We start from the raw sequence: 56,156 nt of genomic DNA, 5'->3' as shown, positions 1-56,156 counted from the left end.
CGCGCTTGAGCAGCACCTTGCTGGTGGTTTCGCTGCGCTTGAAGCCCAGCGGCAGCGACCAGGCGAACTCGGCCACGCGCCAGTCCAGCAGCGGCGCGCGTGCCTCCAGGCTGACCGCCATCGAGGTGCGGTCGACCTTGCAGAGCAGGTCATCCGGCAGGTAGGTCACGTAATCGGCCAGCATCATCGCGTCGGCCGGCGTGCCGGCACCGTGCAGCGGATCGGCCAGGTCGTAGAAGCTGCCGGCGGCCTGTGCGCCGGGCACTGCCGCGGCGGGGTCGCGCCAGCGCGAGATGCGGTTGCGGTACACGTCGCCAATGCCACGCGCGCCGGACTCGGCCAACAGCGCGGCCAGTCCGCCGGTCCGCGAGGCCTCGCCCTGGTGCTGCGCGCGCGCGCCCATCCAGCGTCGCAGCGGGCCCGGCACGCGGCCCAGCATCTGCCAGTTGCGCAGCGCGCGCACGTAGCGGGTATAGCCGAAGAACAGCTCATCACCGCCGTCGCCAGACAACGCCACGGTCACGCCCTGCCGCGCCAGCCGGGCGACCAGCGCGGTCGGCACCTGCGAGGCATCGGCAAAGGGTTCGTCGAACATTGCCGGCAGCTGCGGCACGACTGCCAGTGCATCCGCGCCGCTGACGTAGAGCTCGGTGTGGTCGCAGCCCAGATGCGTGGCCAGTTCCCTGGCCAGCGGTGCCTCGTCGTGGCCCGAATCGGTGAAGCCGATGCTGAAGCTGTGCACCGGCTGCCCGCTCTGCGCCTGCATCAGCGCCGCCACCAGCGACGAATCGGTACCGCCGGACAGGAACACGCCCACCGGCACGTCGGCCACCATGCGCAGCGCCACCGCGTCGCGCAGCAGCCCGTCCAGCTGCTCCTCTGCTTCCTCGATGCGGCCCTGGAAGGGCGCAGCCAGTGCCGCCTGCATGCGTGCACGCGCATCCCAGTACGGGCGCTGCGCCTGCTCCGGGCGATGCGCCGATGCACCCGCCGCTACGGCTTCGGCGTCCAGGCGCAGCACGCGGCCGGGCATCAGCTTGTAGCAGCGCTGGTGGATGCTGTGCGGGGCCGGAATGTAATCCAACCGCAGCAACAGAGTCAGCGCGTCGCGGTCGATGTCGTTGTCGAACGCCGGGTGCTGCCACAGCGCTTTCAGTTCGGAACCGAACACCAGGGTGTCACCGGCCCAGCCGTAATACAGTGGCTTCTTGCCAACGCGGTCGCGTGCCAGCCACAGGCACTGCGCCTGGCGATCCCACAGCGCGATGGCGAACATGCCGTTGCAACGCTGCAGGGTTTCTTCCATGCCCCACTGCAGGATCGCCGCGAGCAGCACTTCGGTGTCGGAATGGCCACGGAAGGCATGCCCCAGCGGCTCCAGTTCTGCACGCAGGGCGGCGAAGTTGTAGACCTCGCCGTTGTAGGCCATCACGTAGCGACCATCGGACGAGGCCATCGGCTGGTGGCCCAGCGGCGACAGATCCAGAATGCTCAGCCGACGGTGCGCCAGCGCGATGCCTGCCCCGGCATCGACCCAGCTTCCGCCATCATCCGGCCCGCGGTGGTGCAGCGCCTCGCCCATGGCCAGGACCTGCGCCTGCAGCACCTCGGCCGACGCCACCGGCGCCGGCAACAACATTCCCGCCAATCCACACATGCATCAAGGTTCCTGCGCCAGTTCAAGGGCGGCGCCAATCACCGCATTGTCGCTTGGAAGCCCGAACATTGCTGCCCCTGCCAGCGGGGTATAGGTATCGGCGCCGCAGACCCGGCGCAGCGGCAGGTGGCCGAAACCGGCCTCGACCAGTGCGGTGACCACACCCTCGCCCACCCCTCCACTGTGGCGGCCCTCGTCCAGCACCAGCACGCGCCGTGCGCTGGCGGCCTGGCTGGCGATGAAGCCGGCATCCAGCGGCACCAGCCAGCGCAGGTCGACCACCCGTACCTGCCAGCCCAGTTGCTGTTCGATGGCCCGCGCTGCGCGCAGCGCCATCGGCACGCCATTGCCGTAGGTGTAGACCACCAGGTCGCCAGCCTCCGGCCCGTAAACACGGCCTTCGCCCGGCACCAGTGCCCGGCCCTGGGCCGGGTAGTCGAACAGCCACTGGCCATCGCCCGGCTCATGCAGGTCCTTGCTCATGTACAGCGCGATCGGCTCCAGGAACACCGCCACGCGCCCATCCACCCGGGCCAGCGCCGCCAGCGTGCGCAGCATCATCACCGCATCGTCGCCGCGCGATGGGCAGCCGACCACCAGCCCGGGGATGTCGCGCAGGGCGGTGACCGAGTTGTCGTTGTGGAAATGGCCGCCGAAACCCTTCTGGTAGCCCAGCCCGGCCACCCGCACCAGCATCGGGTTGCGGTACTGGTCGTTGGAGAAGAACTGCAGCGAACAGGCTTCGCCACGCAGCTGGTCGATGGCGTTGTGCAGGTAGGCCAGGTACTGGATCTCCGGGATCGGCAGCATGCCCATGTTGGCCAGGCCCTGCGCCATGCCCAGGATCATGGTCTCGTCCAGCAGGGTGTTGAACACCCGGCGCGGCCCGAAGCGGCGCAGCAGATCCTTGGTGACGGTGTAGACACCGCCCTTCTGCGCCACGTCCTCGCCGAACAGCAGGCTCTGCGGATACTTGGCCAGCAGCTCCTGCAGACCATGGTTGATCTGGATTGCGAGATGCCGCGGCGCCTGTCGTTCCGGCAATGCCTCGGCACCGCCATAGAGTGCCTCGCGTGCTTCGGCAGCGACCTCGCGCTGCGCTTCGGCCTGCACCGCTGCAGGGGTGTACGGTGCCAGCGGCGCCATCACCTCCCGCAGCGACTGCAGCTTCGCACTGCCTTCGGCATCGGCGGCAGCGGCCATGCAGCGCGCGCGCATCGTTTCGTAGGCCACTTCGATGGCGGCCGCATCCAGCCAGCCTGATTCCAGCGCGATCTGCGCCGAGCACAGCAGCGGATCCTGCGCCTCGGCCGCGCACAGTTCCGGCAGCGCGCGCCATTCCACTTCAAAGTCGGTGCCGGCATGGCCCATCAGGCGCGTGGTGCGCAGATGCAGGAAGGTCGGCCGCCGCGTGCGCCGGCAGTGTTCCACCGCCGCCTGCACCTGGGCGTGCCCGGTGGCCAGGTCGAGGCCATCGGCAAAGAAATAGTCCAGCCCCGGCTGGTGGCTGAAGCGCTCGGCGATCCAGCCATCGGGGGTCTTCACCGAGATGCCCAGACCGTTGTCCTCGCAGACGAACAGGATCGGCGCCGGTAGTTTCTGGTAGGCCGACCACATCGCGGTATTGAAGGCGGCCTGCGCGGTGGCGTGGTTGGCCGACGCATCGCCGAACGAGCACAGCACGATGCTGTCGGTGGGAATGGGCAGCGCCTGCCCCAGCCGCTTGCCACTCTCGATGGCCAGTGCGGTGCCCAGCGCCTTGGGCAGGTGCGACGCAATCGTCGAGGTCTGCGGCAGCACCCACAATGGCTTGCTGCCCCACACCTTGTGGCGGCCACCGCTGGCCGGATCATCCGCGCTGGCGGCGAAGGACAGTGCCGCATCGCGCAGCGGGTCGATGCCCGGCACCTGCCGCGAACGCTCGGCCATGAAGGCGCCGGAACGATAGTGCAGGAAGGCAGGATCGGTGTGCCGGCAGGCCCGCGCCAGCAGCGCGTTGCCTTCATGGCCGGACGAACCGATGGTGTAGAAGACCTTGTTCTGCACGCGCAGCACGCGCGCCATCAGGTCCAGCTGGCGGCTGGCCAGCTGCGAGTCGAACAGTTCATCGAAGGCGGCAGCGGTGAGCGTACTGCCGGGCAGGATCGGAGCATCTGCCGCGGGTCGCGGGCGCGGCGTCCCGCGCCACCCGCGCACCGCCTCAAGGAAATTGACGTCGCACACCTCGGCGCGGTTGAGCCCCCGCATGCGCGCGGGAATCGGATCCGGAACCACAGCGAACATCGAACACCCTCCGTGTCGTTGTTGCGTTCCGCCCGGCAATACCGGGCGCTACCCTGTGGGCATCAGGCCGCCTCGAAGCGCGAGCGCACCTCGGCGGTCACCGCCGGCATCGGCAGGAAGCGCGGCTGCGCGCGCACCCGCTGCAGCCAAGCGCGAACTTCCGGGAACGGCTCCAGGTTGATGCCGCCCTCGCCCGCCACATCGGTATAGGCAAACAGGGCGATATCGGCAATGCCGTATCCGCTGCCGGTGAACCACTGCGCTTCGCGCAGGTGCTGCTCCATCACCGCCAACGCGGTGGCGGCACGCTCGTGCAGGCGTGGCAGTTCGGCACGGCGTGGCGAGTCGGGCGCCGTCCAGCCCCGGATGAAGCGCGCTACCGCCACGCACGGCTCGTGCGTGTACTGCTCGAAGAACATCCAGCTCAACGCCTGCGCACGCTCCCATCCATCGCTGGGCAGGTAGGGCGTGCCTTCGGCCAGCCAGAACAGGATCGCGTTGGACTCGGTCAGCACGCGGCCGTCGTCGCGGACGATCAGCGGCACCTTGGCATTCGGGTTGAGCGCCAGGAATTCGGGCGTGTGGGTCTGGCCATGGGCACTGTCCACTTCCACCCAGCGGTAACGGCTGCCGAGCTGCTCAAGCAGCAGCCGGACCTTGTGGCAATTGCCCGAGACCGACATGCCATGCACAGTCAGCGGGACGCGCTCTTCCACCATTGCCTGCTCCATCGGATCCGGCCGGCGGCCGGCTGCGTGCAGTCTGGCAAGTGCGCCAGGGAATGCCAAGCGCGGATGCAGCATGGCACCCCGGTAGTGCCGGCCGCTGGCCGGCAATCGCACGAATCCTGCTGCAACGAGGTTGCCGGCCAGCGGCCGGCACTACCGGGCCACGTTCAGCGTGCACGCTGCCGCCACTGTTCGCGCGACTGGCCCCAGATCTGCATCGGTTTGTCGTTGTACGGCGGCGGCAGTTCGCCCATCCGCAGCAACGTGCTGCCCAGCTTGCGCGCGACCGCCCGCGAGTTGTCGTTGTTCTCGGCGATGGTATGGATCACCTCGTGCCAACCCAGCGTGTCGAAGGCCCAGTCGATCGCCGCGACCGCCGCTTCCGGCGCATAGCCCCGGCCCCAGCTGGCGCGGCGGATGCCCCAGCCGACCTCGGTACCCGGCCAGTCCTGCGGTTGCCAGGGGCCCATCCGCCCGATCCAGTCCCCGCTGGATTTTTCGATCACGCTGAACATCGAGAAGCCGAACAGCTGCCAGGCGCCAGCCAGGCTGCAGAAGCCGCGCCAGGCTACCGAAGGCGGCTGCACGCCACCGAGGGTGCGCATCGTTTCCTCGTCGGCGCAGAACGCCAGATAGGGTTCGTAGTCCTCGCGCAGCAGCGGGCGCAGGATCAGGCGCTCGGTTTCCAGGCGCAGGTCGAAGATGCTCATGCCGACTCCATGTCGAAGGGGCCACCATGATGGTGGATTCCGCCTCCACACGGATGAATGCCCGCGCTCACAACGAAACGGGCCGGCATGGGCCGGCCCGTCGGGTACAGCAAGTATTCTGGATTACTGGCGCGTGGCCGCAGTGGCGCCGGCAGCAGCGGTCTGCGTGACCAGCTGGCCATCGACCACCGGCAGGCGATCGCTGGCCGGCTTGTTGTCCATGCGCACGGTCTTCTCGGCGCCGTCGTAGCGGTAGGTCACGTTGTAGCCCTTCACCACGTCATTGGTGCCCATGGCGATGCGGTTGCCCGGCTTGCTGGCCATGCGCATGGTGCCGGTGGTACCGTCCTCGTTGCGGTAGGTCACGTTGTAGCCGGTAACACGGCTCGACTCGGAGGTGGCGGTCTCGGTGTGGCACTGGCGCTCGGTGCGGTTGACCACGCGGCCACCCACGTGGCGCTTGTCGATCTGGTTGCCGATGAAGCCACCGGCCACGGCACCGGCTGCGGTCGCGGCCTTCTTGCCGTTGCCACCGCCGACCTGGTTGCCGAGCAGGCCGCCGACCACCGCGCCGACCACGGTGCCGCCGACGTTGCCGTCACGCTCCGGCAGGCGCTCCTGCACGGTCACGTCCTGGCAGACCTCGTGCGGGGTCTGGGTGGTGGAGGTCTCGCGCACGGGATCGGTGCCGATCACGGTGGCGTAGGCCTTCTGCTTCTCGGTGATCGGGTCGACCTTCAGCACGTCGGCGTATTCCAGCCCGCGCGGTGCAGACGGGTCGAGCTTGTCACCACGCGCGCCATCGTCAACGGCATTGCCGTCAACCAGCCGCGATTCACCGTTGGGGGTTCCGGCGCTGATGGAATCAGGCGACTTGTCGCCACTCTTCATGAAGGCGGCGGTGGCGATGCCACCGACCAGCAGCGCGCCCGCTGCGACCAGGACAGTTGTAGTTGTGCTTTTCATGACCTGCTCCTTGCGGACCATCCGCAACGTTCTCGGCCCAGATTGCAGCATGCACTGCCTGAACGGAATCTCCACATTTCCTGCTCATTCCTGTAACCCATTCAGCATCGGGAAATGCTGGGCCCGTGGTAGCGTTTGCATATTCCCCACGAGGATCCACGCCATGGCCAACCCGATGCTGCTGCCGGTACTGCAATGGGCCCGCCGGCTGCGCTACCCCACCCTGTTCAAGCTGACCGCCGGCCTGTTCGTGCTGACCCTGTTCATTCCCGACCCGATTCCGTTCGTCGACGAGCTGGTACTGGGCTTCGGCACCCTGCTGCTGGCCAACTGGAAGAGCCGCAATACAGTCCCGGCCCCGCCGCCGCTGGAACAGCGTTGATTCCGCTGGTCGACAGCCACTGCCATCTGGATGCCAGTGAATTCGATGCTGACCGCACGGCGGTGATCGAGCGCGCGGGCGCCGCGGGTGTGCGCGAGCAGGTGGTACCGGCCGTCACGGCCGCCAGCTGGCCGAAGCTGCGCGAGGTCTGCCGGCAGGCACCGGGGCTGTACCCGGCCTACGGCCTGCATCCGATGTTCCTGGCCGAGCACCGGCCCGACCATCTGCCGCTGCTGCGCGAATGGATCGTTCGCGAACGCCCGTGCGCGATCGGCGAATGCGGGCTGGACTTCTTCGTCGAGGGACTGGATGCAGAGGCGCAACAGGCGTACTTCATCGGCCAGCTGCAACTGGCCCGCGAGTTCGAGCTGCCGGTGATCGTGCATGCGCGACGCGCGGTGGATGCGGTCATTGCCGCGATCCGTCGCGTCGGCGGCCTGCGCGGCGTGGTGCACAGCTTTTCCGGCAGCCCGGAACAGGCCGCGCAACTACATCGGCAAGGCTTCCTGCTCGGTCTCGGTGGTCCGCTGACCTACGATCGCGCGCAACGGCTGCAGCGCCTGGTGCGCGGGATGCCGCTGGAACAGCTGCTGCTGGAGACCGACGCGCCCGACCAGCCTGACGCCGGCATCCGCGGCCAGCGCAACGAACCAGCGCGACTGGCAGTCATCGCCCGCCACGTGGCCGCACTGCGCGGGATGGAGCTGGACGCGGTGGCCCAGGCCACGACGGAGAATGCGCGGCGCCTGTTCGCGCTGCCGGCAATGTAACGGGCAGGTGCCGGCCGCTGGCCGGCACGATCCATCACACCTCGCTGGACTCGACCACTTCGGCCTTCACCTTCTTCGGCTCCAGCAGCATTTCAAGCGCCTTGCCGACCGCCGCAAAGGCGAAGGCACCGGTGATGTGGGTTGCCGCACCGAGGCCTGCGCCACAGTCCAGTTTCAATGCAGCATCCGCACCGAGGTTCGGGCGGATGCCGCAGACGCTGCCATCGGCCTGCGGATACTTCACGTTTTCCAGCGAGTACACCGCCGGTACGCCAAAATAGCGCTTGGCATTCTTCGGGAAATTGAACTCGCTGCGCAGCTTCTTGCGGATCAGCGCCAGCATGGCGTCATGCTCGGTGCGCGAGACATCGCGGATGCGCACCAGGGTCGGATCGGTGCGACCACCGGCAGCCCCCACGGTCAGCAGCGGCAGCTTGCGGCGACGGCACCAGGCGATCGTCTCGACCTTCACCCGGAAGCTGTCGCAGGCATCGATCACCAGGTCGAAGCCACGGTCCAGCAACTCGGCCATGTTCGACACGGTCAGGAATGCCTGCACGGCATCGACCTCGATGTCCGGGTTGATCGCACGGCAACGCTCGGCCATCGCCTCGGCCTTGTTGCGGCCGTAGTTGCCTTCCATCGCCGGCAGCTGCCGGTTGGTGTTGGACACGCAGATGTCATCGGCGTCGATCAGGGTCAGGTGGCCGACCGCCGAACGCGCCAGCGCTTCCACCACCCACGAGCCGACCCCGCCCATGCCCACCACCGCCACGCGGCTGCCCTGCAGGCGCTCGAGCGCACCTACGCCATACAGCCGTTCGATGCCGGCGAAGCGTTGTTTGACCTGTTCGTTCATGCGGCTATTTTAACGTGCAGGCGCCAGCGCCTACAGCGCGCCGGCATCGAACCCACCGTTGCACGCCAGGAGAGCCCGCCATGAACGCCAGCCCGCCCCGCCGCCCGTCCACTGCCCAGCGGTACCTGTTCGTGCTGTGCCTGGGCCTGCTGATCGGCCTGGTCGCCACGGTCATGGTCGGCCGCGCCCTGCAGGCCCGCCGCGACCCGTTCCCGGACAGCCTGATGCAGGTGATGGAGCGGCAAGCGCAGCTGCTGCAGCAGGCCCAGCAGCAGAACCGCTGCAGCCTGGCCGACAGCGTGCCGCGGCTGCAGGCCCTGCGCCTTCTGTCCAACGACCTCGACCTGGCCTTTCCCGGGCTGAAGGACAACGGCCGGTTCCAGCAGCACGCCAGCCAGCTGCGCGGCAACCTCAACGCCGCATTGGCGGCTCCGCCCAGTGACTGCACCGCCCTGGCCAAGGTCGTGGAAACCGTGCAGGCCGACTGCCGCGCCTGCCACCAGGACTTCCGCTGACGCGCATTCATCCTGTAGCCGGGCAAGGCACACCTGGTTGGCACCTTGTTCACGTTCGAAAGGAGAGGATTCGTCCACCCTGCTGCATGACGCAGTACCACCCAACACACCCGCCTTCACGGCCAGGAGACGCTCCATGAAGATCCAGCTCATTGCCGCCAGCGCCATCGCTACCCTCGCCCTGGCTGGCTGTGCCACCTCGCCCGGCTACGGTGGCGGTGGTTACAACAACGGCTACAACAATGGTGGCTACGGCAACAACGGCGGTTACAACCAGGGCCGTTGCGCTGACTGTGGCATCGTGACCCGCATCAACACCGTGCCGTCGGGCCGCACCGCGCCCAGCGCGACCGGCGCCATCCTCGGCGGCATCGTCGGTGCCGTGGCCGGCCATGAGATCTCCGATCACACCGGTGGCAGCCGTGGCAACAAGAACATCGCTGCGGCCGCAGGCGCGGTCGGTGGCGCGCTGGCCGGCAACCAGATCCAGAAGAACGTGACCAGCGATACCTACGACATCAGCGTGCGCATGGACGATGGCCGCACCATCGTGGTCAACCAGCGCGACCTCGGCGGCATCCGTGAAAACACCTACGTGCGCGTGGTCAACGGCAAGGTCATCCTGCGCTGACCTGCGCCGGGCCGGCGGCAAAGAAAAAGGCCCGCTTGCGCGGGCCTTTTTCATGTGACGGCTTGCAGCGCGATCAGGTCGGCTGCACGGCGTCGGCCTGCAGGCCCTTCTGGCCCTGCACGACGGTGAAGGTGACCTTCTGGCCTTCCTTCAGGCTCTTGAAGCCCTGGGTCTGGATGGCACGGAAGTGCACGAACACGTCTTCGCCGTTTTCACGGCTGATGAAGCCGAAGCCCTTTGCATCGTTGAACCACTTGACGGTACCGGTCTCGCGATCAGACATCTCACTAACTCCCTGGTGACTCTCTCTTGTTGTTGGAAACGCCTGGTGGGCGGCTGACAAGCAAGGGGGAAGCGAGGTGCATCGATGCAGCGGATCGGGAAGATCTTGCTTCATCAGGCCACGATCCACGGTGACCTTGCCAAGCTCAGCGACTGCAACTTAACCCGCCCAAAACGAAAAAGCAACTGGCAAAATCTTTCACTGTCAACCCCAAAACGGCGACCATACGGGACAGCATGGGACTCTCATTCATCTTATATCTGCTAGCGGTCATTTTTGTCCTTGTCGGCATCGCCGGAATCATCCTGCCGGCCCTGCCCGGCATCCCGCTGGTGTTCATCGGACTGCTGCTGGCGGCCTGGGCGGACGGCTTCACCCACGTCGGCTGGCCGACCCTGGTCGCGCTGGGCGTACTGACCGTCCTCTCGCTGCTGGTGGACGTGCTGGCCACGGTGGTGGGTGCGCAGCGGGTCGGTGCCAGCCGCAAGGCACTGTGGGGTACGTTCGTCGGCAGCATCGTCGGCCTGTTCTTCATGCCGATCGGCCTCTTTGCAGGCCCCCTGATCGGCGCCCTGGCCGGCGAGTACTGGCACACCCGCGAACTGGGGCGCTCGACCAAGGTAGGCCTGGCCACCTGGCTCGGTATCCTGCTCGGCCTGGCGCTGAAACTGGCCGTGGTGATCGCGATGCTCGGCCTGTTCGCCTTCGCCTGGTTCCTGTAACCCGCACTGCCTTCACGCCGCGCGCACGCGGTGCCCGTGCATAAACCGTGGGGGCTGGCCGTGAACCGGTGCAGCCGCCACACTGTGCGATTCCCGTATTCACCTAAGGGCCTGCTGCAATGACCCTGTCTCCGCTGCTTCCCCGTCTCGCGCCGCTGGCGCTGGCCCTGGCCAGTGCGCCGCTGGCCGCGCAGGAGTTCGCGCCCAGCGCCGAAGCCTCGCCGGCCGCGTGCGCGGCGATTACCACCGATGCTGCCCGCCTGGCCTGTTATGACCGCCAGTTCGGCCGTACCCCGCAGGCCACTGCCGAGGCCGACGCTGCGGCCGAGGCGGCCGCGCAGGCCCGTCGCGAAGAACGCCAGACTGCACGCGTGAGCCAGGGCGAAGAGAAGCTGCGCGAGCGGGTCAGCGATCTGTTCCGTCCAGCAGCCCCTGACAGCGCACTGGCCAATGCTGGCCGCGGTTCGTTGCTGGACAGCCGCTGGGAACTGGCCGAGGACTCCAAGCTGGGCCCGTTCCAGCTGCGCGCCTACAAACCGGTGTACCTGCTGCCGGCGTTCTGGACCAGCGATCGCAACACCACGCCGCATTCGCCGAACCCGGCCAACACGGTCACCACGCCGCAGGTGCTGGACAGTGCCGAGCTGAAGTTCCAGATCAGTTTCAAGACCAAGATCGCCGAGAACCTGTTCGGCGACAACGGCGACATCTGGGCCGGCTACACCCAGAGCTCGCGCTGGCAGGCCTACAACGGCGAGGATTCGCGCCCGTTCCGCGAAACCAATTACGAGCCGGAAGTGATGATGGTGTTCCGCAACGGCTACTCGATCGGTGGCTGGCGCGGGCGCATGACCGGCATCGCGCTGAACCACCAATCCAACGGCCGCGCCGACCCGCTTTCGCGCAGCTGGAACCGGGTGATGCTCAACATCGGCCTGGACCGCGAGAACTGGGCGCTGGTGCTGCGCCCCTGGTACCGCATTCCCGAGACCCGCAGCGACGACAACAACCCGGACATCGAGGATTACATGGGCCGCGGTGATGCGACCCTGACCTGGAACCGCAACGGCCACGAAGTCTCGCTGATGGCGCGCCATTCGCTGCGCACCGGCAGCCGCTCGCACGGTGCCCTGCAGCTGGATTACGGTTTCCCGATCAGCAACCTGCTGCGCGGGCATGTGCAGGTGTTCGACGGTTATGGCGAAAGCCTGATCGACTACAACCACAAGGCCACCTACGTGGGCGTGGGCGTGTCGCTGTTGGAGTGGTTCTGATGCCCGTGACGATCTGGCACAACCCGGCCTGCAGCAACTCGCGCGGCGCATTGAAGCTGATACGTGATGCCGGCTTTGATCCAGTGGTGATCGAGTACCTCGGCAATCCACCCGATGTGGCCACGCTGCGCCAGGTGCTGGCCGAATCAGGATTGAGCGCACGTGATCTGGTGCGCAGCAAGGAAGCGCAGTTCGCCGAACTGGGCCTGGAAGGTGCGGACGAGGCCACGCTGCTGGCCGCGATGGCCGAACACCCGCGACTGATCAACCGCCCCGTGGTGCGCACGGACAAGGGCACACGCCTGTGCCGTCCACCGGAAACAGTGCTGGAGATCCTGTAGTCCGCACCGCCGTCGCGTAGCGGAGCGTGTTGGTAGAGTCGACTGTCAGTCGACTCCCTCCCCACCCTTCATATGCATCCGCGGAAAAGCCCGCACTGCGTGCGATAGTCGACTGACAGTCGACTCTACCCCAGCGCCCTCTTCTACCCGGATGCCCTCCTCCCCGGCTGGCTTACAGCCAGTCGGTGATGCCTTCGCGGCGGTACACCTCGGCGAACGCCGGGCGCGCCTTCATCAACGTGGCGTGCGCCTTCAGTACCGGCCAGGTATCGGTAGGCCTGGGCATGTTGCGCGACCAGCGCATCAGCATCACCAGCATGTAGTCGACCACGCAGGGCGTGGCGCCCAGCAGGTAGGGGCCATGTGCATGCAGGTGCGCGGCCACATGCTGCCAGGCCGCTTCCAGGCGCTGCCGTGCCATCCCGCGGCTGGCCTCGATATTCGCCTCGCCCGCCATTTCGCGTGGATAGAACCAGGCTCGATAGGCCGGCTGCAGCGTATTGGCACACCAGAACATCCAGCGGTAGGCATCGGCGCGCTGCGGCGTGCCCAGTGCGGGCAGCAGGTTGGCGTCCGGATGGCGATCAGCCAGGTACAACGCAATGGCCGCCGCTTCAGTCAGTACCAGGCCATCGATCAGCAGGGTCGGCACCACACCGGCCGGATTCAGCGCCAGGTACTGCGCCGACTTGTGCTCGCGCGCGTCGAAATCCAGCAGCACCAGTTCATGCTCGATGCCCAGCTCGATCAGCAGCCAGTGCACCACCAGCGCGGCGGTACTGGTCGAACCATACAGCGTGGTGCTCATGCAGAAGATCCTGTACAGGTGGATCAGCCGATTATGCGCCCGCGCGCACGATCGTTGCTCAGCCGCAGCTGCTCATGCAGGAATCCCGGCGTTCGCCACAGGACATCATCGGCGCGCGCATCGTACAGTCATGCGTCTTCAGTTCGCAGGCATGGCGCAGGTCCGGGTTGTCCACGTCCTTGCAGCGCTTGTCCGGCGCCGGCACCATCCGCTGCTCGCAATTGCTCTGGCGGCTGCCGAGAGAGTCATTCTGCGCCATGCAGCTGCGATAGCCGGCCTGGCACTGCACGCGGCACTGCGCCGATGCAGGGAAATCCGCGCCTTCGTACGACGCTGGGGTGTTGCAGCCGGCCAGCGCCAGCAGCATGCCTACCACGATGAATCGATGCAGGGCCATGGACACGTCCTGTGCGAGGGTGTGCCGACCGTAGCAGAGCAAGGGCTACAGGCGCGTTAATCCCCCCCCCGGATACAACAACGGCGCCACACGGGCGCCGTTGTCTGGACCGAAGCGTGCGGGGAGTTACTCCACCACCACCGGAATCTTGCCGATGCGGGCCTGCCATTCGCGCGGGCCGGTCTTGTGCACCGATTCACCGGTGGAGTCGACTGCCACGGTCACCGGCATGTCCTGCACGGTGAACTCGTAGATCGCCTCCATGCCCAGGTCAGCGAAACCAACCACCTTGGCGGCCTTGATCGCCTTGGACACCAGGTAGGCCGAGCCACCGACGGCCATCAGGTAGGCCGACTTGTGCTTCTTGATCGCCTCGATCGCGGCCGGGCCGCGCTCGGCCTTGCCGACCATGCCCAGCAGGCCGGTCTGTGCCAGCACCTGCTCGGTGAACTTGTCCATGCGGGTGGCGGTGGTCGGGCCGGCCGGGCCCACCACTTCGTCGCGCACCGGATCGACCGGGCCGACGTAGTAGATGAAGCGGCCCTTCAGATCGACCGGCAGTTGCTCGCCCTTGTTGAGCATGTCGACCATGCGCTTGTGCGCGGCATCGCGGCCGGTCAGCAACTTGCCGTTGAGCAGCAGGGTCTGGCCCGGCTTCCAGCTGGCCACGTCTTCCGGCGTGATCGTGTCCAGGTCCACGCGGGTGCCCTTGGACGCGTCGTAGGTCAGCTTCGGCCAGTCTTCCAGCGACGGCGGGTCCAGCATCACCGGGCCGCTGCCATCGAGGGTGAAGTGCGCATGGCGGGTGGCCGCGCAGTTCGGGATCATCGCCACCGGCAGGTTGGCCGCGTGGGTCGGGTAGTCGTTGATCTTGATGTCGAGCACGGTGGTCAGGCCACCCAGGCCCTGCGCACCGATGCCCAGCGCGTTGACCTTCTCGTACAGCTCCAGGCGCAGCTCTTCGATGCGGTTGGACGCACCACGGGCCTGCAGCTCGGTGATGTCGATCGGCTCCATCAGCGCTTCCTTGGCCAGCAGCATCGCCTTCTCGGCGGTGCCACCGATGCCGATGCCGAGCATGCCCGGCGGGCACCAGCCGGCGCCCATGGTCGGCACGGTCTTCAGCACCCAGTCGACGATCGAGTCGGACGGGTTGAGCATGGCGAACTTGGTCTTCGCTTCCGAACCACCGCCCTTGGCGGCGACGATCACGTCGACCTTGTTGCCCGGCACCACCTTGACGTTGACCACGCCCGGGGTGTTGTCCTTGGTATTGATGCGCTTGCCGGCCGGATCAGCCAGCACCGAAGCGCGCAGCTTGTTGTCGGGGTGCATGTAGGCACGGCGCACGCCTTCATTGGCCATGTCTTCCACGCCCATGGTGGCGTCGTCCCAGCGCACGTCCATGCCGATTTCCAGGAACACGGTGACGATGCCGGTGTCCTGGCAGATCGGACGGTGGCCTTCGGCGCACATCCGCGAATTGATCAGGATCTGGGCCATCGCTTCCTTCGCGGCCGGCGACTCCTCGCGCTCGTAAGCGGCGGCGAGGTTCTTGATGTAGTCGACCGGGTGGTAGTACGAGATGTACTGCAGCGCGTCGGCGATGGACTGGATGAGGTCTTCCTGCTTGATCGATGTCACGTCTTGCTCGCTTGCTCGAGGCTGGCGGGGGTAATCCGCCCATTTTACCCCCTCCCCCCGGCCCCGGGGTGGTAGTGCCGGCCGCTGGCCGGCAAGATTCCCCCGACGCTCTGTCACGCCACGCGCCACTGCGGCGTCCCTGCCCACATGAACGCCGAAACCGCTTTCCAGACCCACCGCCCGCGCCTGATGGCCCTGGCCTACCGCCTGCTTGGCAGCCGCGCCGACGCCGAAGACGTGGTCCAGGATGCCTGGCTGCGCTGGTCCGGCGCCGACCCGGCGGCCATCCGCGACCCCGAAGCCTGGCTGGTCACCACCACCACCCGGCTCGGCCTGGACCGGCTGCGCGCGGCCAAGCGCGAGCGCGTGCACTACGTCGGCCCATGGCTGGCCGAGCCGCTGGCGGTCACCCTGGAGCCCGACCCGGCGCCCGGCCCGGCCCAGCTGCATGCCCTGGCCGACGACGTTTCGGTCGCCTTCCTGACCCTGCTTGAACAGCTCGGCCCCGAGGAACGCGCCGCTTTCCTGCTGAAGGAGGCCTTCGACCACGACTACCGCGAGATCGCCGAGCTGATCGGCCACAGCGAGGCCAACTGCCGGCAGCTGGTGCACCGTGCCCGGCAGCGCCTGCAGGCCGGACGGCCGCGCTTCAACGCCGATGCCAGCCAGCACCGGCAGCTGCTGGCGCGCTTCATGGATGCCTCGCAGCGCGGCGACAGCGAGGCGATCCAGGCCCTGCTGCACACCAACGCGTTGCTGGTGTCCGACGGCGGCGGCGTGGTCACCGCAGCGGTGCGCCCGCTGCTGGGCGCCGAGCGCATCGGTCGCCTGTTCTGGGCCATTGCCCGCCGCGGCGCGGTGCATCCGGCGCAGCTGGGCTACGTCAACGGCGAGCCGGCGATCCTGCGCTTTGTGGGTGATCGCTTGCACTCGGTCACCACCATCGAGGTGGTCGATGGCCGCATCGCCAACGTGTACAGCGTGTTGAATCCGGAAAAGTTGCCGAAGGTTGTCACGCGCGGCGACGCTGCGGCGTCCTGGTAGTGAAAGGCGGCCATCGTGGCCGCCGTGGAGCCCCCGATGTCCAATCACACTTCTCCCCGCGTCCCCTACACCCGCCTGGCCGCCGAGGCCTTCAAGGGCCTGCTGGCCACCAGCCAGGCGGTGCATGACAGCTCGATCGATCCGACCCTGATGGAACTGGTGTTCCTGCGCGTGTCGCAGCTCAACGGCTGCGGCTACTGCATGGACATGCACGGCACGGCGCTGCGCAAGGGCGGCATCGAGCCGCGCAAGCTGGACACACTGCCGGCATGGCACGAGAGCCGCTTCTTCGACGAACGCGAGCGCGCGGCGCTGGGCTGGGCCGAGGCACTGACCCGGCTGACCGACGGCGCGCCGTCGCAGGCGGCGTTCGATGCATTGGCGCCGCACTTCGATGAGAAGGGCATCAGTGACCTGAGCATGGGCATCGCGGTGATCAATGCCTGGAACCGCCTCGGTGCGGGGTTGCTGCCGCCGCTGCCGGCCTGACCCACCCCGCCTTCGACAGTTCATCGGTGCTGCTGGTAGGTGTCGACCTTGGTCGACACGGTAGATCCACGCCATGCGTGGATGCGGGAGAGTCGGATCCCTTCGCTTCGCGAAGGGCCCTGACCCGCTGTGGGTCGCTGGGGTCAGAGCCCTTTGCCGCGCAAAGGGATCTGACCCCGGTGCCGGCCACACGCCTGCACTGACCCCCTCTGCACGTATCAGGCGCGCACAATACGCGCATGCCTGCTACCCCCACCGCTGGCGCTGCCGCCGCGAAGAAACCCAGCCTGCGCCAGCGCTTCAGGGCGATGCGCAACCTGCCGCCGTTCCTGCGCATGGTCTGGAAGACCAGTCCCGCGCTCACCCTGGCCAGCCTCGGGCTGCGCCTGATCCGCGCGCTGCTGCCGGTGGCGATGCTGTACGTCGGCAAGCTGATCATCGACAGCGCCCTGCACCTGAGCCAGCACGACGCGGGCTTCCCGCCGCTGGGCGAAGCGCTGTCCAGCGGCGTGCTGAATCCGCTGCTGGGCCTGCTGGCGCTGGAATTCGGCCTGGCCATCGCCTCGGACCTGCTCGGCCGGCTGGTCAGCTACGCCGATGCCCTGCTCTCCGAGCTGTTCGCCAACGTCACCAGCATCCGGCTGATGGAACACGCGGCGACGCTGGATCTGGAGGACTTCGAGGGCCCGGACCTGCAGGACAAGCTGGACCGTGCGCGGCGCCAGACCATGGGCCGGATGAACCTGATGAGCCAGCTGTTCGGCCAGGTCCAGGACGCGATCACCGTGGCCAGCCTCGCCGTTGGCCTGCTGGTCTACGCACCGTGGCTGATCCTGCTGCTGGTGCTGGCACTGGTGCCGGCCTTCATCGGTGAATCGCACTTCAATGCGGCCGGTTACAGCCTCAACTTCCAGTGGACGCCCGAGCGCCGCCAGCTCGACTACCTGCGCCAGCTCGGTGCCAGCGTGGAAACGGCCAAGGAAGTGAAGATCTACAACCTGCACCGCTTCCTGGTGGAACGCTACCGGCGGCTGTCGGTGGCGCTGTTCCAGGCCAACCGTGCACTGGCCCGGCGCCGCGCGTTCTGGGGCACGCTGCTGGCTGCGCTGGGCACGCTGGGGTATTACACCGCCTACGCCTACATTGCCTGGCGCACGGTGCGCGGCGACTTTTCGATCGGCGACCTGACCTTCCTTGCCGGCAGCTTCCTGCGCCTGCGCCAGCTGCTGGAAGGCCTGCTGATCGGCTTCTCGCAGGTGGCCAGCCAGGCGCTGTACCTGGACGACCTGTTCTCGTTCTTCCAGATCGAGCCGGAAATCCACTCGCGTGAAGGCGCCATACGCGTGCCGCAGCCGATCCGCCAGGGCTTCGTGTTCGAGAACGTCGGCTTCCGCTATCCCGATGCCGAACAGTGGGCGGTGCGCCACCTCGATTTCCAGCTGCAGGCCGGCGAAGTGCTGGCCCTGGTCGGCGAGAACGGCGCGGGCAAGACCACGCTGGTGAAACTGCTGGCACGGCTGTACGAGCCGGACGAAGGCCGCATCCTGCTCGACGGCCGCGACCTGCGCGACTACGACCTGGACGACCTGCGCGCCAACCTCGGGGTGATCTTCCAGGACTTCGTGCGCTACAACCTCAGCGCCGGCGAGAACATCGGCGTCGGCCAGGTCGAGGCGATGGACGACCAGGCAAGAATCGCCGATGCCGCGCGACGAGGCATGGCCGAGGAAGTGATCGACGACCTGCCCGGCGGCTACGACCAGCTGATCGGGCGCCGCTTCAAGCAGGGCGTGGACCTGTCCGGTGGCCAGTGGCAGAAGATCGCCATTGCCCGCGCGTGGATGCGCAATGCGCAGGTGATGATCCTGGATGAGCCAACGGCAGCGCTGGACGCGCGCAGTGAGTTCGAAGTGTTCCAGCGGTTCAGGGAGCTGGCGGATAATCGTACGGCAGTGCTGATTTCCCACCGTTTCTCTTCGGTACGCATGGCCGATCGCATCCTGGTGCTGGCCGATGGCCGCATCGAGGCCAGCGGCACCCATGCGCAGCTGATGGCCCAGGGAGGACGGTACGCCGAGCTGTTCGAGCTGCAGGCGGCGGGTTACCGCTGAGAACGCCTCTCGTTCCGCCCAATGAGAACCCATCTCATTTGAGATAGAATCAACCCCGACGACTTTCGATAGATACGCCCATGTCCTCCGCTTTCGGCGCCGAAACGGTGCTTGAGGTCCGTCACTGGACCGATGCCTACTTCAGTTTCACCACTACCCGCGACAGCGGCTTCCGCTTCGAGAACGGCCAGTTCGTGATGATCGGCCTGGAAACCGAGGCACGGCCGCTGCTGCGCGCCTATTCCATCGCCAGCGCCAACTGGGAAGAGCACCTGGAGTTCTTCAGCATCAAGGTGCAGGACGGCCCGCTGACCTCGCGCCTGCAGCACATCAAGCCGGGCGACAAGGTGCTGGTCGGCAAGAAGCCCACCGGCACCCTGCTGATCAGCGACCTGCACCCGGGCAGGAACCTGTACCTGCTGGGCACGGGCACCGGCATGGCGCCGTGGCTGTCGGTCATCAAGGACCCGGAGACCTACGAGCGCTTCGAGAAGGTGATCCTCTGCCACGGCGTGCGCTACGAGAAGGATCTGGCCTACCGCGATTACTTCGAGAAGGAACTGCGTGAGCACGAGTTCCTGGGCGAGATGATCGGCGACAAGCTGCTGTACTACCCGGCCGTCACCCGCGAGCCGTTCGCCAACCAGGGCCGCCTGACCCAGCTGATGGAAAGCGGCCAGATGCAGCGCACCCTCGGCCTGCCGGAGCTGAGCCCGGAAAACGACCGCGCGATGATCTGCGGCAGCCCGCAGATGCTGGCTGATCTGCGCAGCGTGCTCGATGCCCGCGGCTTCCAGGTCTCGCCGCGCATCGGCCAGCCGGGTCACTACGTGTTCGAGCGCGCGTTCGTCGAGAAATGATCTGCAACGGCAGCCGGCCGCCGGCCGGCTCTCCGTGCGCTCCGGGATTGCCGGCCAGCGGCCGGCACTCCCCCCTTCACAGCAGCGCTTCGATCGCGCTGCGCAGCTGTTCCGGCCTGGTGGTTGGCGCAAAGCGCGCAGCCACCCGCCCTTGGCGATCGACCAGGAACTTGCTGAAATTCCACTTGATGCGGGCGCTACCCAGCAGGCCGCGCTTCTCGCGTGACAGCCATACCCACAACGGATCAGCCCCCTCGCCGTTGACCTCGATCTTCTCCGAAAGCGGGAAGCTGACCGGATAATCCAGCGAACAGAACTGGCGGATCTGCGCGGCGTCCCCCGGCTCCTGCGCGCCGAACTGGTTGCATGGGAAGCCGATCACCACCAGGCCACGCTCGCGATACTCCTGCCACAGCTGTTCCAGCCCGGTGTACTGCGGGGTGAAGCCACAGCGGCTGGCGACATTGACCAGCAACAGCGGGTGACCCCGGTACCCGGCGAGGGCCTGTGGCTGGCCGTCGAGGTCGCGGAAGCTGAAATCGTAGGCAGTGGTCATGGCGGTGAACCGTGGGCGGTGAATGCATGGTACCCGCGCCCGGCCGCGGCAACATGCCTTTTGACACAAGTGCGGGCGCCGCCGGCCGGGTTACCCTCGGGCCCTTGTTTGCCTTACCGGAGTTCCTGCCTTGACCACCCGCCTTGCCCTTGCCGTGGCCATGTCCCTCGGCCTTGCCCTGCCCGCCTTCTCGGCCGGCGCCGCCACCCCGGCCGCCAGCAGCACCGCCCAGCAGGCCAATCCGTTCTTCGCCGAAAGCCCGCTGCCGCTGCACTTCCCGCAGTTCGACAAGATCAAGGACAGCGACTTCGCCCCGGCCTTCGACGCCGGCATGGCGCAGCAGCTGAAGGAAGTGGAGGCCATCGCCAACAACAAGGCCAAGCCGACCTTCGACAACACCATCATCGCCCTGGAAAAGAGCGGTGACATCCTCGACCGCGCGACCACCGTGTTCTTCAGCCTGGTCGGTGCCGACACCAACGACACCCGCAAGAAGCTGCAGGCCGACTACTCGGCGAAGTTCGCCGCGCACAGCGATGCGATCGCGCTGAACGGCAAGCTGTTCGCCCGCATCCAGGCGCTGTACGACACCCGCAGCCAGCTGGGCCTGGACGCCGAAGGCGTGCGCCTGGTCGAGAAGTACTACGACAACTACGTGCGCGCAGGCGCCAAGCTGTCCGACGCCGACAAGGCCAAGCTGAAGGAGATGAACGCCGAGCTGGCCAACCTGGGTACCAAGTTCAGCCAGAACGTGCAGTCGGAGGTGAACGCTTCGGCGATCACCGTCGACGACGTCAAGCAACTGGACGGCCTGTCCAAGGAGCAGATCGCCGCCGCCGCCGAAGCCGCCAAGGCCCGCGGCCAGGACGGCAAGTACGTGATCACCCTGCTCAACACCACCGGCCAGCCGCCGCTGACCAACCTGGCCAACCGCGCCCTGCGCCAGAAGATCTACGAAGCATCGGTGAGCCGCGGCAGCCGCGGCGGTGAGTTCGACAACACCGCGCTGGTCTCGCGCATCATGCAGCTGCGCGCCGACAAGGCCAAGCTGATGGGCTTCCCGAACTTCGCCGCCTACAACCTGACCAACCAGACCGCCAAGACCCCCGAAGCGGTCAACGCGATGCTGGGCAAGCTGGCCCCGGCCGCGGTGGCCAACGCCAAGCGTGAAGCCGCCGACCTGCAGGCGATGATCGACCAGGAACAGAAGGCCGCTGGCAAGCCGACGTTCAAGCTGGAACCGTGGGACTGGGCCTTCTACAGCGAGAAGGTGCGCCAGGCCAAGTACAACTTCGACGAGTCGCAGCTGAAGCCGTACTTCGAAATGAAGAACGTGCTGGAGAACGGCGTGTTCTACGCCGCGGGCCAGGAATTCGGCCTGACCTTCAAGCAGCGCACCGACCTGCCGGTCTACCACGATGACGTCACCGCCTACGACGTGTTCGACGCCGACGGCAGCCAGCTGGCGATCTTCATCTTCGACCCGTATGCACGCGCCTCCAAGCGCGGTGGCGCGTGGATGAACTCCTACGTCTCGCAGTCCAAGCTGACCGGCTTCAAGCCGGTGGTCGCCAATCACCTGAACATTCCGAAGCCGCCGGCCGGCCAGCCGACCCTGCTGACCTGGGACGAGGTGAACACCACGTTCCACGAGTTCGGCCACGCCCTGCACGGCATGTTCTCCAACGTGAAGTACCCGTACTTCTCGGGCACCTCGGTGCCGCGTGACTTCGTCGAGTTCCCCTCGCAGGTCAACGAGATGTGGGCCGACAACCCGGTCATCCTGAAGAACTACGCCAAGCACTACCAGAATGGTTCGGCGATGCCGCAGGCACTGCTGGACAAGGTGCTGGCGGCAGCCAAGTTCAACCAGGGCTTCGCTACCACCGAGTACCTGGGTGCGGCCATGCTGGACCAGCGCTGGCACCAGATCGGCGCCGACCAGGTGCCGGCCGCCAAGGACGTGATGGCCTTCGAGCGCGCCGCGCTGGAGAAGGACGGCATCTACTACGCGCCGGTGCCGCCGCGCTACAAGACCCCGTACTTCAGCCACATCATGGGCGGCTACTCGGCCGGTTACTACGCCTACATCTGGTCGGAAGTGCTCGACGCCAACACCCAGAAGTGGTTCAAGGACAACGGCGGCCTGAGCCGCAAGAACGGCGACCACTTCCGCGCCACCCTGCTGTCCAAGGGCGGCAGCGTCGACGCGATGCAGCTGTTCCGCGATTTCGCCGGCCACGAGCCGCAGATCGAACCGCTGCTGGAAAAGCGTGGCCTGACCGGCGCCGGCAACTGATCGCCCGCGCAGTAGCCTGAAACGAAAAACCGCCCGGGAAACCGGGCGGTTTTTTTGTTGGGACATCCACGCATGGCGTGGATCTACTGGTGGGTGCCGACCGTTGGTCGGCACGATCCATTCGCGCCACGAACCCCGGCATCATCGATCCACACATGACGCACTCCAGTAGATCCGCGCCATGCGTGGATGCGCTTCCAGATCAGCGCCGAAACAGTCGCTCCCACCACCGTCGTTTCGGCGCACCGGGCGCGGCAGCGGCAGTCGATGCGATATCCGGGTGCGCTGCCACGAACTCCGCCAGCTGGGCCGCCGCGGCTTCCGCATAAAGGATCGCGCCATCCGGCGCGCAGTTCAGCAGATTGCTCAAGCTGGTCGATGCATTGAGATCCATCGGGTTCGGCTCGACCACCTCGCTGGCCTCCAGCAATCCGCATCCGCTGGCGATCGCTTCATCGACAACACGCCAGAAAACGACCAGGCGTCCATCGGAGAACAGCTCCTCCAGGCGCGCAGCAAGTGCGCTGTCCACTGCATAATCAGCGCGTAATTGCTTCAGCCGGGCATGCGTGATGAACACGCCACCACCATAGTTTTCACGTAGATGGTTGCCGGCGGCAGCATCCGCCCACTGCAACGGCACCAGTTGCCGCCAGTCCGCGAAATACCGGGCGACCACCGGATCGTCGATGAAAAACGAAAGGGCGCTCCCGCGGAGATAGTGATACCGCCGAAGGTGGCCGGCCACGATCGCCAGGTACAAAGCGTGCCCCTTCTCGAAAGGCACGTCGGCGCTGATCGAGCGAGCCTCGTCGATGCGTTCCTGCAACTGCTCCATGTAGAACGGCTCGATCCGGAACCGCTGTTGCAGCGCCTCGACCAGCGTCACGTCCTCCAGAGCACGGAAATAGATGTCACGGATCTCCGAATCCGCGACTGGATGGTAGGTGATGTCCCAACCCATGCTGCAACGCCTTCAGGAATGCGGTAACCCCGCCGACCCAACAGCGTAGCGTCGACGACGCCCACGCGCGGAGCTGACCGTGCAACACACGGATTTGGCGTCAGTAAGTATCGCATCCGGCCTGATCTACCCCTGCGCACCCTCAGCGTGGCGCCACGTACCCACCCGGTACGCCTTCCGGCGACAGCACCAGCTGCCACAGCTGCGCGTGCCGGCAGCGGAAGGTGGCCATCGATCCGGCCAGGTAGAACCGCCACATGCGGCGGAAATGCTCGTCGTAGCGCGCGTCCAGCTGCGGCCACGCCGCTTCCACGTTGCGTCGCCAAGCCTGCAGGGTGAGGTCGTAGTCGGTGCCGAAGTTGTGCCAGTCCTCCAGCACGAAGCGCCCTTCGAACGCCTTGCTGATCTGCACCGCCGACGGCAGCATTGAATTGGGGAAGATGTAGCGCGCGATCCACGGATCGGTGCGATGCCGCGAGATGTTGGTGCCGATGGTGTGCAGCAGCAGCAACCCGCGCGAAGACAGGCAGCGCCTGGCCACCTCGAAGAAACTGGCGTAGTTCTTGTCGCCGACATGCTCGAACATGCCGATCGAGAAGATCGCATCGAACGGCTCATCCAGTTCGCGATAGTCCTGCAGGCGGATCTCGATCGGCAGGCCGGCGCACAGTTCGCGTGCGAACCCGGCCTGTTCCTGCGAAATGGTCACGCCGACGCCGGTGACGCCGTAGCGCTCTGCTGCGAACTTCAGGGCTTCACCCCAGCCACAGCCGATGTCCAGCACACGCTGCCCGGGGCGCAGCCCCAGCTTGCGGCAGACCAGGTCCAGCTTGGCCTCCTGCGCGGCATCGAGATCACCGGCATTGCGCCAGTAGCCGCAGCTGTACACCAGGCGTTGGCCGAGCATGGCCTGGTAGAGGTCGTTGCCAAGATCGTAGTGGCGGCGGCCCACTTCGTAGCTGCCCTGCCCGACCTGCAGGTTGAACAGGCGCGCCTTCAGCGCATCGGCCACTTCGCGCCAACCGTGCACCCGTTCATCCAGGTGTGCCTGCATCAGGTGGACGAGGAATTCATCGAGGACGTTGGCATCCCACCAACCGTCCATGTAGCTCTCGCCGAGGCCAAGCGAGCCGTGCGCCATGACCCGCGCGAAAAAGCGCGGGTCATGCACCTGGATGTCCTGTGGCTGGGTGCCGCCGATGCGGACCCCGGCTTCCTGCAGCAGGCCGGCGACCCGCTCCTGCAACCCTGTATCCACGCCACCTCCTCGACTGCGGTCAACCGCGTGCGAACAGCTCCACGTAGTCCTTGGCCACGTGCGGCAACAGCACCGCCGCCGGTACGTCGGCGGTCTGGGTGCCGTCCGAGTATGGACCCACCTGGTACGGCGGGAAAACAAAGCGCAGCGCGGTGATCTGCCCCTTGTCGTTGGTCAGCGGCTGGAACTGGCTGAAATTGTCGGCCTGGGGGCCGGTACCGTCGGCGATCATGCGCGATGCGTTACGCAGCGATTCCTGCAGCTGGGCCGGGTCCATGTCCTCGCCACTGAGGCGGGTGGCCACGCGTTCGCGCAGCTGGTCGGCGACGAAATCACTGATCGCCTTCCAGCCCTTGGCATCGGCCACCAGCTTGTCGGCACTGAGCATCTGCTGCTGCGCCGGCAGCCACACGAAACGCGCCACCAGCGGCTCGCCGTGGGCGCCACCGGTATAGCGGCTGCCATCGGCACTGACCACCACCAGCTGCGGCGTTTCCAGCAGCTTCTCGAAGCTCAGCGACAGTTCGTAGGGCATGGTCGGCTTGTCATTGCCGAGCCCGTCCAGTGCCTGCTGCAGGTCGCTGCGTGCGCTGGTTGCGTAGTTCTGCAGCGCGCGCGCCAGGCCCGGGTAGCGATCGATGCCGGCCGGGTAGCTGATGCCCACCACTTCGCGCTCGTTGTTCTCGATCACGTCGCGCAGGTCCAGCGGCGCTTCCGTGGCCGGCGTTTCACCTGCGGCAGTGGCCTCGGCGGCGGGGGCCGCGTCGGTCGCCGGTGCCGGCTCGCTTTCACGCTGGCAACCGGCCAGCAACAGCACGCCCACCACGCCGGCCAGCACGCTGCCGTGCAATGGCCGGTTGTTTCCAATCTTCATCGGGATCCCCTGTTCATGTTTGTACATCATCGCCTGCCATGGCTGAAGCGTGGCCCGCTGGCATTCAGCCAGCGAGCAGGTCGTGGTACTCCTCGTGCCGCTGCAGGAAGGCTTCGGCGTAGGAACATGCCGGCACCACCTTGTACTTCTGCTCGCGGGCAAAGCGCAGTGCCACGCGGGTCAGCTCACCTGCGATGCCACGGCCGGCAATCGGCTCGGGTACCTCGGTGTGGGTGATGACCATGCGCCTGCGTTTGATCTGGTAATCGAGCACCGCCAGCTGTCCCCGCACACGGGCGGTGAAGCGATGGTTGGCCAGGTCGTGTTCGACCTCGTAGGCCAGACCGGGGGGCGTGACCGAAGCCATGGAACTGTCTCCTGCGGCGACTGCGTGGATGGTGCGCAGCCGGGCGCCATGATCGCGTGAAGCCTGAACAGGGGCAAGTCCAATCCATTCACGTCAGTTTTCGACCCTCAAGCTGGAGCGAGGACGGCCGCTATCGCCTGTGGAGGGGTACGGCCATGCTGGCACGGCCCTTGCGACCGTTGATCATGCGCACCACCGCGGAGGCTCCGATGCACCCCAGCGATTCCCATTCCGACACCGACCGCGCCCTGCTGGAGGGCCTGCTGCAGCTGGCGGTGGAAGGGCAGACCGAAGATCAGGATTTCCAGCGCATCGGCGAAGAGGTATTCGCCCGCCTGCTGGACACCTACGGTCAGCAGACCCGCGCCTGACCAGGAGCGGGTCCCTGCCCCCGGGGTCGGATCCAGTGGATCCGACCCCAGCCCCTCAACCGCCGCCGAGACGGAAGGTCGGGTTGGAAAGCTCGCGCAGGAAGTGGGTGAAGATGCTCGGCTGCATGGCCAGCATGAAGATCACACCGAACGCCGCGCCCGCCAGGTGGGCGCTGTGGTTGATGCGATCACCACCGCGCTTGTCCATCCAGATGCTGTAGCCCACGTAGAACGCGGCATAGACAATGGCCGGTGCCGGGATGAAGAACACCAGGATGATCGACCACGGCTTGATCAGGATGAAGGCGAACAACACCGCCGACACCGCTCCGGACGCGCCCAGGCTGAGGTAGTTCGGGTTCTTCTGGTTCTTCAGGTAGCTGGGCAGGATCGAGACCAGCAGCGCACCGATGTAGAACGCCGGGTAGGTCAGGTAGCTGCCGGTCAGCTGCACCATCACGCTCTCGATGAATCCCCCGAAGAAGAACAGGGTGATCATGTTGAAGATCAGGTGCGACCAGTCGGCGTGGATGAAGCCATAGGTCACCAGCCGGTCGTACTGGCGGTGACGGTCGATGGCCGGCGGCCACAGGATCAGGCGGTCGGCCAGCTTGCGGTTGTTGAACGCCATCCACGACAGGAGGGCGGTGATGGCGATCAACAGCAGATTGACGGGGGTCATGTCAGGCTCAGGCGCTACGGTAGTTGTCGACCATACGATAGCGTTTCGCGTACCAACCGAAGGCCAACGCCGCGACGAAGGCGAAACCGGCGAAGAAGAACATCAGGAATGCCGCCTCGCTCAGGCCCGTACTGGCGATCTTGTGGGTCACCGCATCGTTGCGCACAGCAGCGTTGGACAGCAGCACCCACAGGTTGCCGATGGTGGTGGTCAGGTTCCAGAAGCTCATCACCACGCCCTTCATCGCCTGCGGCGCCTGGCTGTAGGCGAACTCCAGGCCGGTGGCCGAGACCAGCACCTCACCGAAGGTCAGCAGCGCATACGGCAGCATCTGCCAGAAGATCGACATGGCATTGCCACCGTCCATCACCACCTGGATGCCGCCGACCACGATCCAGGCCAGGCCGCTGAAGGCGATGCCGGCGGTCATGCGGCGCAGCGCGGTCGGCTCGAAGCCGAAGCGGCGCAGGGCCGGGTACAGCACCAGGTTGTTGAACGGAATCAGGATCATCACCAGCAGCGGGTTCAGCGCCTGCATCTGCGAGGCGGTGAACCAGCTCGGCATCTGCATCTGCTGGCCCTGCAGGACCCAGGTCGAGGCCTTCTGGTCGAACAGCGAGAAGAACGGCGTGGTCAGCGCGAAGATCACCAGCACGCGCAGCACCGAGCGCACGCCTTCAACCGCTTCGGCCGGATGCTGGCCACGGGCGCGATCGAGCTGCAGCCAGGTGCCACCGCCGATGCCCGCCAGGATCGACACCAGCGCCAGGCACAGGCAGATGACGATGCCCAGCGAGCCGACCAGGCCGAACGAGGCCGCTGCCAGCACCAGGCCGAGCACGGCGATCACCAGGCCCGGACGGCCCTGGCCGGCCACGCGCGTGGTCAGCGCGGTACGCACCACGTTGGCGAACGAATGCGGGTCCTTCGGCGGCAGCGGTACCAGCACGTAGCGCTTGCGACCCAGCCAGAACACGAAAGTGGCGATGAACATCAGGATGCCCGGGATGCCGAACGCCCACTGCGGGCCCCAGTTCTTCAGCACCAGCGGGATCAGCAGCGAGGCGAACAGCGAGCCGAAGTTGATGATCCAGTAGAAGGCGTCGAAAACGATCTTGGCCAGGTGCTTGTTGCTCTGGTCGAACTGGTCGCCCATGAACGAGGCCACCAGCGGCTTGATGCCACCGGCACCCAGCGCGATCAGGCCCAGGCCGAGGAAGAAGCCCTCGCGGCTGTTCTCGAACAGCGCCAGGCACAGATGGCCGGCACAGTAGACCAGGCTGAACCAGAGAATGGTGTGGTACTTGCCGAAGAACCTGTCGGCCAGCCAGCCTCCGAGCAGCGGGAAGAAATACACGCCGATCATGAAGCTGTGCATGATGTCCTTGGCTTCACCGGCACGGCCTTCCGCAGTGATTTCCTGCAGCAGCAGCGAGGTGATCAGGAACTGCACCAGGATGTTGCGCATCCCGTAGAAACTGAACCGCTCGCAGGCCTCATTGCCGATGATGTACGGGATCTGGCGCGGCATCTTTCCCTGGCCGGCGATGGGGGCAACTGCGTCGTGGCTCATCCTGTAAGGCAATCCTGCAAAGCGAAAGGCGCAAGGTTACCGGAAGCGGGGCTTGCGAAGCACGCTGCAGGGCTGCATGACAACGGTGCCAATCCGTGGCAGGCAACGTCACTACATGCCGGAAGTCACGGCACCTGCACGACAAAAGCGTAAACTTATCGTTATGCGCCCCCTCGCCCACGCCCGTCTCCTGCTCAGCTGTCTCGTGCTGCTGCTGGCGTTGCAGGCACAGGCGCGGCCGCAGGCACCGGCCGCCGCCAGCGGTGAGGCCGAGCCCCGGCAGCTGACCGTGGCCGCGCTGGAATTGCCCAGCCGCGATGATGCGCAGTGGAAGCAGCGCCGCGAACAGGTGGCGCACCTGCTCACCGAGCTGCAGCCGGACGTGATCTCCGTACAGCATGTGCTGCAGCAGCAGGGCCGCAATCCGGCCTGCTGGCTGGCCAGCCGGCTGCGCTACAGCTGCGACTTCGTTACCGCCGATCCGCCCAGCCAGCCGCTGCGGCACGGCAACGCGATGCTGACCCGGCTGCCGGTCAGCGAGGATGGCGTGACCCTGCTGCACCCACCCGGCACCTTCAGCGCCGCCGGCATGATGCGGCTGAAGCTGGGCCAGGCGCTGGTAAACATCTATGTGGCACGGCTGCGCCCGGACCCGGACGAGGCCACTGCCCGCCAGCACCAGACCAGCGACCTGATGACCTGGATCGGCGCCACCGCCGAGGGCATGCCCAGCCTGATCGCCGGTGATTTCTCGGCAACCACCGTCGAGCTCGTGCGCAGTACCCCGGGGTTCCAGCCGGCCCGGCGCAATCCGGGTGGCCGCCCCGAGCCGCCGGCGGCCAGCGGCGGTGGCGCCAGTGGTCATGGCCTGGACGTGCTGTTCCAGGTCAAGCACTTCGGCGGCATCCGCCAGCAGCCGATCCTGCTGCCGGCCGACGGCGACCTGCCGGGCCTGCGTCTGGGCGTAATGGCCACCCTGCGCCTGCAGGGCGATGCGGCCACGGCCGAATAGGTAGTGCCGGCCGCTGGCCGGCATTCCAGGGCTGCCGGCCAGCGGCCGGCACTACCAATGCGGAAAACAAAAAGGCCGGGGTTTCCCCCGGCCTTTTCTGTTCATCCTGTTACCACGATCAGGCAATCGCTTCCTGGTAACGGCGCTCGACTTCGTTCCAGTCGATGACGTTGAAGAACGCGCCGATGTATTCCGGGCGGCGGTTCTGGTACTTCAGGTAGTACGCGTGTTCCCACACGTCCAGGCCGAGGATGGGGGTGTTGCCTTCCATCAGCGGGCTGTCCTGGTTGCCGGTGCTCTCGACCACCACCTTCTTGTCCGGAGTCACGCTCAGCCAGGCCCAGCCGCTGCCGAAACGGGTCAGCGCTGCCTTGGTGAAGGCGTCCTTGAACTTGTCGAAGCCGCCTAGGTCCTTGTCGATGGCCTTGGCCACGTCGCCCACCGGGTTACCGCCCGCGTTCGGTGCCATCACGGTCCAGAACAGCGAGTGGTTGGCATGGCCGCCACCGTTGTTGCGCACCGGACCCTGCAGGTTCTCCGGCAGCGACTTGAGCTTCTTCACCAGTTCTTCGACCGGCAGGTCAGCGTACTCGGTGCCTTCCAGCGCCGCGTTGACGTTGTTGATGTAGGTCTGGTGATGCTTGGTGTGATGGATTTCCATCGTCGCCGCATCGATATGCGGTTCCAGCGCGTCGTAGGCGTAGGACAGCTTGGGCAGGGTATAGGCCATGATGCATCTCCTGATTGCGAGGGCACCCGACGGTGTCGGGCGTTGCGCGGTGAATGATGGGGACAGACCGCCAGATTACCAAGGGGGATGTAAAGGAAATTGCGTCCTGCCGGTGAGCACGACGGCAATTGTTACGCAGCGGTGACGCGGCGCCGTCCTCATGCACCGTGCAGCGCGCAGGCGCTACAGTGCGAGCACCACCCTCGCCCGCTTCCTTGCCCATGCGCAACCCCCGGCTGCTGATCACCGCCATCGCCCTGCTGCTGCTCGGCCTGGTCGTCAACCATTTCATGCAGCGCCCGCCGGCGCCGCAGTTCGCGCCGGACCTGCAGGGTGCGACTGCCGCGCGCGCACCGGCCACGGCCACGCCCGGCAAGGGCAACGGTCTGCCCGCCTTCCTGCCCGCCGAAGCCCTGCAGACGATCGCGCTGATCCAGCGCGGCGGGCCGTTCCCGCACCGCCAGGATGGCAGCACCTTCGGTAACCGCGAACAGCAGCTGCCGCAGCGTCCGCGCGGTTACTACCGCGAATACACCGTGGACACCCCCGGCGCGCGCACCCGTGGCACGCGCCGCATCGTCACCGGCGGCGATCCGCCGGAGGCGTGGTACTACACCGACGACCACTACGAATCGTTCCGCAGCTTCACCGTACCGGCCCAGGGAGCGCAGTGATGAGCCACGATGATTTCGGCCTCGGCCTGCATGACATCAACAATGCCGGCGTCTACGCCATCGACAGCGACGACATCGGCGCACTGGCCGCAGCGATGCGCGATGCCGGCCTGAAGGTGATCCGCATCGACCTGGAAGGCGTCGCCGACAAACGCACCCTGCTCGCCCGGCTGGCGGCGCAGCTGGATTTCCCGGCTGGCTTCGGCGGCAACTGGGATGCACTGTCGGACAACCTTCGTGATCTGCAATGGCTGCCGGCCGACGGTTACGCGCTGTTCCTGGCCGACGTGGATACGTTGCGCGCCTCCACACAGAAGGATTTCGACACGTTGCTGGACGTGATGGACGAAGCCAGCCGCGACTGGGTCGGCCGCGACGTGCCGTTCTGGGTGTTCCTGTCGCAGAGCGCGTAGGGCAATGCCCTGGTAGAGGCCGACCTTGGTCGGCGTTCCTGTGCCAACCAAGGTTGGCACCTACCCAAGCGCGAGCCGGCCAGCGTGTGGCGCGCGCGCCTTGCCTAGCGGCTCCCGTTATCTTCCTGCAGCTCTTTCTTGAACGGAATGTCCGGCGGCGGCCGTGCCACCGCCGGCTGGTCCTGCATGTTCGGATTGGTGAGGCCGCAGCCGCCACCCGCCTGCAGGATCGAGATCACGCAGGAGATCTTCGTACCGGTGCCCGGCAACGGAATCTCCATCGACTTGATGCCCTTGCGCACCCATTCGGCCAGCAGTGATTCCTGCGGCACCCAATACTTGTCGAACGAAGTCGGCGTGTAATCGTACGGCGGTCGCTTCAACCAGGTGCCAGACTGCGCGATGCGCTCCTTGCTCCAGCCATCGTTGGCGCCACCGGGGGCACCACGTTCGGCGTGACCGCCGCCTTCCTGCCCCGGCACGCGCACGCTGCCGTCGGCATTGAACAGGCCATTGCCCTTGCCGGCGGCACTGGCCTGGCTTGCGCCCCTGCTGGCGCCGTCGTGGTTGCGGCTCGACGCGCCCCAGTCGTCGCCCTTGGCAGGCGTAGCCCAGTTGCCCGGGTTGGGAGCCGGACGCGCGCCGGCCTGGGCCGGTGTCGTGCTGGAGGCGGATGGCCGTGGCGTGCTGCTGTTGGCCTGGGTTGCAGTGCTCCTGGCCGCAGGCGCGGGCGTTGCCGCTGGCGCGCTGCCACTGGACGTTGAAGGCGCCGCCGCGGGTGCCGACGCAACTTCGCGCTCGCGCACCTGCAGGTCACGGCCTGCCGGCGCACGCACGGTCGGCTCGCGCCCGGCCACAGCAGCCATCCGTACCTGCGGATCGACCACGGCCTGCACTTCGCGCTCGCGCACCTGCACATCGCGCTGCGGCACACGGACCTGTACATCGGCTGTGCGCAGCGGCTGCGATATCGCCGGTGCATCGACCGTACTGATTTCACGCTCCTGCACCGGGATGTCACGCAGCTGCGGCGTCCGCACCGCGATCTCCGGCGCACGCAGTGCGGCCGGGGCCGGCGGCGCCTGCACCGGCTGCACGCTGCGCTCGCGCACCGTCGGTACCGTGTCGCGCGGCACGATGCTGATCTCCGTGCGCGGCACGCTGACAGGTGGCACCACGAAATCCGTACTGGCCTCGGCTACTTCGGTGGCCTGCACCGGAGACGGCGGCGGTGCCGCGACCGGCGCCGGCTCGGATTCGGCGGGCGGCGGCGGCACGCTGGCCACTGCAGCCGGAGCGGGTGCGGACGCAGCTGCCGACGCGGACGCCGGACGCGGCTCAGGTGCCGTTGCGGCCCCTGCGTTCTGGCCAGCTGCAACCTGGCCCGGCGGTGCAGCGGCCGCCGCTTCCGCACCTGGCTGATCGCCGCCGCCCTCCCGGGTAGCGCGACCGACGAACTCCACCTGCACGCGCTCGCCCTCGGCGCCTTGTTCTTCCGGTGCCGAGGTGCGGATCACTGCCACCCATAGCAGCAGCATGAAGAACAGCAGATGCAGCAGCGCACTGGCCAAGGCCGAGACCCAACGCATCCAGCGCTGGTCGCGCGGCGCAGCATCCCAGTCCTGCCAGAACAGACGGCGCATCGCTTGCCAGGGTGACAACCGGGGCAACTGCCCGGGTGGCCCTGGCAGCGGACGCGGCAGCAGCACCGAGATCAACTCGCTGGCGTGCAGCGGCCGCGGCAACGGACCGAGCGAGCGCAGCCACAGCGCCCAGCCATACGGCAGGCGCGTGGTTTTCTCGAGGACGGCCCTGGGCTGCTGGCGGGCCAGCAGCAGGTCGATGAACTGCTCGGCCCGGGTCAGAGGCACGCGTCAGCGATCAGGCGGCGTTGCCGCGAGGGATATACGGCGCGTGGCCACTGTCGTGGTCGGTCGCGTCGCGCACGGCGGTCACGCCCGGCACGCGGCCCATCAGGGTCTTTTCAATGCCCTGCTTGAGGGTCACGTCGGCCATGCCGCAGCCCTGGCAACCGCCACCGAAGCGCAGCAGCACCACGCCTTCGGCCGAAACTTCCTGCACGGCCACCTTGCCGCCATGCGAGGCCAGCTGCGGATTGATTTCGTTTTCCACCACCCAGTGCACGCGCTCGACCAGCGAAGCGGCATCGCCGGGCGCTTCGCCCTTGATGCGCGGCGCCTTGATGGTCAGCTGCTGGGTACCGGCACTGCCGGCGACGATGTCGATCTCGGCGCCATCGAGCCAACCGACGCTGCCGGCATCAACGTAAAGCGTGAAACCATCGCAGTCCACCGCCCACTCGTCGCCGAGCAGGTCGGTCGGTTCGGCGAACTCCAGCCGGGCGTCGGCGCGCGGGGTGCCGGGATCGACCGCGCTCAAGCGCACACCCATGCCGGGCACGCCCTCGCGTTCGATCAGCTTGCGGAAATGGGTCTGGGCAGTGTCGGAGATCTGGATCATCAGGCTATTCTAGCCAAGTAAGCGTCAGCCGCTCATTCGATTTATACACCGTCCGGCGCATTGTTCAGTCAACACGAGGTGGAGATTCCCATGGCCGACCTGATTCCACTGGCCCAGGCCCGTTGCGTGCCGCGCAAAGGCAGCGACCACAAGCTCGGCGAAGCCCGCCTGGCCGAACTGCTGCCGCAGATTCCCGGCTGGGAGCTGAGCGAGGGCGGACAGGCCCTGACGCGCACCTTCCGCTTCAAGGATTACTACGCCACCATGGCCTTCGTGAACGCGCTGGCCTGGATTGCCCACCGCGAGGACCACCATCCGGACCTGGGCGTGCACTACGACCGCGCCGTGGTGCGCTTTTCCACCCACGACGTGGGCGGCCTGAGCGAGAACGACTTCATCTGCGCTGCGAAGACTTCGGCCCTGACGGAGCAACTGCCATGAACGTACGCTTGCTGAGCCTGTCCCTGATTGCTGCGACCGGCCTGGCCGGTTGTGGCCCGTCGGAACCGCCGGCACCACCGCCGCCGCCGCCGACCGAAGTGGCCGCGGTGAAGACGCCGCCACCGCAGTACCCGCTTGAACTGGCCTGCATGGGCGTAGGCGGCACCAGCACCTTCAAGGTGACCATCGGCACCGACGGCAAGCCAAGCGAGGTCGCCCTGCTGACCGGCGCCGGCAACCCGCAGCTGGACGAACTGGCCAAAACGGCCGTTCAGGGCTGGCAGTTCAAGGCCGCCACCCGCAATGGCGCTGCCGTGCCGGCCACCATCCAGGTGCCGGTCAGCTTCAACCCGCCGCAGCCGAAGCCCGATCAGTGCTTCGCCATCGAAGAACGCCTGCGCCGCGGCGGCTGATCGCGCGCGCCCCGACGAGGCCAGCCGACGCCCGCCTCGCCCTCCCCGCCCCGGGCTCATCCGGGGCGGCTGTCTGTTGACCAGGACCGCGTCGGTACATGCTGCAGATTCCCCCCGAAAATGTCTGGATCGCACTGGCGGTCACCCTCGCGGCCGGTCTGGCCACTGCCATCGGCAGCCTGCTGGTGCTGTTCTCGCGCCGCCCCAATCCGCGCCTGCTGGCGTTCGGCCTGGCCTTCGCCGGCGGCGCGATGGTCTACGTGTCGCTATCGGAGATCCTCAACAAGTCCATCGCATCGTTCGCCCTGGCCTATGGCGAGCGCACCGGCTTCACCTACGGCACCTTGGCCTTCCTGGCCGGCGTGATCGTGATCGTGCTGATCGACCACTTCATTCCCAACCCGCATGACAGCCTGGACAAACAGGACCCTGCGTTCCGCGAAAACAGTCGCGAGTACCTGAAGCGGGTCGCGCTGCTGACCTCGGTGGCGATCACCGCGCACAATTTCCCGGAAGGCCTGGCGACCTTCTTCGCTACGCTGGAAAGCCCGTCGGTGGGCATGCCGCTGGCCTTCGCCATCGCCATCCACAACATTCCCGAGGGCATCGCGATCGCGGTGCCGGTGTACTTCGCCACCCAGAACAAGTTCTATGCGTTCAGCGCCAGCCTGCTGTCGGGACTGGCCGAACCGGTCGGCGCGGCACTTGGCTACTGGCTGCTGTCCGGATCACTGTCGCACGCCACCTTCGGCTGGGTGTTCGGACTGATCGCTGGCGTGATGGTATTCCTGGCGCTGGACGAGCTGCTGCCGGCAGCCAAGCGCTATGCCAAGGGCCACGAGACGGTATATGGCCTGGTGGCCGGCATGGGCACCCTGGCGATCAGCCTGGTGCTGTTCAAGTGGTGAGGGGTTCCCGGCCAACGGGCTGAGCCCCCTCGCGGCTGGCACGTTCCGCAGTATCGAGAGGTCACGGGCGGGGTCGGCTTGCAGGGGACGCCGTGAACCCGTCCATGGGGGCTTGTCCGCGGCATCCATGCCGCAGACACCCCTGCAAGCCGGCCCCGCCCGTGCCCCGTCATTCTTCCGTGCACGCCAGCCGCGCGATGAAAAGATTGAAGAGCGAAGCGCGCGCTGCGCGCGTGAGTCGAGTACGACTCGAGTCTACAAAGGCTGCGTGCGGGTATGGGCCTACGCTGCGGATGTCCGGGTCCGCCTTGTAGCGAGCCGAGCACCGCAGGTCCGGCGAGGGCGAAGAGGCGCGGGTGTCTGAGCGCTGCGAATGGCGCCGACCAAGCGCCCGGCGCCGCCGAACTGCCGTCAGCGCAGGCGGTCCAACGCCTCGACCAGCTCATCGGCCAGCGGCGCGTTCAGCACATACGGGCTCTTGCCGTCGTCCAGCGCGAACTCCAGCGAGGCCGCGTGCAGGAACAGACGCTTCAGCCCGATCTGCTCACGAAGCCGCTTGTTGACCGCCGGATCGCCGTATTTGTCGTCGCCGGCCACCGGATGCCCCAGGTGCTGGGCATGCACGCGGATCTGGTGGGTACGGCCGGTCTCGATGCGCACCTCGCAATAGGAATGGCCGCCGCGGCGCTCCAGCACCCGGAAGTGGCTGATCGATTCCTTGCCGATCGCGTTGACCTGCACATGGCGCTCGCCGCCCTGGCGCAGGCCGACATGCAGCGGCGCATCGACCGTCATCACCCCGTCGGGCATGCGCCCGGACAGCAGGGTCAGGTAGCGCTTGCGGATGCCGGCGCCGTGGTCTTCACGCAGCAGCGCCTGCAGTTCGCTCAGCGCCGAGCGCTTCTTGGCCACGATCAGCAGGCCCGAGGTGTCGCGATCCAGCCGGTGGACCAGCTCCAGGGTCTGCCCCGGGCGCAGCGCGCGCAGGGTCTCGATGGCGCCGAAGCTGATGCCGCTGCCGCCGTGGCTGGCCACGCCGGTGGGCTTGTTCAGGGCCAGCAGGCGCGCGTCCTCGAAGACGATGGCCTGCTCCAGCCGGCGCATGAATGCCTCCGGGGGACCCACCTTGTCTCCCTCTTCGGTGAGACGAACCGGCGGCACGCGCACTTCGTCGCCCGCCTCCAGCTTGCGCTCGGCCTTGGCGCGGCCGCCGTTCACCCGTACCTGGCCACTGCGCACCAGCTTGTAGACCAGGCTGCGCGGGGCGCCCTTCAGCTGGCCGAGCAGGAAGTTGTCCAGGCGCTGGCCGGCGCGGTCGGCGGGAACGGTGATCATGCGCACGGAAGGCTTGTCGCCAGCGGGCTTGGTGGGGTCTTGGGCGGTCATCAGGCTGTTTATTCTGTTACACTCGGGGGGCGAGATAAGGGATTGATTTCGTTGGAAGTTACTCAGGGCCAGAAGCCCAGCTTCCGACGAATCCGGCACAGTGCGCGACCACCGCCCGCGGGGCGGCCATGTTAGCGGCTCACCGGCCTTCCCGGCCATCGCCGGATGCCTGACACGCAACCGTGCTGAACATGTCCCGCGTGGCGCTCCAGCCTGGCTGACAGCTGCCTGCGGCCCTGCAACACCCAAAAACCATAAGAGTGAAGCGCTCCCGCGGCCTGCCGTGGTGTCGTAGCGCTGGAAACCCAAGCCGCCCTCCCCGCGCTTGCGCGAATGGGCGGCGAGCCGTGTCCAGAGGCGAAACCCCATGGCGTTCCGCGCGGTAGCCGCTTGCGAGGAACGCAACAATGAAGCGAATGCTGATCAACGCCACGCAGGCTGAAGAGCTGCGTGTTGCCATCGTGGATGGCCAGTCGTTGTATGACATCGACATCGAACAGCCGTCGAAGGAACAGAAGAAGTCCAACATCTACAAGGGCCGGATCTTCCGCATCGAGCCCTCGCTGGAAGCGGCCTTCGTCGAGTACGGCGGTGGCCGCCATGGCTTCCTGCCGCTGAAGGAAATCTCCCGCGACTACTTCCAGGCCGGTGTCGACCACAACAAGGCCGGCATCCGCGAGCTGCTGAAAGAAGGCCAGGAGATAGTCGTCCAGGTCGACAAGGAAGAGCGTGGCAACAAGGGCGCCGCCCTGACCACGTTCATTTCGCTGGCCGGCCGCTACATGGTGCTGATGCCGAACTCACCCAGCGCCGGCGGCGTGTCGCGCCGCATCGAGGGCGAAGACCGGGCCGCACTGAAGGACGCCCTGGACAAGCTGAACATCCCCGACGACATGGGCGTGATCATCCGTACCGCCGGCGTCGGCCGCGATGCGGAAGAACTGCAGTGGGATCTGGACTACCTGCTCAATGTCTGGCGCGCCATTGCCGAAGCGGCACTGAGCAAGCCCGCCCCGTTCCTGATCTACCAGGAATCGCGCCTGATCGTGCGCGCCCTGCGTGACTACCTGCGCGCCGACATCGGCGAGATCCTGGTGGACACCGAGGAAATGTACGAGCACGCCCGCGAATTCATGCAGCAGGTGATGCCGCAGACCCTGCGCAAGCTCAAGCACTACAAGGACGACATCCCGCTGTTCAACCGCTTCCAGATCGAATCGCAGATCGAAGGCGCCTACGAGCGCAACGTGCGCCTGCCGTCGGGCGGCTCGATCGTGGTCGACCAGACTGAAGCGCTGACCGCCGTCGACGTCAACTCCTCGCGCGCCACCAAGGGCAGCGACATCGAGGACACCGCGTTCCAGACCAACCTGGAAGCGGCCGAGGAAGTGGCCCGCCAGCTGCGCCTGCGTGACCTGGGCGGCCTGGTGGTGATCGACTTCATCGACATGGCGTCCAACAAGCACCAGCGCGAAGTCGAGAACCGCCTCGCCAACGCGCTGAAGTACGACCGCGCGCGCGTGCAGGTCGGCCGCATCTCGCGCTTCGGCCTGCTGGAAATGAGCCGCCAGCGCCTGCGCCCGAGCCTGGGCGAGTCCAGCCAGATCGTCTGCCCGCGTTGTGACGGCCACGGCCGCATGCGCAGCGTCGAGTCGCTGTCGCTGTCGATCATCCGCGTGGCTGAAGAGCATGCGATGAAGGAGAACACCGGGCAGGTGCTGGTGCAGGCCCCGGTGGAGATCGCCAATTACCTGCTGAACGAGAAGCGCAGCGCCCTGCGCGAGATCGAACAGCGCCACGAGGCGCCGATCGTGATCGTCGCCGACGAGCAGCTGCACACCCCGCACTACACCGTGACCCGCCTGCGCGAGAACGAGCTGGGTGAAGAAAGCAGCAAGCCCAGCTACCAGCGCGGCACCCCGCGCAAGCTGCCGGTGCACGCGCTGACCAAGGGCCAGCTGAACATCCCGCCGCCGGCGGTGACCCAGGTCAAGCACACCTCCCCGGCCCCGGTGCGCGAGGAAGTGGAGCCGGCCGCGGCCGCTCCGGCCCCGGTCGCTGCAGCCCCTGTTGCGCCGGCCCCGGCGGGCGGCGTGATCGGTTGGCTCAAGCGCGTGTTCGGTGGCGAACCGGCGCCCGCGCCGGCACCGGCCGCCCCGGCTGCACGCCAGCAGCAGGACGGCGGTCGCAAGGACCGCAACAAGGATCGCAACAAGGACCGCAAGGACCGTCGCGACGACAATCGTGGCAATGGCAACGCGCAGCAGCAGAAGGATGGCGGCAACCGCAAGGACCGCGGCGAGCAGCGCAAGGACGGCCGCAACGGCAATAACGGCAATGCGCAGCAGCAGCAGCCGCAGCAGGGCAAGCAGAAGGAGCCGCAGCACAAGGATGGCCAGCAGCCGCCGCAGCAGCAGAACAAGCCGCGCAACGAGCAGCAGGGCCAGAACCAGAACCAGCAACCGAAGCTGAAGCAGCCCAAGCAGCCGCGCCCGCAGCAGCAGGACGGTGACAAGCCGGCCGAGAAGCCGCAGCGCAATGCCGCCGAAGCACCTGCCGAAGCCGTGACCGCAGCTGCAGCCGTAGCCGCTACGGCCGTCGCCGCCAATGGGGTGAACGCGCAGGAAGCCACCGCGCCTGTCGCCCCAGTCGCCCCGGTGGAAGCGGCCGCACCGGTCGACACCGCTGCCAATGCGGCCAGTGCGACCGACGTGGTTGCAGTTGCCGGTGAAGAGGCTGCAACCGACGCCAATGGCGAGCAGGCTGGCGAAGGCGCAACCCGCCGTCGCCGTGGCCGTCGTGGTGGCCGTCGTCGTCGCCGCGGTGGCGCCGAAAACGCCGCCGGCAGCGACGCCCTGGGTGATGACCAGGACGAGGGTGATGACGGTGATGACGCCGACGGCGCCGAGCCGAACATCGACAGCACTGCCGGCACTGCGCCGGTCGCGGCTGTGCAGCCCACGCGTTCGCAGCCGGAGTTCGACTTCGATGACGAAGCCGAGCCGGTCGCTGTCGAAGCCGAGAAGCCAGCCCGTGCTGCAGCCGCTGTTGTCGCCGCGCCGGTTGCCGTGGTGAGCAGCGCTGTGGTCGAAGCCGCCACCCCGGTCGTGGCTGAAGTGCAGGCACCGGTCGAAGCTGCGAAGACCGAAGCGGTGTCCTCGCCGGTGCAGACCAGCATGCTCGATGCCATCGACGCCGCGACCCCGGTCCAGCCGGTCGCCGCTGCCGCACCGGTCGCCAACGCCACTCCGGTGGTGGACGCTGCTGCGCCGGCCATCGAAGCAAAGCCGGTTGTGGCTGAAACGGCCGCGGTGGTTGAAGCCGCTCCGGTGATCGAAGCGAAGCCGGTCGCAGTCGAGGCCGCGCCGGTCGTGGAATCGAAGCCGCAGGTGGTTGAAGCAACCCCGGTGGTTGAAACCAAGCCGGTGGCCAGTGAGAGTGCCCCGGTGGTGGAGGCCGCCCCGGCCGTTGAAGCCACGCCGGTCGTCGAGACTGCGCCGATCGTGGAACAGCCGGTCGCTCCGGTGGCGGTCGAAGCCGCACCGATCGAAGCCGCCGCCCCGAGCGCTGATGCGGTGGTGACGCCGTCGATCGATCCGGTCGCCGATGGCCATGCCGACGCTGGCGCCCAGGCTGCAGAAGCCAAGGCTGATGAAGAAGACGAAGAGGCCGCCAAGCGCACGCCGCCGGCGAACTGATCGCTCCTTGATAGCGTGAAAACGAACCGGCGGGGATCAATGATCCCCGCCGTTTTTGTTTGTGCTTCGGGCCGAACCGTGCCAACCAAGGTTGGCACCCACCAGGGCACAACCCGCGCACGGTCACCGCTTTGGTAGAGGCCAACCTTGGTTGGCGCCGTTGATTGAGTGCACGCGGACACGCCCGTGCCAACCAAGGTTGGCACCTACCTAAGCGTGTCCCGTCAGGGTTTCGGCGCGAACTGCAGGCGGGTCCACACGCCGTAGTGGTCCGAGGCCCAGCGACCGCTGTCGTCGGGCTGGTCGAACAGGATCTTCGCCTCGCGCGCGACCATCTCGTCCTGCTGGAAGAAGATGTGGTCGATCCGCGACGGCGCCTGGTAATAGTGGCGGTTGAGCGTACTGACCCCGGACAGATCGGTGTTGACGTGCACGCTGCCGTAACTGTCGCCGTAGTGGCTGCGCAGCTCGCTCAGATCGCCGGCATCCACCAGTGCATTGAAGTCACCTGCGATCACCACCGGCGCGCCCGCCGACGTCGCGCTGATGAAGCGCAGCAGGTCCTCGACCTGACTGCGACGGATGCGTTGTCCGCTCTCATCACTGCGCTCGTTCAGATGCGTGGCGTAGACGTTTACCGGCGTGCCATCGACGTCGATGCGCAGGTGGGCCACGGTGCGGTAGTCGTCCAAGGGCTGCAGCAGATGATCCCCCTGGGCAAGGATCGGCCGCCGGGTCAGAAGCGCATTGCCGTAGCGCTTGGGCGCGCCGACCGCATCGGTGGACACGAACACGTACTTGTAACCAAGTTGGCTGGCCAGCCATTGCGCCTGGTTTCGCACGTTGCGGCGTTGGATCACCTCCTGCAGGGCAACCGCATCCGGCTGCAGGCGCTTGAGTTCGGCCAGGATGGTGCGGCGCCGGCGTGGCCAGTCCTCGCGGTCATGATGCAGATTGAAGGTGACCATGCTCATGCCTGGCGCGGTGGCGACATCAGCCGCTGCCCCGGCGGCTGGATCGGCCGCCATCGCGGCGCCCGGCAGTGCCAATGCAATGGCCAGCCCCAGGGCGCGCACGATCGTGCGCACTCTTGCCCCCTGCTGCTTCATCGTTACTGCCCCTTGCGCTCGGCGCGGCGCACCGCGCTCGGTACATCGATCTCGACCCGCGCCGGCAGCTGGTGCACGTGCAGTTCCTTGTTGACCCATTCGGCCGCTTCGCCGTTGATGGTCGCCTCACCCGGATCACCGGCGTACGGCCATGGCAACACCACGCCACCGACCGGTGGCACCAGGCCCGGCTGCACCTCCAGCACCAGCTGCTTGTCGCTGCGCTGCAGGCGGTAGTTGAGCTGGCCCTGCGGCGTGCGCAGGCCCTGCACGGCGATGCCCTCGCCCTGCAGCCAGGCGCTCGGAATGCCGGCGGCCAGCACCAGCGCATCGTCCATGTCACGACTGTACGCGAACATGTCCAAGGCCGAGCGCACGAAGTCCGAGGCTACCCAGGCGTGCGGCAGGTCACCGACGAAGAACGGCTTGCGCGGCGTGCGCGAGACCACCTCGGCCCACTGGTTCCAGGCCTGCGGCGCACGGTCCTTGAAAAAGAACTCGGTGGCCTGCCAGGCGCGGTCACGCCAGCCCAGGCGTACGAACGCCGCCACGTTGCGCCACTCGTACGGGGTGTAGTCCTTCCACTCACGCTTGCCGTCGCGGCGGGCCACGAACTCCTTCCAATAGCGCTCGAAGGTCGCCTCCAGTGCCTGCTGCGGCAGTCGGCCCTGCTCGCCGCCCGGCGCCAGCGCGATGGTGGTCGAGGTCGCATCGAAATCGCCCAGCTCGGCCGAGCCCGGCAGGTAGTCGATGTCGTGCTGCTGCATCGCCGACAGCAGCGAGGCCTGCAGGTCATCACGGAACTGGTCACGCGATCCGGCGATCTGCATCGCCTCGACCTTGCCCAGCTGGGCCGCCAGCGATGCCGCGTCCTTGTAGCCGCGCAACGCCCAGAAATTATCCCAGTACGAATGCATCGGCTTGGCCGAATAGCCTTCGTGGCTGATCGAGGCCGGCATCATCCCGTAGAAGGCCGGATTGCGTGCGCGGTTCTCCTCGGTGCGCTCGCTGGCGCGCAGCTGCTCCATGTAGTTGTAGGCGCCCTGCACGTGCGGCCACATCAGCTCGGTGAACGTGCTGTCGCCGGTGTAGCGTCCATACTCGGCAATGCTGTAGATCAGTTCGCCATGGCTGTCGTTCTCCGGTACCGGGTCGCTGCCGCGCGCGTCGACGCAGCACGGCACCTTGCCGTTCTCGAACTGGTACGGCGCATACCAGTTGATGTAGTCACGCACGGCATCGCTGCGCCCCATGCGCAGCAGGCCCTCGGAAATCATCGCGCCATCGCGGATCCAGCTGCGCGCGTACGAGCGCGTGCCCGGCTGCAGGCGTGGGCCAACCCGCGAGATCAGCATGTGCGCGACGGCCGTGCGCAGGGTATCGACCAGTGCCTGGCCCGCAGCCGGCACCTGCAGCGAGACCACGCCCAGCTTCTGCCGCCATTGATCGGCCACCTGCGCCTGCGCCTTGGCCACGTCCAGCGCCTGCGGCGCCCAGCCACCGGTCTGCGGCAGCACCACCGCCACTTCGCGGCTCTGGCCGGGCTCGAGCTTGATCGTGTACATCAGCGCACCCGACGCCATGCCGGTGCTGTCCTTCACTGCGGTCGTGGCCGGGTACTTGCCGCTTTCCAGATGCATCGCATCGAGCTTGCCATCGAACGTACTGGCAAAGCGCGCATCCGGCGCCTGCAGCGGATAGATGCGCGGCTCACCGTTGACCCGAACCAGCTGTTCGCCCACATCCAGTGCATCGATGCGGCTGAAACCACCGACGGTGTTGAGGAACTGGGTGGGCGGGTTGACCTGCCACGGACGGATTGCCAGCGCCAGGGTGTACTCGTGCGCGACCTTGTCCGGATTGCTCAGCCGGTAGCGGCCGATCAGCTGCGCGCGCTCGGGCGTGCCTTGCACGAAACTGGTCACCGAAAGCCCGGCCTTCTCATGCACCCAGTCGACGGTGGCGATCGGCAGGTAGTGATCCTGCAGCGACTGGGTGATGGCGACCTTCGACCAGTCCAGCAGCTTGCCGTCCAGGCGGATGAACGGCTCGATGCTGAAGCTGCCCTTGGCCGGCTCCAGCGCGCCATCTTCGCTGATCAGCGCCTGCTCCTGGCCACCATCAAGGCCGAGCAGGGTCCAGTACGGCTGTTCGCCCACATAGGCACGCGGCAACGAGCCACGCGGCAGATCGGCGGCCACCGAGGACAGGAAGGCATTGGGCGTGGCGGCGAACGCCAGCGGCTTGAGTGCGATGTCACGGATGCCATAGCGCCAGTTCGGGCCATCGCGCAGATCGAAACGCACGTAGCGCGCGTCGGTATCCGGCAGCGCCAGCCAATCGCGCCCCCCCGCACCGCCGGTCACCTCGCGCACAGTGCGCCAGTCCCGGCCATCCTCGGACGTCCGCACGGTGTAGCGATTGGCTTCCAGGTTCGGCAGCCAATCGATCACTACACCGCCGATCTCGCGGCTCTTGTGCAGGTCCAGGCTGATGGTCTGCTGCTTGACGCCACCGCTGATCCAGAACGTGTCGCTCTTGCCGTCGATCATGCGGTCCTGCAGCGCGGTGGCCGTATCGGCAATCACCGATGGCACCAACGCGGAATCATCCTGCGGCGGCAGGCCCTGCAGGGTCAGCTTGTCGAAGCACACCGTGCCGCGGCCACCGACCTTGCTGTAGATCGTGAACTCGACGGCGGCGCTTCGTGCCATCTCCTTCTCGGGCGAGGGACCCCACGCCTTGTCGATCTGGCGGCGGCGGTACTCGACCGGCGTCCACGCCTTGGGGAAGCTGTAGCCGGGCCGGTTGACCCACCAGACGTTGTCGCCGCTGGCATCGATCAGCTTGAACTGCAGGTCGTTGCCCGGCGATTCGCCACGCAACTGGAATCCGAAGCGGTAATTGACCGGGTACTCGATGTTCAGCGCGCGGCGGATGCCGACGTAGCCGGAGACATCGTGGAAGTCATAGTCCAGGCACAGCGCGCGGCCACCACCGGCACCACTGACCGGGCGCAGCGAACCGCTGACCTGGTCGGACAGCACCAGCGTCCAGGCTGCGATGTCGTCGAAGTCGTCCAGCACCTTCGGTGCCGGCAGCGCCGGTGGTGCGGCGATCGCCAGGGAAGTCCACAACAGGCCCAGTCCAACGGCGATCGCTCGCTTCATCCCTTGACGCTCCCCAGCAACAGACCTTGGATGTAGTACCGCTGCAGCACCAGGAACAGCGCCAGCACCGGGACCACGGTGACCACCGCGCCAGCCATCATCATTTCCACGTCCATGATGTGCTCGCGCGAGAGGGTGGCCAGTGCCACCGGCAAAGTGTAGTGCTCCTGGTCGGTCAGCACGATCAATGGCCACATGAAATCGTTCCATGCGCCCATGAAGGTGAAGATCGCCAGGGTCACCAGCACCGGCTTGAGCATCGGCAGCACGATCTGGAAGAAGATGCGCAGCTCCCCTGCCCCGTCGATGCGCGCCGCTTCCAGCAGTTCGTCCGGGATGGAACGCGCGTACTGGCGTACCAGGAAGATGCCGAACACGCTGGCCAGCGCTGGCACGATCACGCCACCGAAGCTGTTGACCAGGCCCAGCTGCTTCATCAGCAGGAACAGCGGCAGCATCGCCACCTGCGCCGGAATCACCAGCGCCGCCATCAGCACCTGGAACAGGCGCTCGCGGCCGACGAAGTTGAGCTTGGCGAACGCGTAGCCGGCCATGGTGTTGAGCAGCAGCGAACCGACCGTGATGCCGAGCGACACCAGCAGGCTGTTGGCGAAGTTGCCGCCCATGCCAGTGCGCGCGAACAGCTCATGGTAGTTGTGCGTGGTGATGCTGGAAGGCAGCAGCGGCGGCGGGAAATGGCTGGCCTCGCCCTGCGGCATGAACGAGACCGAGAGCATCCACAACAGCGGTGCCAGGCTGACCAGGGCCAGCGCCAGTAACGCACCATTGATCAACCACGGGTACCAGCGCGACTGGCCGATTTCACGACTCATACCAACTGCCTCTTGCGGCCGAAACGCAGCATCACGGTGGTCACCGCCAGGATGATCAGGAACAGCAGGAACGCCACGGCGGAGGCGCGTCCCAGGTTCCACCACTTGAAGCCTTCCTCGAACATGAAATACAGCACGCTGACGGTGCTCTGCAGTGGGTCGCCGCGGGTCATCACGTAGGGTTCGGCGAACAGCTGGAAGTAGCCGGACACGGTGATCACGCCGACCACCAGCAGCACCGGGCCGAGCATCGGCAGGGTGATGTGCAGGAACTGCTTCCAGCGCGAGGCACCGTCGATGCGCGCGGCCTCGTACAGGTCATGCGGGATCGCCTGCAGGCCGGCCAGGAAGATCACCATGTTGTAGCCGAAGTTCTTCCACACCGCGAACAGCATGATGGTCGGCATCGCCCAGTTGGGATCGCCCAGCCAGTCGATCGGGCTGATGCCCAGATGGCCCAGGCCGTAGTTCACCAGGCCGTAGCTGGTATGGAACAGGTAGCGCCAGATCACCGCCACCGCCACCAGCGTGGTCACCACCGGCGCGAACAGCGCGGTGCGGAACAACGCCTTGAAGCGTGCGGCCGGCGCATTCAGCAGCATTGCCGCGCCCAGCGACACGCCGATCGACAAGGGCACACCGATCAACACGAAGTAAGTGGTATTCCACAGCGACTTCCAGAACATCGGTGTCTGCAGCAGATCGATGTAGTTGCCGAGGCCGACAAAGCGCAGGTTGCTGCTGTCAGCCAGGGCATACAGGTCGAAGTCGGTCACGCTCAGCGCCAGCGCCGAAGCCACCGGCAGGCCGAAGAACACGCCCAGCACGATCAGCGAGGGACCGGCGAAAATCCAGCCGGCGAGTGAAGTACGTTTCATTGCGCGCTCCCGGCGGCCACGGCACTGCTCGATTGCGGCGACGGAACGCGCTGCTGCAGGCGTTGTTGTTCATGCATCCAGCGGCGCTTTGCCAGCACCTTGTCCACGCGCTGGTCGAGCTCTTCGACGGCCTTGTCCTGCGGCAGGCCACCGCGCACCACCTTCTCGGTGACGATGCGCATTTCCTGCACGATGCGCTCCCATTCGAGCACCTTCGGCGTCGGCTTGACCCGCTCCAGCTGGTCACGGAACGCTGCGGCCAGCGGATCGTTGGCCAGCGACGGCGCACTCCACGTGCTGCGGCGTGGCGGCAGGTCGCCGATGATCGAATGGAAACGTGCCTGGATCTGCGGGCGCGACAGGAACTCGATCAGCTTCCACGACGCCTCCTTCTGCTGCGACTTGCGGAAGATCACCAGGCTGGTGCCACCGGCGATGCCCGCGCCCGGACCATCCGGCCCCGGCAGCGCTGCGGTGCCCCACTGCCCTTCCAGTTCCTTCGGCTGCAGCTTCTTGAACTCGCGGATGTTCCATGGGCCGGAAATGTAGAACACGTTGAAGCCGCGGAAGAACTCATCCCAGACGTTTGAGATCTGCGTCTCGGACATCTTCGGCGCCCAGCCCTGCTCGAACATGTTGGCGTAGAACGCCAGCGTGCGGCGGAAGCCGGGGCTGCTGAAGTTGCCGCGGGTGTCATCATCGCGCAGCAGCGGATCGGGCTGCTGCAGTGCCAGCGACAGCTGCTGCTCGAACTCGTTGATCGGCATCAGCACCGCATAGCGGTTCGGACCCTGCATGCGCTTGATCGCTGCCATCTGCTCATCCCACTCCTGCCACGTGCGCGGCGGGTGGTCGTAGCCGGCCTTGGCCAGCAGGTCCTTGCGGTAGTAGATCAGGCGTGTATCGACATACCACGGCACGCCCACCAGCTCGCCGTGGATCACGTTGGTGTCCCAGATGCCCTGGAAATAATCCTTCTCATCGACCACGGCAGAGCGATCGACGAACGGCTGCAACGGGGTCAGCGCATCGAGCTCGGCGAACTCCGGCACCCAGGTGTTGCCGAGCTGGCACACGTCCGGCAGGCCGTCGGCGGCGAACGCGGTCAGCAGCTTTTCGTGCGCAGCGGTCCACGGGATGTTCTGCACGTCCACCTTGATGCCCGGGTTCTCGGCTTCGAACTCATGGATCAGTTCGCTGACCACCTCGGCTTCCCGGCCCATTGCCCAGAAGCGCACAGTGGTGGTGCCCGGTTCGGTGCGGGCGCAGCCGGCCACGGCCAGTGCGGCCAGGGCTGGCAGTGTCCAGCGGCGCAGACGGTCGATCCAGTTCGGCATCGGGTTACTTGCCCTGGCCTGTGTTGCGGTTGGCATTGTTCTTCTGTTCCTGCGCGGCAGCCGCGCGTGATTCGGCGATACCCACCGCGCGTGCCGCCGCGGCCTTTTCGTCTTTCTGCAGTTCCAGCGGCTGGAACGAACCTTCCGGCGCCAGCCAGCCACCACTGAACCCCGCCCGCTCCAGGCCCTTGCGGATGTACGGGTTCTTCTTCATCACTTCCCAGACGAAATCATTGCGATAGTTGGCGATCATGGTCAGGATCGGCCCCTGGTCGATGGCGATGTAGTCGCTGGCGACCCAGCCACGATCCGGCACCACGCGGCCGGTCTTGATCGGGATGTCGTAGTTGAAGCTGGGATTGAACGAATCCAGGAAGCCGTAGCTGGAATAGATGTAATCGCCGTAGCGCTTGTGCATTTCCAGCGTGGCCGGGATCACCTGTTCCGGCGCGAACACCACCGACGCGATCGCGGCGGTCGGAGCGATGGTGCCGTCATCGAAGTTCTCGCGCAGGCCAGCGCCGCGCGAAGAGTAATGGCGGAACTGGCGCTGCTCGCCACGGTATTCCTGCGTGGTGTTCTGCGGGCCATCGCTGGCGGTCAGGCCCCAGACGTTCTCGCCGTAATCCTTCCACTGCATCGGGTTGGCGATGGCGTACTCACGCTGGGCAAGTGCAGCCGAGCGGCTGTTGAGGAAGTAGGTACTGCCGCGCTCGCGCATGTAGGCGTCCTGGATGTCGCGGAAGTCGATCCAGACGTGGCTGTACTGGTGGCCGAACAGCGGGCCGAAGGACAGGTATTCCTGGCCCTGGTAGACCCCCCAGTCGTTGTCATAGGTGCGCGTCCACACCGTCCACGCATCCGGGCTGACCGGGTGCGTCGGCGAACCCAGGGCAAGGATGTAGACCATCATCGCCTCGTTGTAGCCCATCCAGTCGTGGTCGATGAAACCGCTCTCGGGGAACCAGCCCATCGAGATCAGCGGCGCACGCTGCTGCAGCCAGGGCCAGTCGACCTTCCTGTACAACGTGTCGGCGATCTGGCGGATTTCCTTCTCGCGCGGATCGTCACCGTCGTAGTACGACTGCGCGAACAGCACCCCCATCATCAGCAGCGCGGTATCCACCGAGGACAGTTCGACCCAGCTGTCGTAGCGACGGCCTTCCTGCATGTCCAGGAAGTGGTAATAGAAGCCCTTGTAACCCGCCTTGCCGGTACGCTGCGGGCCCATCGGCACATCGCGGAAGAATTTCAGGGTAGTCAGGGTGCGGTCGATCGCCTGGTTGCGGCTGACCCAGCCGTTCTCGATGCCGATCGGATACGCGGTCAGTGCGAAGCCGACCGAGGCGATGCTGGCGAACGGCCGCGACGGATAGCGGTCCGGGGTCAGGCCATTGATCTCGTTGGTGGTATCCCAGAAGAACTGGAAGGTGCGGCGCTCGATGTCATCGAACAGCGGCGGCAGCTCAGGTTTCATCGGCCGCGGCGGTGCATCGGCCTCGATCAGGATCACCGGCGGGCGCGGCTTGGCAGGCTCCTGCTGGGCCGGCTGGCAGGCGGCCACGGCCAGGCTCAACGCTGCGGCGGACAACAGATGACGTGCCTGCATGGCGCGATTTCTCCGGTGGTCTGATCGATGGGAAAGCATACCGTCCAATGATCTGAAATCGTTTACAAGGTGCGTTCTTAAAAAACCACGAAAAACGTGGTTTGACACCGCGATCATTGCCCATGCCGATGCCCCCTGACCGGCAGCGGCATGGGCAATGGACCGGCACAGGGCCGGCCATTGCTGTTTTCACGCGCCCGATGCCGCCGGCGGAGCGGCGGCATCGGGGTCATGCATCCATCCGGGCTTAGAAGCGGAAGCCCACTTCGGCCTTGACCTGGCGCGGCGTACCGACGATGTCGCCGGTCTCGTTGTAGCTCGCGGTCAACTTGCCATTCTTGTAGTAGTTGTAGTTCGAGAAATTGTCGAAGTTGAACACGTTGATGATGTCGATACGCGCATACAGCTCGGTATCGCCCGGCATCTTGAACGTCTTCGTCGCCTGCAGGTCGACCGAGCGATAACCGAAGATCTTGCCACCCAGCAGGAACTTGCCGTTGCCACCCGGAACCGCCGCCATCGGGGTCGGCAGGTCGAAACCATTGGCCTGCGGCACGCCGTACCAGTCGTTGATCGCGGTCGGGGTGGCCAGGGTGATCTTGCCACCGAAGGTGATGCCCCAGAAGCCCGCATACGAACCGGTCACCACCAGGCGGTGACGCGGCGCGCCGTTGGAGCGGATGGTCGGGTAGTCACCGATCACGCCACGGTCGAACGCGTAGTGCTCGTTGATGTCACGGTTGTGGCGGGCGGTGGTCCAGGTATAGGCGATGGAGGTGCCCCAACCGCTTTCCTGGGTGAACGGCTTCTGCGCCGACAACAGGATCTGGGTAGCACGGGTCTTGATGCCCTGCTGGCCGATGATCAGGCTGCCGAAGCCCGGTACGTTGCAGCTCCACGCCTGGCCCAGACCGGCTTCGGTGCCACCGCACAGACGCGGATCGTCGAAGAAGTTGCCGGTCGGGTAGCGATTGCCCAGGGTGAAGGCGAAGCCGTCATAGGTGAGCGTGCGCGAGATGGTGGCGTCGGTCAGCCAGTCGCCGATCTGGTTGCTCATGCCCAGGCTGAACTGGTCAGCGTAGGGCACCTTCAGATTGTTGTTCAGCAGGTCGACTTCCAGGCCGGCATTGCTGGTCGAACCGACCAGGCTCTGGAGGTTGCCGATACCGTTGAGCAGGTTCGGGTTCCAGTCATAGCACGCGGCGTTGCCCTGGAAGCACTGACCGGTTGCCGGATTGCGGAAGTAGATCGTCGGCTGCGGCAGGGCCAGCTTGGTGGTTTCCAGCTGCAGGTAGTCGAACAGGTCGCGGTCGTAGGAACGACCGGCACCACCGTGGATCACGTGCTGCTCGTCGGCATTGATGTCATACGAGAAACCCAGACGCGGCTGCCAGGCATTCTTGAATGCCTTGCGGTTGTGGCCGTTGCTGATGTAATCGTTGATGTTCAGGCCGCTCAGCGCCAGCGTGTCGGCGTAGCTCTGGCCAGCGGCGGCACGCGGATCCTGCGCGAACAGCGCATTGACCACTTCCGGCGGGGTCACGAAGTCCAGATAGGACGGGTTCTTCTCGTAGTCCCAGCGCAGGCCGAGGTTCAGCTGCAGGTGGTCGTTGACCTGCCAGTCATCCTGGATGAACAGACCGATCTGCTTCACCTTCGAGCGCACTTCGCCGGACACGCCGGACACGCCGGTGACCGGCTTCACGAACTGGGCCTTGTACGGGATGCTGTCCGGGAAGGTCGGGTTGTCGATGGTGTAGTAGAACTGCGGATTGATCTGCGCCGCATCGGAGGCGTACAGGTCGATCTGCTTGTACTTGGCACCCATCTTGATGGTGTGGTCGCCCGCCCACTGGATGCCATCCAGGGTCAGGTTGTCTTCGATCGACCAGCCCTTCTGGCCCTTCACCTGCGACGACATTGCCGAGGAACCACCGATCGAGACGATGGCGCGCTCCTCGCTCTTGCCGTCCGGCGCGGTGTAGTTGAAACCGTTGCCCATGCTCAGCGGCTTGGGATTGTTGAACGAATCCTCGTGGGTAACCATCAGCTCGTTGTAGTAACGCTCACCGCTGTGGTTCCAGCGCAGCGCGTAACGACGGTCAGTGTTCTTGGTTTCCTTGCCGTGCATCGGCGCGGTCTGGTCCGAGAACTGCTGCTGGGTTTCATCACGGTCCTGGAAGGTCAGTTCCAGGCGATCGTTGTCGGTCGGCTCGAAGTCGACCTTGGCGAAGATCAGGTCCTGTTGGAACGGCTGGCTGGCCGGGCCCAGGCCGGCCTGGGCATCAGCCGGGACGCGGTTGGCCTTGTTGGTCACCGAACCATGCGGTGCGATGGTCACCGGCAGATCGAAGCGCTTGGCTTCATAGGTCACGAAGAAGTGGGCCTTGTCCTTGACGATCGGGCCGCCCAGGGCGAAACCGTATTCCTTCTCGGCCGAATCCTCCTTGCCCTTGCCCGGCTGACGCTCGGCCGGGGTCATCGCGCGCATGCTGTCGTTGGTATAACGGTAGAAGGTTTCACCCTTGAACTCGTTGGTACCCGACTTGGTCGCGGCCGTGACCGCTGCACTGGACACCTGGCCGTACTCGGCCTTGTAGTTGCCGGTGATGACCTTGTACTCGCCGATGGCCAGCTGCGGGAACGGGTTACCGGCACTGCCGGACTGACCGGCCACGCCGCCGCCCTTGACGTAGCTCTTCTGGCCCACACCGTCGATGTAGACGTTGGTGCCGTCGGAGTTGGTGGCACCGCCGCGCAGCGAGGTGTTGCCCTTGGCGTCGCGGGTGAAGATCATGCCCGGCACCGCGTCGGCGAACTCCAGGAAGTTGCGCGAGACCTGCGGGGTGGTCTGGATCTGCTGCAGGCTGACGGTCTTGCCGACTTCGGACGTGCGCACTTCCTGCAGCAGGGTCGGCGCGACGACGTTGACAGTGTCCAGGTTGGTGGCTGCGGTCGTACCCGGGGTGCTGCTGGCAGCGCCGGCAAAGTTCAGGGTAGCGGTCGAGGCCACGGTGACGGTGACCTTCTGCGACTGGCCGTTGGCGACCACGTCATAGGTGCCCGGGTCCAGGCCCATCAGCGAGTAGCTTCCATCGGCACGGACGGTACCGCGACGGACGGTGCCGGTGGCCACGTTGGTGGCGGTCACCTCGGCGCCGGCCTGCGCGCCGGAAACCTGGCCGCGCAGGCTGGCATTGGCCGACTGCGCCATGACGTTCGGAGCAGCAGCCAGCATCAGGCAGCTGACCAGTGCGGTGCTCAGCAGCCGGCGCGCCGGCGTGCGGAAGGTGGTGTGCATCATCAACTCAATCTCCGGGTGGCGGTAACCGCTTGCGCGGTCCCTGCGATCAATCAAAAAAGAAGGAACGCCTCCGGCTTCAACGGCCGGATGGCGGAGTGGTGGAATCGCGAACTATCAAGCGGGGAACCAGGGTCTGCTTGTCCCCTGTCCCATCCGTGGAGGTGCCGTCCATCAACTGCATCAGGCGCGTCATGGCCCGATCGCCGAGTTCGGCGATGCTGACCTGCATGGTGGTCAGCGACGGGTGGACGAAACGCGCCAGTGGAATGTCATCGAAACCGGCCAGGGCGACGTCGGACGGAACGTGGACACCTGCCTGCGTGAACGCATACAGGCAACCCAGCGCCATCATGTCGTTGGCGGCGAACACGGCATCAGGCAGCGCTCCGGCTGCCAACAACTCCTGACCGGCGCGATGGCCGGAAGCTTCGTCGAAATCACCGGGCAGCTCGATGCCTTCGGCGTCACTGCCGAAAGCCGCCAACGCGTCACGGAAGCCACGCAGGCGCTCGCGCGCGTCGAAGTTGAGGTCCGGGCCAGAAATGAAAGCGATACGGCGGTGACCCGCGTCAAGCAGATGGCGGGTCATCGCCATCGCACCGGCATGGTCATCGATGCTCAGCACCGGGTGGTCCTGCCCGGGCAGATAGGTGTTGATCAGCACCGTTGGCAACGACTGCGGCAGGTTGTCGGTCAGGAAGCCCGGGCTCTCGGCATAGGGCGAGAGCACCAGCAGGCCGTCGACGCGGCCGCGCATGGCGCGCAGGGCCGCGCCCTGCTGCTCCTGGTCACCGTGGTAACTGGACACCAGCAGGTGCTGGCGGCGGTTGCGGGCGACGTTGTCGATGCCGCGCATCAGCTCGGAGAAGAATTCGCCGTACAGGTCAGGCAGTACCACGCCCACCGTATTGGTGCGACGGCTGCTGAGGCTGCGGGCGGCGGCGTGCGGGGTGTAACGCAGCCGTGCAGCCACCTCCAGCACAAGCTGGCGGACCGGTTCGGCGACATTTTCATGCCCGTTGAGCGCGCGGGAAACCGTGGCCACGGAGACCCGGGCTTCGCGAGCGACGTCTTTGATTGTGATAGCTGCCTTGTTCACGAAGCCGCCCTCCACGGCTTGGACCTACCAGCATTGGCGCGGAATGTAAGCGTTTCCATCTGGGCTTGTAAACAGTCCGTTAGGCGAATGTCCTGAAATGGACATGGAAATCTGTCTGTGGCGGGCCCGCTGACGGACCCGCCAGGACAGTGTGGGACAAGGGCTCAGCCCTGTTCTGACGGGGTCAATGCACGAATGGACAGCGCGTGGATGTCGGTCTCCATCATCGCGCCCAGCGCGGCATAGACCGCGCGATGCCGGGCCAGTGGACCCAGTCCGGCGAAGCGTTCACTGACCACATGCACGTTGAAATGACCGCGGCCATCGCGCGCACCGGCGTGGCCTGCATGACGATGACTGTCGTCTTCGATTTCCAGCACGCTCGGGGCCAGCGCCTGCTGCAGTGCGTCACGCATCCGCTCGATCCGCTCCGCGTTCACGGCAGGACCTTGCGGAACGGACGCACCTGTACATGGGTGTAGACGCCCGCGGCTACGTAAGGGTCGGCATCAGCCCAGGCCTGGGCCTGCACGAGCGACTCGAACTGCGCGATCACCACCGAACCACTGAAGCCGGCCGGGCCCGGGTCCTCGCTGTCTACTGCCGGGCACGGTCCGGCCAGCAGCAGGCGGCCTTCGTCGCGCAGCGCGTGCAGGCGCGCCAGGTGTTCCGGACGTGCCTGCAGTCGCTGTGCCAGCACGTCCTGGCCGTCATAGCCTTCAATCACATACCACACGGCATTTCCTCGCTTGCGTTGTCGGGTGCGCAGATTCTAGCCAATGCCGCCCTCGCCCCAGCCCGGCTGGACACTGGCGCGACAAAGGCTTACCCTAGACACCATTGCACGTGGCTGGATGCAGCAGCCCGTCGGTTTCTGAGGCCAACGCAGCCCCCGACGACCGTCCCGCTGCTTCGAACCGGACCACCTGGCCGGGCCACGTAGACGACCTCCCCGTAGTTCCGTCGCTGCCGTTTACTGCGGCGCGTCCTGCTGTTTGATATGTGTGGAATCGCGCCGATCCCGGCGTGTCTGGTGCCGTGGGGCGCCGTGGCGTTGGCCCGGTGAACCCGCTGCCGCGACTGGTCCGATGCAATCCTGATGTCCATTAGATGACTTCCGAACTCGCGCTCGACGCGAACCCGCCAACCCGGCCGCCCGCCCCCCAGCAGCAGGAAATGCCGCTGGCCGTGGTGCATGGGCAACCGGTCCTGCAGATTCCGCAGGACCTGTACATCCCGCCGGACGCGCTGGAAGTCATCCTGGATGCCTTCGAAGGCCCGCTGGACCTGCTGTTGTACCTGATCCGCCGCCAGAACCTGGACGTACTGGACATTCCCGTGGCCGAGATCACCCGGCAGTACGTGGAGTACATCACCGTGATGCGCGAGCTGCGCTTCGAGCTGGCCGCCGAGTACCTGGTCATGGCCGCGATCCTGGCCGAGGTGAAGTCGCGCATGCTGCTGCCGCGCCCGGTCAGCGAGGAAGGCGATGAGGCCGACCCGCGCGCCGAACTGGTGCGCCGCCTGCAGGAGTACGAACGCTTCAAGCAGGCCGCCGAGGACATCGACGCCCTGCCCCGCCAGGACCGCGACACCACGGTGGCACACGCCTTCATGCCCGAACGTGCTGCGGTGAAGCTGCCGCCGCCGGTGGACCTGAAGGAAATGCTGCTGGCCCTGCACGACGTGCTCAAGCGCGCCGAGCTGTTCAGTGGCCACGCCATCAAGCGCGAGGCGCTGAGCGTGCGGCAACGCATGGGCGAAGTGCTGGGCCGGCTTGAAGATGGCAAGTTCTACCGTTTTGAAGGGCTGTTCACTGCAGAAGAAGGCAAGCTGGGCGTGCTGGTCACGTTCCTGGCGGTGCTGGAACTGGCCAAGGAACAGCTGCTGGACATCGTCCAGGAAGAGCCGCTGGCGCCGATCTACGTGAAGTCCCTGGCCGCCGGCAACACCAATGCCCCGCTGCAGTTCAGCAGCGAGTTCGACGACAACGACGCCGCCAACGAGAACGAGTGAGCGCTGACTGCCGATGGACCAAACGCTGATCAACCGCATTGTCGAGGGTGCCCTGCTGGCCTCCAGCCAGCCGCTCACCCTGGCCCAGCTGAAAGACCTGTTCCCGGAAGAGGAGCCGGCACCGCCGGGCAGCATCGAACGTGCGCTTGAGCGCCTGCGCGAAGCCTGCGAAGGCCGTGGCGTGGAACTGGTCGAGGTCGCCTCCGGCTTCCGCTACCAGGTGACCG

The 56,156-nt window shown here is 66.3% G+C and carries 53 protein-coding genes (2 of these 53 cut by a window edge); 22 read left to right on the top strand and 31 right to left on the bottom strand.

The window, feature by feature from the left end; all coding sequences use genetic code 11:
• The 5 genes from asnB to AC5P5X_RS03540 all read right to left on the bottom strand — a co-directional run.
• A protein-coding gene (gene asnB, locus AC5P5X_RS03560; RefSeq protein ID WP_100438743.1) for an asparagine synthase (glutamine-hydrolyzing) crosses the window boundary here: on the bottom strand, positions 1-1,657 show its 5' portion. Its footprint begins 287 nt before the window's first position; only the first 1,657 of its 1,944 coding nucleotides appear in the window; it begins with the start codon at positions 1,655-1,657; the stop codon falls past the left edge of the window.
• Positions 1,658-1,660: 3 nt separating this feature from the next.
• A complete protein-coding gene (locus AC5P5X_RS03555; RefSeq protein WP_495215899.1) occupies positions 1,661-3,940 on the bottom strand; it encodes a transketolase C-terminal domain-containing protein in 2,280 nt (759 codons plus the stop codon).
• Between the two features lie 62 nt (positions 3,941-4,002).
• Positions 4,003-4,659, bottom strand: a complete 657-nt coding sequence (locus AC5P5X_RS03550; protein ID WP_032967224.1) for a glutathione S-transferase family protein — start codon at positions 4,657-4,659, stop codon at positions 4,003-4,005.
• A gap of 176 nt (positions 4,660-4,835) precedes the next feature.
• A complete protein-coding gene (locus tag AC5P5X_RS03545; RefSeq protein ID WP_005410283.1) occupies positions 4,836-5,378 on the bottom strand; it encodes a GNAT family N-acetyltransferase in 543 nt (180 codons plus the stop codon).
• Positions 5,379-5,501: 123 nt separating this feature from the next.
• On the bottom strand, positions 5,502-6,344 hold the full coding sequence (locus tag AC5P5X_RS03540) for a glycine zipper 2TM domain-containing protein (RefSeq protein WP_005410284.1): 843 nt from the start codon (positions 6,342-6,344) through the stop codon (positions 5,502-5,504).
• A gap of 163 nt (positions 6,345-6,507) precedes the next feature.
• On the opposite strand from AC5P5X_RS03540, the gene AC5P5X_RS03535 reads away from it, so the two are divergent.
• Positions 6,508-6,726: a DUF6116 family protein gene (locus AC5P5X_RS03535; RefSeq protein ID WP_005410285.1), complete on the top strand. Its 219-nt coding sequence runs from the start codon at positions 6,508-6,510 to the stop codon at positions 6,724-6,726.
• A complete protein-coding gene (locus AC5P5X_RS03530) occupies positions 6,723-7,496 on the top strand; it encodes a TatD family hydrolase (RefSeq protein WP_080353398.1) in 774 nt (257 codons plus the stop codon). Before AC5P5X_RS03535 ends, AC5P5X_RS03530 begins: the two co-directional genes overlap by 4 nt.
• Positions 7,497-7,530: 34 nt before the next feature.
• On the opposite strand, the gene AC5P5X_RS03525 is transcribed toward AC5P5X_RS03530, so the two are convergent.
• The gene (locus AC5P5X_RS03525) at positions 7,531-8,355 is read right to left on the bottom strand and encodes a tRNA threonylcarbamoyladenosine dehydratase (RefSeq protein WP_005410287.1); all 825 of its coding nucleotides are present in this window, start codon (positions 8,353-8,355) and stop codon (positions 7,531-7,533) included.
• A gap of 80 nt (positions 8,356-8,435) precedes the next feature.
• On the opposite strand from AC5P5X_RS03525, the gene AC5P5X_RS03520 reads away from it, so the two are divergent.
• Both AC5P5X_RS03520 and AC5P5X_RS03515 read left to right on the top strand, forming a co-directional pair.
• The gene (locus AC5P5X_RS03520) at positions 8,436-8,870 is read left to right on the top strand and encodes a hypothetical protein (protein ID WP_495215898.1); all 435 of its coding nucleotides are present in this window, start codon (positions 8,436-8,438) and stop codon (positions 8,868-8,870) included.
• A 136-nt stretch (positions 8,871-9,006) separates the two neighbouring features.
• Positions 9,007-9,501, top strand: a complete 495-nt coding sequence (locus tag AC5P5X_RS03515; protein WP_005410289.1) for a glycine zipper 2TM domain-containing protein — start codon at positions 9,007-9,009, stop codon at positions 9,499-9,501.
• A 73-nt stretch (positions 9,502-9,574) separates the two neighbouring features.
• Here the strand turns inward: AC5P5X_RS03515 and AC5P5X_RS03510 are convergent, their stop codons facing one another.
• The gene (locus tag AC5P5X_RS03510; protein WP_005410290.1) at positions 9,575-9,784 is read right to left on the bottom strand and encodes a cold-shock protein; all 210 of its coding nucleotides are present in this window, start codon (positions 9,782-9,784) and stop codon (positions 9,575-9,577) included.
• A gap of 236 nt (positions 9,785-10,020) precedes the next feature.
• Between AC5P5X_RS03510 and AC5P5X_RS03505 the strand changes: the two genes are divergently transcribed.
• From AC5P5X_RS03505 to arsC, 3 genes are all read left to right on the top strand, one after another.
• Positions 10,021-10,506, top strand: coding sequence for a DUF456 domain-containing protein (locus AC5P5X_RS03505; protein ID WP_033835435.1), 486 nt, complete (start codon positions 10,021-10,023; stop codon positions 10,504-10,506).
• Between the two features lie 119 nt (positions 10,507-10,625).
• Positions 10,626-11,780, top strand: a complete 1,155-nt coding sequence (locus tag AC5P5X_RS03500; protein ID WP_005413953.1) for a phospholipase A — start codon at positions 10,626-10,628, stop codon at positions 11,778-11,780.
• Positions 11,780-12,121 (top strand): arsenate reductase (glutaredoxin), encoded by a 342-nt coding sequence (gene arsC, locus AC5P5X_RS03495; protein ID WP_005413954.1) that lies wholly within the window; start codon positions 11,780-11,782, stop codon positions 12,119-12,121. Before AC5P5X_RS03500 ends, arsC begins: the two co-directional genes overlap by 1 nt.
• Positions 12,122-12,293: 172 nt before the next feature.
• Here arsC and AC5P5X_RS03490 read toward each other — a convergent pair whose 3' ends face one another.
• The 3 genes from AC5P5X_RS03490 to AC5P5X_RS03480 form a co-directional block, all read right to left on the bottom strand.
• The gene (locus tag AC5P5X_RS03490) at positions 12,294-12,929 is read right to left on the bottom strand and encodes a glutathione S-transferase family protein (RefSeq protein WP_111118357.1); all 636 of its coding nucleotides are present in this window, start codon (positions 12,927-12,929) and stop codon (positions 12,294-12,296) included.
• A 58-nt stretch (positions 12,930-12,987) separates the two neighbouring features.
• Entirely contained in the window at positions 12,988-13,326 is a 339-nt protein-coding gene (locus AC5P5X_RS03485) for a hypothetical protein (RefSeq protein ID WP_005410295.1), read from the bottom strand.
• 126 nt (positions 13,327-13,452) lie between these two features.
• Positions 13,453-14,970, bottom strand: coding sequence for a fumarate hydratase (locus AC5P5X_RS03480; RefSeq protein ID WP_005410296.1), 1,518 nt, complete (start codon positions 14,968-14,970; stop codon positions 13,453-13,455).
• Positions 14,971-15,117: 147 nt separating this feature from the next.
• On the opposite strand from AC5P5X_RS03480, the gene AC5P5X_RS03475 reads away from it, so the two are divergent.
• From AC5P5X_RS03475 to AC5P5X_RS03460, 4 genes are all read left to right on the top strand, one after another.
• Entirely contained in the window at positions 15,118-16,014 is an 897-nt protein-coding gene (locus AC5P5X_RS03475; protein ID WP_111118356.1) for an RNA polymerase sigma-70 factor, read from the top strand.
• Positions 16,015-16,050: 36 nt separating this feature from the next.
• On the top strand, positions 16,051-16,503 hold the full coding sequence (locus tag AC5P5X_RS03470) for a carboxymuconolactone decarboxylase family protein (RefSeq protein WP_005413960.1): 453 nt from the start codon (positions 16,051-16,053) through the stop codon (positions 16,501-16,503).
• Between the two features lie 239 nt (positions 16,504-16,742).
• Positions 16,743-18,614: an ABC transporter ATP-binding protein gene (locus AC5P5X_RS03465; protein WP_495215897.1), complete on the top strand. Its 1,872-nt coding sequence runs from the start codon at positions 16,743-16,745 to the stop codon at positions 18,612-18,614.
• Between the two features lie 80 nt (positions 18,615-18,694).
• Positions 18,695-19,474, top strand: a complete 780-nt coding sequence (locus AC5P5X_RS03460; RefSeq protein WP_005410300.1) for a ferredoxin--NADP reductase — start codon at positions 18,695-18,697, stop codon at positions 19,472-19,474.
• A gap of 76 nt (positions 19,475-19,550) precedes the next feature.
• Here the strand turns inward: AC5P5X_RS03460 and AC5P5X_RS03455 are convergent, their stop codons facing one another.
• The gene (locus tag AC5P5X_RS03455; RefSeq protein ID WP_065183474.1) at positions 19,551-20,030 is read right to left on the bottom strand and encodes a glutathione peroxidase; all 480 of its coding nucleotides are present in this window, start codon (positions 20,028-20,030) and stop codon (positions 19,551-19,553) included.
• A gap of 130 nt (positions 20,031-20,160) precedes the next feature.
• Between AC5P5X_RS03455 and AC5P5X_RS03450 the strand changes: the two genes are divergently transcribed.
• A complete protein-coding gene (locus AC5P5X_RS03450) occupies positions 20,161-22,329 on the top strand; it encodes a M3 family metallopeptidase (protein WP_329762585.1) in 2,169 nt (722 codons plus the stop codon).
• 202 nt (positions 22,330-22,531) lie between these two features.
• Here the strand turns inward: AC5P5X_RS03450 and AC5P5X_RS03445 are convergent, their stop codons facing one another.
• The 4 genes from AC5P5X_RS03445 to AC5P5X_RS03430 form a co-directional block, all read right to left on the bottom strand.
• Positions 22,532-23,293 carry a hypothetical protein gene (locus tag AC5P5X_RS03445; protein WP_012480798.1) on the bottom strand — a complete coding sequence of 254 codons (762 nt, stop codon included), beginning with the start codon at positions 23,291-23,293 and terminating at the stop codon, positions 22,532-22,534.
• Between the two features lie 142 nt (positions 23,294-23,435).
• Entirely contained in the window at positions 23,436-24,551 is a 1,116-nt protein-coding gene (gene cfa, locus AC5P5X_RS03440) for a cyclopropane fatty acyl phospholipid synthase (RefSeq protein ID WP_012480799.1), read from the bottom strand.
• Between the two features lie 19 nt (positions 24,552-24,570).
• Positions 24,571-25,452: a DUF3298 and DUF4163 domain-containing protein gene (locus tag AC5P5X_RS03435; protein ID WP_005410304.1), complete on the bottom strand. Its 882-nt coding sequence runs from the start codon at positions 25,450-25,452 to the stop codon at positions 24,571-24,573.
• A 37-nt stretch (positions 25,453-25,489) separates the two neighbouring features.
• Positions 25,490-25,792: a GNAT family N-acetyltransferase gene (locus AC5P5X_RS03430; RefSeq protein ID WP_005410305.1), complete on the bottom strand. Its 303-nt coding sequence runs from the start codon at positions 25,790-25,792 to the stop codon at positions 25,490-25,492.
• Between the two features lie 209 nt (positions 25,793-26,001).
• On the opposite strand from AC5P5X_RS03430, the gene AC5P5X_RS03425 reads away from it, so the two are divergent.
• The gene (locus tag AC5P5X_RS03425; protein ID WP_005413966.1) at positions 26,002-26,163 is read left to right on the top strand and encodes a hypothetical protein; all 162 of its coding nucleotides are present in this window, start codon (positions 26,002-26,004) and stop codon (positions 26,161-26,163) included.
• Between the two features lie 55 nt (positions 26,164-26,218).
• Here the strand turns inward: AC5P5X_RS03425 and AC5P5X_RS03420 are convergent, their stop codons facing one another.
• Positions 26,219-26,845, bottom strand: a complete 627-nt coding sequence (locus AC5P5X_RS03420) for a rhomboid family intramembrane serine protease (protein WP_005410307.1) — start codon at positions 26,843-26,845, stop codon at positions 26,219-26,221.
• 7 nt (positions 26,846-26,852) lie between these two features.
• Positions 26,853-28,418, bottom strand: coding sequence for a POT-type proton-dependent oligopeptide transporter (locus tag AC5P5X_RS03415; RefSeq protein WP_005413967.1), 1,566 nt, complete (start codon positions 28,416-28,418; stop codon positions 26,853-26,855).
• 163 nt (positions 28,419-28,581) lie between these two features.
• Here AC5P5X_RS03415 and AC5P5X_RS03410 point away from each other — a divergent pair, with 163 nt between their 5' ends.
• Positions 28,582-29,430: an endonuclease/exonuclease/phosphatase family protein gene (locus tag AC5P5X_RS03410; RefSeq protein WP_111189657.1), complete on the top strand. Its 849-nt coding sequence runs from the start codon at positions 28,582-28,584 to the stop codon at positions 29,428-29,430.
• Between the two features lie 118 nt (positions 29,431-29,548).
• Here AC5P5X_RS03410 and AC5P5X_RS03405 read toward each other — a convergent pair whose 3' ends face one another.
• Complete coding sequence (locus AC5P5X_RS03405; RefSeq protein ID WP_005410310.1) at positions 29,549-30,160, bottom strand: superoxide dismutase; 612 nt, start codon at positions 30,158-30,160, stop codon at positions 29,549-29,551.
• A 221-nt stretch (positions 30,161-30,381) separates the two neighbouring features.
• Between AC5P5X_RS03405 and AC5P5X_RS03400 the strand changes: the two genes are divergently transcribed.
• Both AC5P5X_RS03400 and AC5P5X_RS03395 read left to right on the top strand, forming a co-directional pair.
• On the top strand, positions 30,382-30,834 hold the full coding sequence (locus AC5P5X_RS03400; RefSeq protein ID WP_005410311.1) for a guanyl-specific ribonuclease: 453 nt from the start codon (positions 30,382-30,384) through the stop codon (positions 30,832-30,834).
• Positions 30,834-31,247, top strand: a complete 414-nt coding sequence (locus AC5P5X_RS03395) for a barstar family protein (protein WP_005410312.1) — start codon at positions 30,834-30,836, stop codon at positions 31,245-31,247. Before AC5P5X_RS03400 ends, AC5P5X_RS03395 begins: the two co-directional genes overlap by 1 nt.
• Before the next feature lie 104 nt (positions 31,248-31,351).
• On the opposite strand, the gene AC5P5X_RS03390 is transcribed toward AC5P5X_RS03395, so the two are convergent.
• Both AC5P5X_RS03390 and AC5P5X_RS03385 read right to left on the bottom strand, forming a co-directional pair.
• Positions 31,352-33,118, bottom strand: a complete 1,767-nt coding sequence (locus AC5P5X_RS03390) for a hypothetical protein (protein WP_076739319.1) — start codon at positions 33,116-33,118, stop codon at positions 31,352-31,354.
• Between the two features lie 10 nt (positions 33,119-33,128).
• On the bottom strand, positions 33,129-33,728 hold the full coding sequence (locus AC5P5X_RS03385) for an NfuA family Fe-S biogenesis protein (protein WP_005410314.1): 600 nt from the start codon (positions 33,726-33,728) through the stop codon (positions 33,129-33,131).
• 90 nt (positions 33,729-33,818) lie between these two features.
• On the opposite strand from AC5P5X_RS03385, the gene AC5P5X_RS03380 reads away from it, so the two are divergent.
• From AC5P5X_RS03380 to zupT, 3 genes are all read left to right on the top strand, one after another.
• Positions 33,819-34,169, top strand: a complete 351-nt coding sequence (locus AC5P5X_RS03380; RefSeq protein WP_005410315.1) for a 4a-hydroxytetrahydrobiopterin dehydratase — start codon at positions 33,819-33,821, stop codon at positions 34,167-34,169.
• Positions 34,166-34,582 carry an energy transducer TonB gene (locus AC5P5X_RS03375; RefSeq protein ID WP_005410316.1) on the top strand — a complete coding sequence of 139 codons (417 nt, stop codon included), beginning with the start codon at positions 34,166-34,168 and terminating at the stop codon, positions 34,580-34,582. Before AC5P5X_RS03380 ends, AC5P5X_RS03375 begins: the two co-directional genes overlap by 4 nt.
• Before the next feature lie 98 nt (positions 34,583-34,680).
• Entirely contained in the window at positions 34,681-35,490 is an 810-nt protein-coding gene (zupT, locus tag AC5P5X_RS03370) for a zinc transporter ZupT (protein ID WP_012480802.1), read from the top strand.
• A 411-nt stretch (positions 35,491-35,901) separates the two neighbouring features.
• Here zupT and AC5P5X_RS03365 read toward each other — a convergent pair whose 3' ends face one another.
• A complete protein-coding gene (locus AC5P5X_RS03365) occupies positions 35,902-36,876 on the bottom strand; it encodes an RluA family pseudouridine synthase (RefSeq protein ID WP_111118353.1) in 975 nt (324 codons plus the stop codon).
• A gap of 407 nt (positions 36,877-37,283) precedes the next feature.
• Between AC5P5X_RS03365 and rne the strand changes: the two genes are divergently transcribed.
• Complete coding sequence (rne, locus tag AC5P5X_RS03360) at positions 37,284-40,574, top strand: ribonuclease E (RefSeq protein WP_111189656.1); 3,291 nt, start codon at positions 37,284-37,286, stop codon at positions 40,572-40,574.
• A gap of 224 nt (positions 40,575-40,798) precedes the next feature.
• Here the strand turns inward: rne and AC5P5X_RS03355 are convergent, their stop codons facing one another.
• The 10 genes from AC5P5X_RS03355 to AC5P5X_RS03310 form a co-directional block, all read right to left on the bottom strand.
• Positions 40,799-41,683 carry an endonuclease/exonuclease/phosphatase family protein gene (locus AC5P5X_RS03355; protein WP_111188825.1) on the bottom strand — a complete coding sequence of 295 codons (885 nt, stop codon included), beginning with the start codon at positions 41,681-41,683 and terminating at the stop codon, positions 40,799-40,801.
• Positions 41,684-41,685: 2 nt separating this feature from the next.
• Positions 41,686-44,853: a discoidin domain-containing protein gene (locus AC5P5X_RS03350; protein WP_111188826.1), complete on the bottom strand. Its 3,168-nt coding sequence runs from the start codon at positions 44,851-44,853 to the stop codon at positions 41,686-41,688.
• Positions 44,850-45,686, bottom strand: a complete 837-nt coding sequence (locus AC5P5X_RS03345) for a carbohydrate ABC transporter permease (RefSeq protein ID WP_185695130.1) — start codon at positions 45,684-45,686, stop codon at positions 44,850-44,852. The genes AC5P5X_RS03350 and AC5P5X_RS03345 overlap by 4 nt, the downstream gene beginning before the upstream one ends.
• Positions 45,683-46,564 carry a carbohydrate ABC transporter permease gene (locus AC5P5X_RS03340; RefSeq protein WP_005410323.1) on the bottom strand — a complete coding sequence of 294 codons (882 nt, stop codon included), beginning with the start codon at positions 46,562-46,564 and terminating at the stop codon, positions 45,683-45,685. Before AC5P5X_RS03340 ends, AC5P5X_RS03345 begins: the two co-directional genes overlap by 4 nt.
• The gene (locus AC5P5X_RS03335; RefSeq protein ID WP_076739314.1) at positions 46,561-47,901 is read right to left on the bottom strand and encodes a sugar ABC transporter substrate-binding protein; all 1,341 of its coding nucleotides are present in this window, start codon (positions 47,899-47,901) and stop codon (positions 46,561-46,563) included. The genes AC5P5X_RS03340 and AC5P5X_RS03335 overlap by 4 nt, the downstream gene beginning before the upstream one ends.
• Positions 47,902-47,905: 4 nt before the next feature.
• The gene (locus AC5P5X_RS03330; RefSeq protein WP_049451706.1) at positions 47,906-49,510 is read right to left on the bottom strand and encodes a glucoamylase family protein; all 1,605 of its coding nucleotides are present in this window, start codon (positions 49,508-49,510) and stop codon (positions 47,906-47,908) included.
• 247 nt (positions 49,511-49,757) lie between these two features.
• The gene (locus AC5P5X_RS03325) at positions 49,758-52,814 is read right to left on the bottom strand and encodes a TonB-dependent receptor (protein ID WP_033832936.1); all 3,057 of its coding nucleotides are present in this window, start codon (positions 52,812-52,814) and stop codon (positions 49,758-49,760) included.
• A 76-nt stretch (positions 52,815-52,890) separates the two neighbouring features.
• Positions 52,891-53,928 carry a LacI family DNA-binding transcriptional regulator gene (locus AC5P5X_RS03320; RefSeq protein WP_012480808.1) on the bottom strand — a complete coding sequence of 346 codons (1,038 nt, stop codon included), beginning with the start codon at positions 53,926-53,928 and terminating at the stop codon, positions 52,891-52,893.
• Between the two features lie 149 nt (positions 53,929-54,077).
• Positions 54,078-54,329, bottom strand: a complete 252-nt coding sequence (locus AC5P5X_RS03315; protein WP_032963317.1) for a BolA family protein — start codon at positions 54,327-54,329, stop codon at positions 54,078-54,080.
• Between the two features lie 20 nt (positions 54,330-54,349).
• Complete coding sequence (locus AC5P5X_RS03310; RefSeq protein WP_005410329.1) at positions 54,350-54,649, bottom strand: YciI family protein; 300 nt, start codon at positions 54,647-54,649, stop codon at positions 54,350-54,352.
• Positions 54,650-55,023: 374 nt separating this feature from the next.
• Here AC5P5X_RS03310 and AC5P5X_RS03305 point away from each other — a divergent pair, with 374 nt between their 5' ends.
• On the top strand, positions 55,024-55,929 hold the full coding sequence (locus tag AC5P5X_RS03305; RefSeq protein WP_005410330.1) for a segregation and condensation protein A: 906 nt from the start codon (positions 55,024-55,026) through the stop codon (positions 55,927-55,929).
• Positions 55,930-55,942: 13 nt separating this feature from the next.
• A protein-coding gene (gene scpB / locus AC5P5X_RS03300; RefSeq protein WP_005410331.1) for an SMC-Scp complex subunit ScpB crosses the window boundary here: on the top strand, positions 55,943-56,156 show its beginning. Its footprint extends 662 nt past the window's final position; only the first 214 of its 876 coding nucleotides appear in the window; the start codon lies at positions 55,943-55,945; its stop codon lies off the right edge, out of view.

The organism is Stenotrophomonas sp. YJH_SMC_91 (assembly GCF_059368495.1).
This window is presented reverse-complemented; position numbering and strand designations above follow the sequence as displayed.

Bases quoted from the DNA above. Each gene is read 5' to 3' on its own strand.
- AC5P5X_RS03555 (WP_495215899.1), bottom strand. From the start codon at position 3,940: ATGTTCGCTGTGGTTCCGGATCCGATTCCCGCGCGCATGCGGGGGCTC.
- AC5P5X_RS03550 (WP_032967224.1), bottom strand. From the start codon at position 4,659: ATGGTGGAAGAGCGCGTCCCGCTGACTGTGCATGGCATGTCGGTCTCG.
- AC5P5X_RS03545 (WP_005410283.1), bottom strand. From the start codon at position 5,378: ATGAGCATCTTCGACCTGCGCCTGGAAACCGAGCGCCTGATCCTGCGC.
- AC5P5X_RS03540 (WP_005410284.1), bottom strand. From the start codon at position 6,344: ATGAAAAGCACAACTACAACTGTCCTGGTCGCAGCGGGCGCGCTGCTG.
- AC5P5X_RS03535 (WP_005410285.1), top strand. From the start codon at position 6,508: ATGGCCAACCCGATGCTGCTGCCGGTACTGCAATGGGCCCGCCGGCTG.
- AC5P5X_RS03525 (WP_005410287.1), bottom strand. From the start codon at position 8,355: ATGAACGAACAGGTCAAACAACGCTTCGCCGGCATCGAACGGCTGTAT.
- AC5P5X_RS03520 (WP_495215898.1), top strand. From the start codon at position 8,436: ATGAACGCCAGCCCGCCCCGCCGCCCGTCCACTGCCCAGCGGTACCTG.
- AC5P5X_RS03515 (WP_005410289.1), top strand. From the start codon at position 9,007: ATGAAGATCCAGCTCATTGCCGCCAGCGCCATCGCTACCCTCGCCCTG.
- AC5P5X_RS03510 (WP_005410290.1), bottom strand. From the start codon at position 9,784: ATGTCTGATCGCGAGACCGGTACCGTCAAGTGGTTCAACGATGCAAAG.
- AC5P5X_RS03505 (WP_033835435.1), top strand. From the start codon at position 10,021: ATGGGACTCTCATTCATCTTATATCTGCTAGCGGTCATTTTTGTCCTT.
- AC5P5X_RS03500 (WP_005413953.1), top strand. From the start codon at position 10,626: ATGACCCTGTCTCCGCTGCTTCCCCGTCTCGCGCCGCTGGCGCTGGCC.
- arsC (WP_005413954.1), top strand. From the start codon at position 11,780: ATGCCCGTGACGATCTGGCACAACCCGGCCTGCAGCAACTCGCGCGGC.
- AC5P5X_RS03490 (WP_111118357.1), bottom strand. From the start codon at position 12,929: ATGAGCACCACGCTGTATGGTTCGACCAGTACCGCCGCGCTGGTGGTG.
- AC5P5X_RS03485 (WP_005410295.1), bottom strand. From the start codon at position 13,326: ATGGCCCTGCATCGATTCATCGTGGTAGGCATGCTGCTGGCGCTGGCC.
- AC5P5X_RS03475 (WP_111118356.1), top strand. From the start codon at position 15,118: ATGAACGCCGAAACCGCTTTCCAGACCCACCGCCCGCGCCTGATGGCC.
- AC5P5X_RS03470 (WP_005413960.1), top strand. From the start codon at position 16,051: ATGTCCAATCACACTTCTCCCCGCGTCCCCTACACCCGCCTGGCCGCC.
- AC5P5X_RS03465 (WP_495215897.1), top strand. From the start codon at position 16,743: ATGCCTGCTACCCCCACCGCTGGCGCTGCCGCCGCGAAGAAACCCAGC.
- AC5P5X_RS03460 (WP_005410300.1), top strand. From the start codon at position 18,695: ATGTCCTCCGCTTTCGGCGCCGAAACGGTGCTTGAGGTCCGTCACTGG.
- AC5P5X_RS03455 (WP_065183474.1), bottom strand. From the start codon at position 20,030: ATGACCACTGCCTACGATTTCAGCTTCCGCGACCTCGACGGCCAGCCA.
- AC5P5X_RS03445 (WP_012480798.1), bottom strand. From the start codon at position 23,293: ATGGGTTGGGACATCACCTACCATCCAGTCGCGGATTCGGAGATCCGT.
- AC5P5X_RS03435 (WP_005410304.1), bottom strand. From the start codon at position 25,452: ATGTACAAACATGAACAGGGGATCCCGATGAAGATTGGAAACAACCGG.
- AC5P5X_RS03430 (WP_005410305.1), bottom strand. From the start codon at position 25,792: ATGGCTTCGGTCACGCCCCCCGGTCTGGCCTACGAGGTCGAACACGAC.
- AC5P5X_RS03425 (WP_005413966.1), top strand. From the start codon at position 26,002: ATGCACCCCAGCGATTCCCATTCCGACACCGACCGCGCCCTGCTGGAG.
- AC5P5X_RS03420 (WP_005410307.1), bottom strand. From the start codon at position 26,845: ATGACCCCCGTCAATCTGCTGTTGATCGCCATCACCGCCCTCCTGTCG.
- AC5P5X_RS03415 (WP_005413967.1), bottom strand. From the start codon at position 28,418: ATGAGCCACGACGCAGTTGCCCCCATCGCCGGCCAGGGAAAGATGCCG.
- AC5P5X_RS03410 (WP_111189657.1), top strand. From the start codon at position 28,582: ATGCGCCCCCTCGCCCACGCCCGTCTCCTGCTCAGCTGTCTCGTGCTG.
- AC5P5X_RS03405 (WP_005410310.1), bottom strand. From the start codon at position 30,160: ATGGCCTATACCCTGCCCAAGCTGTCCTACGCCTACGACGCGCTGGAA.
- AC5P5X_RS03400 (WP_005410311.1), top strand. From the start codon at position 30,382: ATGCGCAACCCCCGGCTGCTGATCACCGCCATCGCCCTGCTGCTGCTC.
- AC5P5X_RS03395 (WP_005410312.1), top strand. From the start codon at position 30,834: ATGAGCCACGATGATTTCGGCCTCGGCCTGCATGACATCAACAATGCC.
- AC5P5X_RS03385 (WP_005410314.1), bottom strand. From the start codon at position 33,728: ATGATCCAGATCTCCGACACTGCCCAGACCCATTTCCGCAAGCTGATC.
- AC5P5X_RS03380 (WP_005410315.1), top strand. From the start codon at position 33,819: ATGGCCGACCTGATTCCACTGGCCCAGGCCCGTTGCGTGCCGCGCAAA.
- AC5P5X_RS03375 (WP_005410316.1), top strand. From the start codon at position 34,166: ATGAACGTACGCTTGCTGAGCCTGTCCCTGATTGCTGCGACCGGCCTG.
- zupT (WP_012480802.1), top strand. From the start codon at position 34,681: ATGCTGCAGATTCCCCCCGAAAATGTCTGGATCGCACTGGCGGTCACC.
- AC5P5X_RS03365 (WP_111118353.1), bottom strand. From the start codon at position 36,876: ATGACCGCCCAAGACCCCACCAAGCCCGCTGGCGACAAGCCTTCCGTG.
- rne (WP_111189656.1), top strand. From the start codon at position 37,284: ATGAAGCGAATGCTGATCAACGCCACGCAGGCTGAAGAGCTGCGTGTT.
- AC5P5X_RS03355 (WP_111188825.1), bottom strand. From the start codon at position 41,683: ATGAAGCAGCAGGGGGCAAGAGTGCGCACGATCGTGCGCGCCCTGGGG.
- AC5P5X_RS03350 (WP_111188826.1), bottom strand. From the start codon at position 44,853: ATGAAGCGAGCGATCGCCGTTGGACTGGGCCTGTTGTGGACTTCCCTG.
- AC5P5X_RS03345 (WP_185695130.1), bottom strand. From the start codon at position 45,686: ATGAGTCGTGAAATCGGCCAGTCGCGCTGGTACCCGTGGTTGATCAAT.
- AC5P5X_RS03340 (WP_005410323.1), bottom strand. From the start codon at position 46,564: ATGAAACGTACTTCACTCGCCGGCTGGATTTTCGCCGGTCCCTCGCTG.
- AC5P5X_RS03335 (WP_076739314.1), bottom strand. From the start codon at position 47,901: ATGCCGAACTGGATCGACCGTCTGCGCCGCTGGACACTGCCAGCCCTG.
- AC5P5X_RS03330 (WP_049451706.1), bottom strand. From the start codon at position 49,510: ATGCAGGCACGTCATCTGTTGTCCGCCGCAGCGTTGAGCCTGGCCGTG.
- AC5P5X_RS03325 (WP_033832936.1), bottom strand. From the start codon at position 52,814: ATGATGCACACCACCTTCCGCACGCCGGCGCGCCGGCTGCTGAGCACC.
- AC5P5X_RS03315 (WP_032963317.1), bottom strand. From the start codon at position 54,329: ATGCGTGACGCACTGCAGCAGGCGCTGGCCCCGAGCGTGCTGGAAATC.
- AC5P5X_RS03305 (WP_005410330.1), top strand. From the start codon at position 55,024: ATGACTTCCGAACTCGCGCTCGACGCGAACCCGCCAACCCGGCCGCCC.